The 55,316-nt window shown below is 71.4% G+C and carries 51 protein-coding genes, 5 tRNA genes and 2 pseudogenes (2 of these 58 cut by a window edge); 36 read left to right on the top strand and 22 right to left on the bottom strand.

Annotated features, from left to right (window positions below; translation table 11 throughout):
* A protein-coding gene (locus tag ACIOKD_RS10650) for a glycoside hydrolase family 10 protein (protein ID WP_402081055.1) crosses the window boundary here: on the top strand, nucleotides 1-844 show its 3' portion. Its footprint begins 455 nt before the window's first position; only the last 844 of its 1,299 coding nucleotides appear in the window; its start codon lies beyond the left edge, outside the window; its stop codon occupies nucleotides 842-844.
* 1 nt (nucleotide 845) lies between these two features.
* On the opposite strand, the gene ACIOKD_RS10645 is transcribed toward ACIOKD_RS10650, so the two are convergent.
* Together ACIOKD_RS10645 and ACIOKD_RS10640 are read right to left on the bottom strand one after the other, a co-directional pair.
* Nucleotides 846-1,043 (bottom strand): DUF1918 domain-containing protein, encoded by a 198-nt coding sequence (locus tag ACIOKD_RS10645; RefSeq protein ID WP_402081052.1) that lies wholly within the window; start codon nucleotides 1,041-1,043, stop codon nucleotides 846-848.
* 93 nt (nucleotides 1,044-1,136) lie between these two features.
* On the bottom strand, nucleotides 1,137-2,108 hold the full coding sequence (locus ACIOKD_RS10640) for a DMT family transporter (RefSeq protein WP_402081050.1): 972 nt from the start codon (nucleotides 2,106-2,108) through the stop codon (nucleotides 1,137-1,139).
* Here ACIOKD_RS10640 and ACIOKD_RS10635 point away from each other — a divergent pair.
* The 3 genes from ACIOKD_RS10635 (at nucleotide 2,107) to ACIOKD_RS10625 (ending at nucleotide 4,749) form a co-directional block, all read left to right on the top strand.
* Complete coding sequence (locus ACIOKD_RS10635) at nucleotides 2,107-3,585, top strand: PLP-dependent aminotransferase family protein (protein WP_402081048.1); 1,479 nt, start codon at nucleotides 2,107-2,109, stop codon at nucleotides 3,583-3,585. The genes ACIOKD_RS10640 and ACIOKD_RS10635 overlap by 2 nt on opposite strands.
* Nucleotides 3,586-3,602: 17 nt before the next feature.
* Nucleotides 3,603-4,040, top strand: coding sequence for a GNAT family N-acetyltransferase (locus ACIOKD_RS10630; RefSeq protein WP_402081046.1), 438 nt, complete (start codon nucleotides 3,603-3,605; stop codon nucleotides 4,038-4,040).
* A 124-nt stretch (nucleotides 4,041-4,164) separates the two neighbouring features.
* On the top strand, nucleotides 4,165-4,749 hold the full coding sequence (locus ACIOKD_RS10625; RefSeq protein WP_402081043.1) for a histidine phosphatase family protein: 585 nt from the start codon (nucleotides 4,165-4,167) through the stop codon (nucleotides 4,747-4,749).
* On the opposite strand, the gene ACIOKD_RS10620 is transcribed toward ACIOKD_RS10625, so the two are convergent.
* Entirely contained in the window at nucleotides 4,731-5,192 is a 462-nt protein-coding gene (locus ACIOKD_RS10620) for a DUF6314 family protein (RefSeq protein WP_402081713.1), read from the bottom strand. The two genes, ACIOKD_RS10625 and ACIOKD_RS10620, sit on opposite strands and share 19 nt — an antisense overlap.
* Nucleotides 5,193-5,340: 148 nt before the next feature.
* Here ACIOKD_RS10620 and ACIOKD_RS10615 point away from each other — a divergent pair, with 148 nt between their 5' ends.
* Nucleotides 5,341-7,860: an alpha-L-arabinofuranosidase C-terminal domain-containing protein gene (locus ACIOKD_RS10615; protein ID WP_402081041.1), complete on the top strand. Its 2,520-nt coding sequence runs from the start codon at nucleotides 5,341-5,343 to the stop codon at nucleotides 7,858-7,860.
* A gap of 24 nt (nucleotides 7,861-7,884) precedes the next feature.
* Here the strand turns inward: ACIOKD_RS10615 and ACIOKD_RS10610 are convergent, their stop codons facing one another.
* On the bottom strand, nucleotides 7,885-9,486 hold the full coding sequence (locus ACIOKD_RS10610) for a protein kinase (RefSeq protein WP_402081038.1): 1,602 nt from the start codon (nucleotides 9,484-9,486) through the stop codon (nucleotides 7,885-7,887).
* A 249-nt stretch (nucleotides 9,487-9,735) separates the two neighbouring features.
* On the opposite strand from ACIOKD_RS10610, the gene argC reads away from it, so the two are divergent.
* From argC to ACIOKD_RS10585, 5 genes are read left to right on the top strand one after another with little or no spacing between them, the layout of a single operon-like run.
* A complete protein-coding gene (gene argC / locus ACIOKD_RS10605) occupies nucleotides 9,736-10,764 on the top strand; it encodes an N-acetyl-gamma-glutamyl-phosphate reductase (protein WP_402081035.1) in 1,029 nt (342 codons plus the stop codon).
* A complete protein-coding gene (gene argJ / locus ACIOKD_RS10600; RefSeq protein ID WP_402081033.1) occupies nucleotides 10,761-11,912 on the top strand; it encodes a bifunctional glutamate N-acetyltransferase/amino-acid acetyltransferase ArgJ in 1,152 nt (383 codons plus the stop codon). Before argC ends, argJ begins: the two co-directional genes overlap by 4 nt.
* Nucleotides 11,909-12,817, top strand: a complete 909-nt coding sequence (argB, locus tag ACIOKD_RS10595; protein WP_402081030.1) for an acetylglutamate kinase — start codon at nucleotides 11,909-11,911, stop codon at nucleotides 12,815-12,817. Before argJ ends, argB begins: the two co-directional genes overlap by 4 nt.
* Entirely contained in the window at nucleotides 12,814-14,034 is a 1,221-nt protein-coding gene (locus ACIOKD_RS10590) for an acetylornithine transaminase (protein WP_402081027.1), read from the top strand. Before argB ends, ACIOKD_RS10590 begins: the two co-directional genes overlap by 4 nt.
* A gap of 18 nt (nucleotides 14,035-14,052) precedes the next feature.
* The gene (locus tag ACIOKD_RS10585) at nucleotides 14,053-14,589 is read left to right on the top strand and encodes an arginine repressor (RefSeq protein ID WP_402081024.1); all 537 of its coding nucleotides are present in this window, start codon (nucleotides 14,053-14,055) and stop codon (nucleotides 14,587-14,589) included.
* A gap of 270 nt (nucleotides 14,590-14,859) precedes the next feature.
* Here ACIOKD_RS10585 and ACIOKD_RS10580 read toward each other — a convergent pair whose 3' ends face one another.
* From ACIOKD_RS10580 to ACIOKD_RS10555, 6 genes are all read right to left on the bottom strand, one after another.
* Entirely contained in the window at nucleotides 14,860-15,657 is a 798-nt protein-coding gene (locus ACIOKD_RS10580) for an FAD:protein FMN transferase (RefSeq protein ID WP_402081021.1), read from the bottom strand.
* Complete coding sequence (locus ACIOKD_RS10575; RefSeq protein ID WP_402081018.1) at nucleotides 15,650-16,507, bottom strand: FMN-binding protein; 858 nt, start codon at nucleotides 16,505-16,507, stop codon at nucleotides 15,650-15,652. Before ACIOKD_RS10575 ends, ACIOKD_RS10580 begins: the two co-directional genes overlap by 8 nt.
* 46 nt (nucleotides 16,508-16,553) lie before the next feature.
* Complete coding sequence (locus ACIOKD_RS10570; protein ID WP_402081710.1) at nucleotides 16,554-17,882, bottom strand: ferric reductase-like transmembrane domain-containing protein; 1,329 nt, start codon at nucleotides 17,880-17,882, stop codon at nucleotides 16,554-16,556.
* Between the two features lie 228 nt (nucleotides 17,883-18,110).
* A complete protein-coding gene (locus tag ACIOKD_RS10565) occupies nucleotides 18,111-18,812 on the bottom strand; it encodes a L,D-transpeptidase (protein ID WP_402081015.1) in 702 nt (233 codons plus the stop codon).
* Between the two features lie 3 nt (nucleotides 18,813-18,815).
* Nucleotides 18,816-19,403, bottom strand: a complete 588-nt coding sequence (locus tag ACIOKD_RS10560) for a pyridoxamine 5'-phosphate oxidase family protein (RefSeq protein WP_402081012.1) — start codon at nucleotides 19,401-19,403, stop codon at nucleotides 18,816-18,818.
* 132 nt (nucleotides 19,404-19,535) lie between these two features.
* Nucleotides 19,536-20,402, bottom strand: coding sequence for a hypothetical protein (locus ACIOKD_RS10555; protein WP_402081009.1), 867 nt, complete (start codon nucleotides 20,400-20,402; stop codon nucleotides 19,536-19,538).
* Nucleotides 20,403-20,708: 306 nt separating this feature from the next.
* Here ACIOKD_RS10555 and argH point away from each other — a divergent pair, with 306 nt between their 5' ends.
* The 4 genes from argH (at nucleotide 20,709) to ACIOKD_RS10535 (ending at nucleotide 25,740) form a co-directional block, all read left to right on the top strand.
* Nucleotides 20,709-22,142 (top strand): argininosuccinate lyase, encoded by a 1,434-nt coding sequence (argH, locus tag ACIOKD_RS10550; RefSeq protein ID WP_402081007.1) that lies wholly within the window; start codon nucleotides 20,709-20,711, stop codon nucleotides 22,140-22,142.
* A 471-nt stretch (nucleotides 22,143-22,613) separates the two neighbouring features.
* Nucleotides 22,614-23,585, top strand: coding sequence for an aldo/keto reductase (locus ACIOKD_RS10545; RefSeq protein WP_402081004.1), 972 nt, complete (start codon nucleotides 22,614-22,616; stop codon nucleotides 23,583-23,585).
* Between the two features lie 89 nt (nucleotides 23,586-23,674).
* Complete coding sequence (locus ACIOKD_RS10540) at nucleotides 23,675-24,226, top strand: TetR/AcrR family transcriptional regulator (RefSeq protein WP_402081001.1); 552 nt, start codon at nucleotides 23,675-23,677, stop codon at nucleotides 24,224-24,226.
* Nucleotides 24,223-25,740, top strand: a complete 1,518-nt coding sequence (locus ACIOKD_RS10535) for an MFS transporter (RefSeq protein WP_402080999.1) — start codon at nucleotides 24,223-24,225, stop codon at nucleotides 25,738-25,740. Before ACIOKD_RS10540 ends, ACIOKD_RS10535 begins: the two co-directional genes overlap by 4 nt.
* A 162-nt stretch (nucleotides 25,741-25,902) precedes the next feature.
* On the opposite strand, the gene ACIOKD_RS10530 is transcribed toward ACIOKD_RS10535, so the two are convergent.
* Nucleotides 25,903-26,577, bottom strand: coding sequence for a 1-acyl-sn-glycerol-3-phosphate acyltransferase (locus ACIOKD_RS10530; protein WP_328497486.1), 675 nt, complete (start codon nucleotides 26,575-26,577; stop codon nucleotides 25,903-25,905).
* Nucleotides 26,578-26,983: 406 nt separating this feature from the next.
* Here ACIOKD_RS10530 and ACIOKD_RS10525 point away from each other — a divergent pair, with 406 nt between their 5' ends.
* From ACIOKD_RS10525 to ACIOKD_RS10515, 3 genes are all read left to right on the top strand, one after another.
* Nucleotides 26,984-28,186 carry a glycerophosphodiester phosphodiesterase gene (locus tag ACIOKD_RS10525; protein ID WP_402080997.1) on the top strand — a complete coding sequence of 401 codons (1,203 nt, stop codon included), beginning with the start codon at nucleotides 26,984-26,986 and terminating at the stop codon, nucleotides 28,184-28,186.
* 144 nt (nucleotides 28,187-28,330) lie between these two features.
* Nucleotides 28,331-28,837, top strand: coding sequence for a sigma-70 family RNA polymerase sigma factor (locus tag ACIOKD_RS10520; RefSeq protein WP_402080994.1), 507 nt, complete (start codon nucleotides 28,331-28,333; stop codon nucleotides 28,835-28,837).
* 46 nt (nucleotides 28,838-28,883) lie between these two features.
* Nucleotides 28,884-29,387, top strand: coding sequence for a GNAT family N-acetyltransferase (locus ACIOKD_RS10515; protein WP_402080991.1), 504 nt, complete (start codon nucleotides 28,884-28,886; stop codon nucleotides 29,385-29,387).
* A gap of 61 nt (nucleotides 29,388-29,448) precedes the next feature.
* Here ACIOKD_RS10515 and ACIOKD_RS10510 read toward each other — a convergent pair whose 3' ends face one another.
* Nucleotides 29,449-29,817, bottom strand: coding sequence for a hypothetical protein (locus ACIOKD_RS10510; protein WP_402081707.1), 369 nt, complete (start codon nucleotides 29,815-29,817; stop codon nucleotides 29,449-29,451).
* 91 nt (nucleotides 29,818-29,908) lie between these two features.
* Nucleotides 29,909-30,268, bottom strand: a complete 360-nt coding sequence (locus ACIOKD_RS10505; protein WP_402080988.1) for a hypothetical protein — start codon at nucleotides 30,266-30,268, stop codon at nucleotides 29,909-29,911.
* A gap of 69 nt (nucleotides 30,269-30,337) precedes the next feature.
* Between ACIOKD_RS10505 and ACIOKD_RS10500 the strand changes: the two genes are divergently transcribed.
* The 10 genes and pseudogenes from ACIOKD_RS10500 (at nucleotide 30,338) to ACIOKD_RS10455 (ending at nucleotide 44,304) form a co-directional block, all read left to right on the top strand.
* Nucleotides 30,338-30,985, top strand: a complete 648-nt coding sequence (locus ACIOKD_RS10500; protein WP_402080985.1) for an HAD family hydrolase — start codon at nucleotides 30,338-30,340, stop codon at nucleotides 30,983-30,985.
* Between the two features lie 332 nt (nucleotides 30,986-31,317).
* On the top strand, nucleotides 31,318-32,427 hold the full coding sequence (locus ACIOKD_RS10495; protein WP_402081705.1) for a methionine ABC transporter ATP-binding protein: 1,110 nt from the start codon (nucleotides 31,318-31,320) through the stop codon (nucleotides 32,425-32,427).
* Nucleotides 32,424-33,131: pseudogene (locus tag ACIOKD_RS10490) on the top strand (methionine ABC transporter permease); the annotation flags it as partial. The gene ACIOKD_RS10495 and the pseudogene ACIOKD_RS10490, both read left to right, overlap by 4 nt.
* A gap of 341 nt (nucleotides 33,132-33,472) precedes the next feature.
* Entirely contained in the window at nucleotides 33,473-34,300 is an 828-nt protein-coding gene (locus ACIOKD_RS10485) for a MetQ/NlpA family ABC transporter substrate-binding protein (protein WP_402080982.1), read from the top strand.
* A gap of 63 nt (nucleotides 34,301-34,363) precedes the next feature.
* Nucleotides 34,364-35,200 carry a MetQ/NlpA family ABC transporter substrate-binding protein gene (locus ACIOKD_RS10480; RefSeq protein WP_402080979.1) on the top strand — a complete coding sequence of 279 codons (837 nt, stop codon included), beginning with the start codon at nucleotides 34,364-34,366 and terminating at the stop codon, nucleotides 35,198-35,200.
* A 153-nt stretch (nucleotides 35,201-35,353) separates the two neighbouring features.
* Nucleotides 35,354-35,992: a GNAT family N-acetyltransferase gene (locus tag ACIOKD_RS10475; protein WP_402080976.1), complete on the top strand. Its 639-nt coding sequence runs from the start codon at nucleotides 35,354-35,356 to the stop codon at nucleotides 35,990-35,992.
* Between the two features lie 190 nt (nucleotides 35,993-36,182).
* Entirely contained in the window at nucleotides 36,183-37,391 is a 1,209-nt protein-coding gene (gene cbiE, locus ACIOKD_RS10470; protein ID WP_402080974.1) for a precorrin-6y C5,15-methyltransferase (decarboxylating) subunit CbiE, read from the top strand.
* A 431-nt stretch (nucleotides 37,392-37,822) separates the two neighbouring features.
* Nucleotides 37,823-41,872, top strand: a complete 4,050-nt coding sequence (gene cobT, locus ACIOKD_RS10465) for a nicotinate-nucleotide--dimethylbenzimidazole phosphoribosyltransferase (RefSeq protein ID WP_402080971.1) — start codon at nucleotides 37,823-37,825, stop codon at nucleotides 41,870-41,872.
* Nucleotides 41,873-42,152: 280 nt separating this feature from the next.
* Nucleotides 42,153-43,421 carry a uroporphyrinogen-III C-methyltransferase gene (gene cobA / locus ACIOKD_RS10460; RefSeq protein ID WP_402080969.1) on the top strand — a complete coding sequence of 423 codons (1,269 nt, stop codon included), beginning with the start codon at nucleotides 42,153-42,155 and terminating at the stop codon, nucleotides 43,419-43,421.
* A gap of 64 nt (nucleotides 43,422-43,485) precedes the next feature.
* Nucleotides 43,486-44,304 (top strand): TrmH family RNA methyltransferase, encoded by an 819-nt coding sequence (locus tag ACIOKD_RS10455; protein ID WP_402080966.1) that lies wholly within the window; start codon nucleotides 43,486-43,488, stop codon nucleotides 44,302-44,304.
* 414 nt (nucleotides 44,305-44,718) lie between these two features.
* Here ACIOKD_RS10455 and ACIOKD_RS10450 read toward each other — a convergent pair whose 3' ends face one another.
* Entirely contained in the window at nucleotides 44,719-46,113 is a 1,395-nt protein-coding gene (locus ACIOKD_RS10450) for a serine/threonine-protein kinase (protein ID WP_402081702.1), read from the bottom strand.
* 196 nt (nucleotides 46,114-46,309) lie between these two features.
* Between ACIOKD_RS10450 and ACIOKD_RS10445 the strand changes: the two are divergent.
* The 4 genes and pseudogenes from ACIOKD_RS10445 to ACIOKD_RS10430 form a co-directional block, all read left to right on the top strand.
* A pseudogene (locus ACIOKD_RS10445) lies at nucleotides 46,310-46,605 on the top strand (hypothetical protein); the annotation flags it as partial.
* Nucleotides 46,606-46,848: 243 nt separating this feature from the next.
* Nucleotides 46,849-47,058: a hypothetical protein gene (locus ACIOKD_RS10440; protein ID WP_189772681.1), complete on the top strand. Its 210-nt coding sequence runs from the start codon at nucleotides 46,849-46,851 to the stop codon at nucleotides 47,056-47,058.
* A 204-nt stretch (nucleotides 47,059-47,262) separates the two neighbouring features.
* Nucleotides 47,263-48,213, top strand: a complete 951-nt coding sequence (locus tag ACIOKD_RS10435; RefSeq protein WP_402080964.1) for a phosphotransferase — start codon at nucleotides 47,263-47,265, stop codon at nucleotides 48,211-48,213.
* 74 nt (nucleotides 48,214-48,287) lie between these two features.
* Nucleotides 48,288-48,596: a zf-TFIIB domain-containing protein gene (locus ACIOKD_RS10430; RefSeq protein ID WP_402080961.1), complete on the top strand. Its 309-nt coding sequence runs from the start codon at nucleotides 48,288-48,290 to the stop codon at nucleotides 48,594-48,596.
* A gap of 66 nt (nucleotides 48,597-48,662) precedes the next feature.
* Here ACIOKD_RS10430 and ACIOKD_RS10425 read toward each other — a convergent pair.
* The 5 genes from ACIOKD_RS10425 to ACIOKD_RS10405 form a co-directional block, all read right to left on the bottom strand.
* A tRNA-Val gene (locus ACIOKD_RS10425) sits at nucleotides 48,663-48,737 on the bottom strand.
* A gap of 39 nt (nucleotides 48,738-48,776) precedes the next feature.
* A tRNA-Val gene (locus tag ACIOKD_RS10420) sits at nucleotides 48,777-48,848 on the bottom strand.
* Between the two features lie 23 nt (nucleotides 48,849-48,871).
* A tRNA-Val gene (locus ACIOKD_RS10415) sits at nucleotides 48,872-48,943 on the bottom strand.
* Nucleotide 48,944: 1 nt separating this feature from the next.
* A tRNA-Cys gene (locus ACIOKD_RS10410) sits at nucleotides 48,945-49,018 on the bottom strand.
* Nucleotides 49,019-49,057: 39 nt separating this feature from the next.
* Nucleotides 49,058-49,130 (bottom strand) — tRNA-Gly (locus ACIOKD_RS10405).
* A 156-nt stretch (nucleotides 49,131-49,286) separates the two neighbouring features.
* Between ACIOKD_RS10405 and ACIOKD_RS10400 the strand changes: the two genes are divergently transcribed.
* The 3 genes from ACIOKD_RS10400 (at nucleotide 49,287) to ACIOKD_RS10390 (ending at nucleotide 52,144) form a co-directional block, all read left to right on the top strand.
* Nucleotides 49,287-50,402, top strand: a complete 1,116-nt coding sequence (locus ACIOKD_RS10400; RefSeq protein ID WP_402080959.1) for a chorismate-binding protein — start codon at nucleotides 49,287-49,289, stop codon at nucleotides 50,400-50,402.
* Between the two features lie 11 nt (nucleotides 50,403-50,413).
* A complete protein-coding gene (locus ACIOKD_RS10395) occupies nucleotides 50,414-51,235 on the top strand; it encodes an aminotransferase class IV (RefSeq protein WP_402080957.1) in 822 nt (273 codons plus the stop codon).
* An 84-nt stretch (nucleotides 51,236-51,319) separates the two neighbouring features.
* Entirely contained in the window at nucleotides 51,320-52,144 is an 825-nt protein-coding gene (locus ACIOKD_RS10390; protein ID WP_402080955.1) for a GNAT family N-acetyltransferase, read from the top strand.
* 45 nt (nucleotides 52,145-52,189) lie between these two features.
* On the opposite strand, the gene ACIOKD_RS10385 is transcribed toward ACIOKD_RS10390, so the two are convergent.
* Nucleotides 52,190-52,714: a DsbA family protein gene (locus ACIOKD_RS10385; protein WP_402080952.1), complete on the bottom strand. Its 525-nt coding sequence runs from the start codon at nucleotides 52,712-52,714 to the stop codon at nucleotides 52,190-52,192.
* Between the two features lie 280 nt (nucleotides 52,715-52,994).
* Here ACIOKD_RS10385 and ACIOKD_RS10380 point away from each other — a divergent pair, with 280 nt between their 5' ends.
* Together ACIOKD_RS10380 and ACIOKD_RS10375 are read left to right on the top strand one after the other, a co-directional pair.
* Nucleotides 52,995-53,441, top strand: coding sequence for a hypothetical protein (locus ACIOKD_RS10380; RefSeq protein WP_402080949.1), 447 nt, complete (start codon nucleotides 52,995-52,997; stop codon nucleotides 53,439-53,441).
* A gap of 233 nt (nucleotides 53,442-53,674) precedes the next feature.
* Nucleotides 53,675-53,827, top strand: coding sequence for a hypothetical protein (locus ACIOKD_RS10375; RefSeq protein ID WP_189772695.1), 153 nt, complete (start codon nucleotides 53,675-53,677; stop codon nucleotides 53,825-53,827).
* A gap of 40 nt (nucleotides 53,828-53,867) precedes the next feature.
* Here the strand turns inward: ACIOKD_RS10375 and ACIOKD_RS10370 are convergent, their stop codons facing one another.
* Together ACIOKD_RS10370 and ACIOKD_RS10365 are read right to left on the bottom strand one after the other, a co-directional pair.
* Nucleotides 53,868-54,425 (bottom strand): CGNR zinc finger domain-containing protein, encoded by a 558-nt coding sequence (locus ACIOKD_RS10370; RefSeq protein WP_402080946.1) that lies wholly within the window; start codon nucleotides 54,423-54,425, stop codon nucleotides 53,868-53,870.
* A gap of 672 nt (nucleotides 54,426-55,097) precedes the next feature.
* Nucleotides 55,098-55,316, bottom strand: partial view of an SsgA family sporulation/cell division regulator gene (locus ACIOKD_RS10365; RefSeq protein WP_003959770.1) — the 3' portion only. Its footprint extends 195 nt past the window's final position; only the last 219 of its 414 coding nucleotides appear in the window; the start codon falls outside the window, past its right edge; the stop codon is at nucleotides 55,098-55,100.

The following is a 55,316-nucleotide window of genomic DNA, read 5'->3' as shown; positions in this document are numbered from 1 at the left end:
CGAACTGCACGCCTGGTTCAATCCGTACCGCGTCGCCAACCACACCGACCCGGCGCGGCTCGTGGCCTCGCACCCGGCCCGCGTCCACCCCGACTGGATCGTGCCCTACGGCGGGAAGCTCTACTACAACCCCGGTCTGCCCGAGGTCCGCGCCTTCGTGCAGGACGCGATGCTGGACGCGGTGGGGAAGTACGCCGTGGACGCCGTCCACTGGGACGACTACTTCTATCCGTACCCGGTCGCGGGCCAGGTCTTCGACGACGACGCCGCGTACGCCGCGCACGGCGTGCAGTTCCCCGACCGGGCCGCGTGGCGGCGCGACAACATCGACCGGCTGGTGCTGGAGACGGCCGCCCGGATCAAGGAGGCCCGGCCCGGCACGCGGTTCGGGATCAGCCCCTTCGGGGTGTGGCGCAACGCCGCGACCGACCCGCTGGGCTCGGACAGCCGGGCCGGCGTGCAGACGTACGACGACCTGCACGCGGACACCCGGAAATGGGTCCGGGAGAACTGGATCGACTACATCTGCCCGCAGCTGTACTGGAACATCGGCTTCGCCGCGGCCGACTACGCGAAGCTCGTCCCCTGGTGGTCGCAGGTCGCGCAGGGCAGCGGGACGAAGCTGTACGTGGGCGAGGCGCTCTACAAGGCCGGTGACCCGGCGCAGCCGGCGGCCTGGCAGGACCCGGCCGAGCTGTCCGGGCACCTCACCCTCGCCGCGAACCATCCGCAGGTGGGCGGGCACGTCTTCTTCTCGGCCAAGGAAGTGGCCGCCGACCGGATCGGAGCCATGGCGAGAGTGGTCGCGGACCACTACCAACAGCCGGCGAAGCCCACCCGCTGATTCAGCGGGCGGTGTCCCCGTGGCGCTGGACCACGCAGTCGGGGCCGGGAGACATCAGGGCCTCGTGACCGTCCTCGAAGCGGACCCGGTACGGGGGACTCCCCTGCTGTCCGAGCACTTCGATGACTTCCGCGACCCGGTCGTGCTGCCCGACGGTCCTGCCGTGCACCAGCAGCTGGTCGCCTACGGTTGCCTGCATCTCCAGGGCCTCCTCGTTCCGCACGGGAGTGGCGCTTCGTGACCGCGAGTCTACGGCGGGTGGCGCGCGTTGGGGCCGGGCCGTACGAACCGGTCAGCCCCGGGCCCGCTGGGTGACCGCGATGCAGACGAGCACGGCGGCCGCCGTCAGCGGGGCGGCCGGGGTCAGGTGCTCGCCCAGGAGCAGCACCGACCACACCAGGGTGAGCAGCGGCTGGGCCAGCTGCAGTTGGCTGGCCTTCGGGATGCCGATCGCGGCCATCCCGCGGTACCAGACGACCAGGCCGAGGAACTGCGAGCCGAACGCGACCCACAGCAGCCCGGTCACACTGTGCGCGGTGAGCTCCACGGGCTCGTACGACAGGGCGATCGCGGCCACCGGCACCGTGAGCGGCAGACACAGGACCAGCGCCCAGCCGATGACCTGCCAGCCCGGCATCACCCGGGCCAGCCGGCCGCCCTCCGTGTAGCCCGCCGCGCAGACGAGAAGGGCGCCGAAGAGGTAGGCGTCCGCGCTGCTCAGGGCGCCGCCGCTCTGCCGCACGGTGAACGCGATGACCACGGCGGCGCCCGCCGACGCCGCCGCCCAGAAGGTGCGGGAGGGGCGCGTGCCGACACGCAGGGCCGAGAACAGGGCGGTCGTCAGGGGGAGCAGACCGACGACGACCGCGGCGTGCGCGGTGGTCGACGTCTCCAGGGCGAGGGTGGTGAGCACGGGGAAGCCGAGGACGACTCCGGCGGCGACGACGGCGAGCCCCGCCCAGTGGCGGCGGCCGGGCGGCGGGACGCGCAGGGTGAGCAGACAGCCGCCCGCGACGACGGCGGCCAGGACGCTCCGCACAGCCACGAGCGACCAGGGGCCGAAGCCCTCAAGGCCCCACGCGGTGGCGGGGAAGGTGAGGGAGAAGGCGACGACGCCGAGCGCGGCCATGAGGGTCCCGGCACGGGGATCCGGCCGCCCGGAGTCCCGGACGTCCGCGGAAGGGCTGCCGGGCGTGCCGGACACACTGGACACGCCGTGCACCGCTATCGAGGTCTGCGCGGTAGCGCTATTCTCTGCTCTCATGCATGAGCGTAGCAGTGTCGCTGAACTGGCCGGTCGGCTGCGGAACGAGCTGGACCGCTACTCTCCTGGTGGAAAGCTGCCGTCCAGTCGCGTACTCGTCGAGCGGTTCCGGGTGAGCCCCGTGACCGTGTCCCGGGCACTGGCCCAGCTCTCCGCCGAGGGCCTGGTGGTGACCCGGCCCGGGGCGGGGGCGTTCCGGGCCGAGCCGCGCGCCGCCGGGCCGGCCGTCGGGGACACCTCATGGCAGGAGGTCGCACTCAGCGCGGACGCCACGACCGAACTCGTACCCCGCACGGTGGACGCCTCGGGCGTGCTCGTCTCGCTGGCCGCCCCGCCGCCGGGTGTCATCGAGTTCAACGGCGGCTATCTGCACCCCTCGCTGCAGCCGGAACGGGCGATGGCCGCGGCGCTCTCCCGGGCGGGCCGCCGACCGGGCGTCTGGGCACGCCCGCCGGTGGACGGGCTGCCCGAGCTGCGCGAGTGGTTCGCACGGGGCATCGGCGGCGCCATCACCGCCGCCGAGGTACTCATCACGGCCGGCGGCCAGTCCGCGCTGACCACCGCGCTGCGCGCACTCGCCCCGCCCGGCGCTCCGGTCCTCGTCGAGTCGCCCACGTATCCCGGCATGCTGGCGATCGCCCGCGCGGCCGGACTGCGGCCCGTGCCCGTGCCCGTGGACCGGGACGGGGTGAAGCCGACACTGCTCGCCGATGCCTTCAGGGCCACCGGAGCCCGCGTGTTCGTCTGCCAGCCGCTGTTCCAGAACCCGACCGGCGCGGTGCTCGCCCCCGAGCGGCGCGGGGAAGTGCTGCGGATCGCCCGCGAGGCGGGCGCCTTCGTCGTCGAGGACGACTTCGTACGCCGGCTCGTGCACGAGGACGCGGGGCCGCTGCCGCGTCCGCTGGCCGCGGACGACCCCGACGGAGTCGTCGTGCACGTCTGCTCGCTGACCAAGGCCACCTCGCCGAGCTTCCGGGTGAGCGCGCTGGCCGCCCGCGGGCCTGTACTCGAACGGCTGCGGGCGATCCAGATCGTCGACACCTTCTTCGTGCCACGGCCGCTCCAGGAGGCGGCCCTGGAACTCGTCGGCTCGCCCGCCTGGCCCCGCCATCTGCGAGCCGTCTCGGCCGAACTGCGCGTCCGGCGCGACGCGATGGCCGCCGCACTGCGCCTGCGGCTGCCCGAACTCGCCCTGCCCCACATCCCGTCCGGCGGCTACCAGCTGTGGCTGCGCCTGCCCGACGGCACTGGGGGTGCCTCCCGGGCTTTCGGCTCAGAGGGAGAGTCGGCGCTCCTGTCCGCCGCCCTGCGCGCGGGCGTGGCCGTCACCCCGGGCCGCCCCTACTTCAGCGCAGAGCCGCCGGCGGCCCACCTGCGCCTCAGCTTCGCGGCGGTCGCGAGCACCGCCGAGATCACCGAGGGCGTCCGCAGGCTGCGCACGGCCTGCGTCGAAACCGGTTCGACAGCGGGAGCCTGACCTGCGACTCTCCCGCCATGACCGACATACCCAGCCTGCCCGAGGGCTACGAGATCTCCACCGATTCCGCGCGCGTCGACGTCGACCGGGTCCACCGCTGGCTCGCCGACGACGCGTACTGGGCGCTCGACCGGCCCCGGGAGAAGCATCAGCGCGCGATGGCCGGATCGCTCAACTTCGGTGTGTACGAGACGGTGTCGGGCGACCAGGCGGCGTACGCGCGCGTGGTGACCGACGGGGCGACCTTCGCCTGGCTCTGCGATGTGTACGTCGACCGGTCCGCGCGGGGCCAGGGGCTCGGCACCGCCCTGGTCACCGCCGTACGCGACCACCTGCGGCCCCTCGGCCTGCGCCGCGTGCTGCTCGCCACCCATGACGCGCACGGGGTCTACGAGAAGCTCGGGTTCAAGGTGCTCGACCGGCCCGACCGGTGGATGGCGCTCGGCCTCGAATGACGTTGTCCTGAATTCTCCTTCCGTGCGCTGTCCCGCGTACTTTGTGCGAGGCCTCGCGTGCATATTCCGTGTGTGCCCTCCATCAGCTCTTGACCTGCGCAGTTCCGGCGCTCACGATCGCCGCATGCATGTTCGGGTCACGCTGATCGCCGCCGCCCGCGGTTCCTCGTTGCTCGCCGAGCGCTTCGACGACGACCGGCCGCTGGACCAGGCGGGCTGGGGCGAGGTGCAGCGCGTCGCGCATGCCCTCATCCCGTTGGCCGCGGCCGAGCTGCGGTACTGCTCGCCGACCCCGCGCAGCCGGGCCACGGGTGACGCGCTGGGCCTCGCGCCGCTGGCCCAGCCGGCCCTGCGGGACTGCGACATGGGCCGCTGGCGCGGTCTGACCCTCGGGGAGGCGATGGCCCGTGAACCCGAGGCGGTGGACGCCTGGCTCGCCGACCCGTACTCCGCGGCCCACGGCGGCGAGCCGCTGGTGGAGTTCGTCCAGCGGGTGGGCGGCTGGCTCGACACCCGCCCCGCCGACGACGGCGGCCGGATCGTCGCCGTGGCGGAACCCTCGGTCGTACGCGCCGCGCTCGTCTACGCCCTGAAAGCGCACCCGTCGACGTACTGGAACTTCGACGTCCGCCCGGTGTCGACGGCCACCCTCATCGGCTGGGCCGGCCGCTGGAACCTCCGCTTCGACGCTCAGTACGAACGCGTGTAGTCCGTCGTGAGGACCAGGTCCTTGGCGGGGCCGCCCACCCGCCACACCGTCCGCCAGCGGTCCGCGTCGTACACGCTGAACTCGCCCCGGTAGAGGTCCGCCGAGCAGGGATGATCCGTGACATACCTGCCGGTGGCGAGATCCAGATCGTGGAAGGGGCGGCCGTCGGCGAACCGTACGTCGGCCCGGCTGGACCCGTCGCCCGGCAGGAACCTTAGGGTGCGTTCGGCGGGCCGGGTCACGCCCTGCCACACGAAGGTGCCGGACTCACGGTGGAGCAGCCCCGAAAAGGGGCCGGAGCGGTCGTTGTCCAGCCGCTCGAACACCGTCGTCCCCCGGAAGGCGCCCGTCGCCCCGCTCGCGAGATCCCGCACGGAACGTTCCACGAGCCAGCTCCCGGCCAGGTAGGCCAGCACATCGCCCACCGGCCGGAATCCGGCCATCCCCTCCGTCACCGCGGCCTCTCCTGTCCAACCCATTGACGTGATCCTGCCCCCTACCTATCTTGCCGTTCGAAGTATTGATCAGCGTCCGACAGGTCGAACACGCTGCTTCCTCTCAGACACGCCTCTTCAGAGCCGCGGAGGATCCATGTCACATGCCCGCACCCGCACCCGCAGTCGCTGGAGGCTCGCCCTCACGGCCACCACTCTGCTGGCCGCCTCGTTCCTCGTCCCGCCCCCGGTGAACGCCGCCCCCGCCGGCGCAGCGGCCGGTCCCGCGGCCGAGGACGCCACCGACTACGCGATCACGGTCGACCCGAAGTCCACGGGCGCGCGGATCGACGACACCATGTACGGCGTCTTCTTCGAGGACATCAACCGGGCCGCGGACGGCGGCCTGTACGCGGAGTTGGTGCAGAACCGGTCGTTCGAGTACTCGACCGCCGACAACCGCGCGTACACCCCGCTCACCTCCTGGGCCACCACCGGCACCGCGGCGACCGCGGACGACGACGGCCGGCTGAACGCCCGCAACCGCACCTACCTCGCCCTGGGCGCCGGCTCGTCCGTCACCAACTCCGGTTACAACACCGGCCTTTCGGTGCAGGAGGGCAAGACCTACGACTTCTCGGTATGGGCCCGCGCCGACGGATCCTCCGCCCTCACGGTGACCCTCCAGGACGCCGACGGCGAGCTGGCGCAGGCCCGCCGCGTCACCGCGCGCGGCGGCTGGGCCAAGTACACGGCACGCCTCACCGCGACCCGCACCAGCGCCGCCGGCCGCCTCACGGTGGCGTCGGGCAGCCCTGCCGCGCTCGACATGATCTCGCTCATCCCGCGCGACACGTACAAGGGTCACGGCCTGCGGGCGGACCTCGCCCGGAAGATCGCCGCACTGGACCCCGCGTTCGTCCGCTTCCCTGGCGGCTGCCTGGTCAACACCGGCAGCATGAAGGGGTACGACGAGGAGTCCGGCTGGGAGCGCAAGCGCGCGTATCAGTGGAAGGACACGATCGGCCCGGTCGAACAGCGCGCGACCAACTCCAACTTCTGGGGCTACAACCAGAGTTACGGCCTCGGCTACTACGAGTACTTCCAGTTCTCCGAGGACGTCGGAGCCATGCCGCTGCCCGTGGTGCCCGCCCTCGTCACCGGCTGCGGCCAGAACCAGGCCGTCGACGACGACGCGCTGCTGAAGCGGCACATACAGGACACCCTGGACCTCGTCGAGTTCGCCAACGGGCCGGTGACCAGCGAGTGGGGCGGAAAGCGGGCGCGAATGGGCCACCCGAAGCCCTTCCACCTCACCCACCTCGCGGTCGGCAACGAGGAGAACCTGCCGAACGAGTACCTGGAGCGCTTCAAGCAGTTCCGCGCGGCCATCGAGGCGAAGTACCCGGACGTCACCGTCGTCTCCAACTCCGGCCCCGACGACAGCGGTTCGACGTTCGACACGGCCTGGGAGCTCAACCGGGAAGCGAACGTCGACATGGTCGACGAGCACTACTACAACAGCCCGCAGTGGTTCCTGCAGAACAACGACCGCTACGACTCGTACGACAGGAACGGCCCCAAGGTCTTCCTCGGCGAGTACGCCTCCCAGGGCAACACGTTCAAGAACGCCCTCTCCGAAGCCGCGTTCATGACCGGCCTGGAGCGCAACGCGGACGTCGTGAAGCTCGCCTCGTACGCCCCGCTGCTCGCCAACGAGGACTACGTGCAGTGGCGCCCGGACCTGATCTGGTTCAACAACCACGCCTCCTGGAACTCCGCCAACTACGAGGTGCAGAAGCTCTTCATGCGCAACGTCGGTGACCGGGTCGTGCCGTCGAGCGCGACCGGCACACCGTCGGTGAGCGGTCCCATCACGGGCGCGGTCGGCCTGTCGACGTGGGCGACGAGCGCCGCCTACGACGATGTGCGGGTGACCGGCGCGGACGGCACGGAACTCCTCGCCGACGACTTCTCCGGTGACGCCTCGCGGTGGACCCACACGGGCGGCGGGAGCTGGAGCGTCCAGGACGGGCAGTACGTGCAGAGCGACGAGGCCGCCGAGAACACCATGGTGTCCGCGGGCGACCCCGCCTGGCAGGACTACGACGTGCACGTGAAGGCCACCAAGAAGGCCGGCAAGGAGGGCTTCCTCGTCGCCTTCGGTGTCAAGGACACCGGCAACTACTACTGGTGGAACCTGGGCGGCTGGAACAACACCCAGTCCGCCGTCGAACAGGCCGTGGACGGCGGCAAGTCGACGCTGATCTCCAAGGCCGGGACCATCGAGACGGGCCGCGCCTATGACATCGACATCACGGTGCGCGGTCGGCAGGTGACCCTCTACCTCGACGGCCAGGAGTGGGGAAGCTTCACCGACGACAAGCCCGCCGAGCCGTTCCGGCAGGTGGTCACCGAGGACAAGAGGACCGGCGACCTGATCGTCAAGGTGGTCAACGCCCAGGCGGTGGACGCCCGTACGGCGGTCGACCTCGGTGGCGCGAAGGTCCGCCCGAAGGCGGCGGTGACCACCCTCGCCGCCGCGCCCGACGCCGTGAACACCGAGACGGACACGGCAGTCGCACCGGTCACGTCCACCTTCTCGGGAGTGGCAGGCGAGTTCACGTACACCTTCCCGGCGAACTCGGTGACGTTCCTGCGCATCAAGATGGGGTGACCGCCCCGGAGCCGAGCGGACGGGTCAGCCTTTCTCGGTGGTGTCCTTGGTGCTCAGGAAGAGGTCCTGGCCGTTCTTCGTGACGGCGAAGCTGCCGTCGGCGCGGAGTTCGAGGACGGATCCTCCGTCGGGGTATCCCGTGTTGGTGGCCCACACCGGCTTGTCGTCGGCGGTGTAGACGACCAGGTTGCCGTCCTCCTGGAACACGGCCTTGTAGTTCTCACCGGAGGTGAGGGACGCCCAGGTGGCCTTGTCGTTCACGTCGTAGGCGACGAGGTTGCCGTCCGGCTGCATGAGCAGCTTCATGTGCGCGGTCTGCAGGAACTCACCCGTCCGCAGGGTCCGCCGCGGCTGAACCGCCAGGGTCTCCGGCAGCGGCGCGGGGCTCTCCGGCGTCTTGCTCGCTTCCGGATCGCCGGTGTCGGCCGTGCTCCGGTGGGAGCCGCCGCGGCTCGCGGACCCCTTGGGGTCCTTGGCGTCGGCGGTCGAGCCGGAGCTCTGCAGGGCGAACACGGTGGCGGCCACGACGGCGACAGTGACCACGGCGCCGGCGGCGATGAGCGCTTTGCGGCCGAACCAGGCCGATCGGGTGCCGGGCGCGGGCGCGGACGTGCCGGCCGGTTCGGCCCGCGTCGGGGGAGGCAGGAACCGCGTCCGGGTGACGGTCGCCGGGGCCGGAGTGCCCGGCGCGGCGGCGTCCGCGGGTGCGGTCGCGTTGATCTCGGTGGGCGCATACGGTCCCGCGGGCGCGGGTGAAACAGGGGGAACGGGTGAGACACCGGGAGTGGCCGCCGCTGCCGTGTCCGAGGCGGGCGCCATGGCGATGATCCGCTGGTAGGCGGGATGCCGCACGATGTCGGTCTCGCTGGCGCAGAGCTCCACGATGCGCTGCGGCTCGGGGCGCATCGCCGGGTCCTTGTGCGCGCAGAGGGCGATCAGCTCGGCCATCTCCGCGGGAACCCCGGCGAGGTCCATCTCCTCGTGGACGGTGCGGTAGGAGACGGTCGCCAACGAGCCCTGCCCGTACGGCGCGCGGCCGGTGAGGCAGTAGGCCAGGGTGACGGCCAGGGCGAACACGTCGGACGGCGGCCCCGCCTCGCTCCGGGTCAGGCTCTCGGGGGCTATGAATCCGGGGGTGCCTATCGCGGTGCCGACCTGCGTGATGTTCGACATGTCGTCGCTGCGGGCGATCCCGAAGTCGATGAGCTGGGGACCCGTGGCCGAGAGGATGACGTTCTGCGGCTTGATGTCCCGGTGCAGCACACCGTGTACGTGGACGTCCGCGAGTCCCTCGGCCAGCGCGGCCAGCACGGCACGGCCGAGGTCGACCGGGAAGGGCCCCGCCGCCGCGACCGCGTCGGCCAGCGTCGGGCCGGGCACGTACTCGGTCGCCATCCAGAACGGCGGGCTGTCCACCTCGGCGTCGATGAGCGCGGCCGTGAACGCGTTGCGGATGGTCCCCAGCGTCTCCACCTCACGACGGAAGCGCTGCAGAGCCGCCGGGTCGTACTGGAGATGGGCGTTGATGACCTTGACCGCGGCGGGCCGTCCCCCGGGCGTCCGGCCGAGGTAGACGCTTCCCATGCCTCCGGAACCGAGCCGGCCGAGCAGACGGTAACGCCCCATGTTCGTCGGGTCGGAATCTTGCAGCGGGTACACCTGACACGCCCTCCAGGCAGTCGAGACACGCGCGTCCGTAGGGACGGGGCTGGTGTCCAAGACTCTCCGGGGCGGGATGTCGGTTCCGGTGCCACCGTTACGTCGCTCCGCCCTGAGGACGAAGAATATAGCCCGCGGGGTACCGGTCCTCACCCAGGCAGGATTGCATAAACGTGCAGCGAAACGTATAGTCATGCCATCCAAGAGGAGGGTTCCATGGCGGTACGTGCGGCAGTGGCCGGAGCGAGTGGGTACGCGGGCGGGGAACTGCTGCGTCTGCTTCTGGTGCACCCCGAGATCGAGATCGGCGCCCTGACCGGCAACTCCAACGCGGGACAGCGGCTCGGCGCGCTGCAGCCGCATCTGCTGCCGCTGGCCGACCGCGTACTCCAGGAGACCACGGCCGAGGTGCTCGCGGGACACGACGTCGTCTTTCTTGCGCTGCCCCACGGGCAGTCCGCCGCCGTGGCCGAACAGCTCGGCCCGGAGGTCCTGGTCGTCGACATGGGCGCCGACTTCCGGCTGAAGGACGCGGCCGACTGGGAGAGGTTCTACGGCTCGGCGCACGCCGGGACCTGGCCCTACGGCCTGCCGGAGCTGCCCGGTGCCCGCGCGGCCCTGGAGGGGTCCAAGCGCATCGCGGTGCCCGGCTGCTATCCGACGGCCGTCACACTCGCGCTGGTCCCCGCCTACACGGCCGGCCTCGCCGAGAACGAGGCCGTCGTCGTCGCCGCGTCCGGGACGTCCGGCGCCGGCAAGGCCCCCAAGACGCATCTGCTCGGCAGCGAGGTCATGGGGTCCATGTCCCCGTACGGAGTAGGTGGCGGCCACCGGCACACCCCCGAGATGATCCAGAACCTCGGCGCGGTCGCGGGCGGGCCCGTCACCGTCTCCTTCACCCCGACCCTCGCCCCGATGTCCCGGGGCATCCTCGCCACGTGCAGCGCCAGGGCGAGGCCCGGCGTCACCGCGGAGTCCGTCCGGGCCGCCTACGAGAAGGCGTACGCGGACGAGCCGTTCGTGTTCCTGCTGCCCGAGGGGCAGTGGCCGGCGACCGCGTCCGTCCACGGTTCCAACGCCGTTCAGGTGCAGGTCGCGTACGACGGGGCCGCGGGGCGCATCATCGCGATCAGCGCCATCGACAATCTGACCAAGGGCACCGCGGGCGGTGCCGTCCAGAGCATGAACATCGCCCTAGGACTCGACGAGGCCACCGGGCTTTCCACGATCGGAGTCGCACCGTGAGTGTCACGGCAGCCAAGGGGTTCACGGCGGCCGGCATCGCCGCCGGGATCAAGGAGAACGGCAACCCCGACCTGGCCCTCGTGGTCAACAACGGGCCCCGCCGCGCCGCCGCGGGCGTCTTCACCTCCAACCGCGTGAAGGCCGCGCCGGTGCTGTGGTCCGAGCAGGTCCTGAAGGGCGGTCAGTTGACCGCGGTCGTCCTCAACTCCGGCGGCGCCAACGCCTGTACGGGCCCCAAGGGCTTCCAGGACACGCACGCCACCGCCGAGAAGGTGGCCGATGTCCTGGGGCAGAACGCGGGCGAGATCGCCGTGGCCTCCACCGGGCTCATCGGCATCCTGCTCCCGATGGACAAGCTCCTGCCGGGCGTCGAGCAAGCCTCCGCGGCCCTGTCGGAACACGGCGGCGAGAAGGCCGCCATCGCCATCAAGACCACCGACACCGTCCACAAGACCTCGGTCGTACAGGGCGAGGGCTGGACCGTCGGCGGCATGGCCAAGGGCGCGGGCATGCTCGCCCCCGGCCTCGCCACGATGCTGGTCGTCCTGACCACGGACGCCGATGTCGACAGCGACACCCTGGACAAGGCACTGCGGGCGGCCACGAAGGTCACCTTCGACCGCGTCGACTCCGACGGCTGCATGTCGACGAACGACACCGTGCTGCTGCTCGCCTCCGGCGCCTCCCAAGTCACCCCCGAGTACGCGGAGTTCGCCGAGGCCGTACGGGCCGTCTGCGACGACCTCGGCCAGCAGCTGATCCGGGACGCCGAGGGCGCCGGCAAGGACATCAGGATCGAGGTCGTCAACGCGGCGAGCGAGGACGACGCCGTCGAGGTGGGCCGCTCCATCGCCCGCAACAACCTCCTCAAGTGCGCGATCCACGGCGAGGACCCCAACTGGGGCCGCGTGCTCTCCGCCATCGGCACGACGTCCGCCGCCTTCGAGCCCGACCTCCTGAACGTCGCCATCAACGGCGTCTGGGTCTGCAAGAACGGCTCCGTCGGCGAGGACCGCGACAAGGTCGACATGCGCTACCGGGAGGTCCACATCGTCGCGGACCTCGCCGCGGGCGACGAGACCGCCACGATCTGGACCAACGACCTCACCGCGGAGTACGTCCACGAGAACAGCGCCTATTCGTCATGAGCGCCACGCGTAAGCACACCGCACTGCCCAAGGCCCAGATCCTCATCGAGGCGCTGCCCTGGCTGACCCGGCACAACGGGAAGACGGTCGTCATCAAGTTCGGCGGCAACGCCATGATCGACGAGGACCTGAAGGCCGCGTTCGCCCAGGACGTCGTGTTCCTGCGCCAGGCAGGCCTCAAGCCCGTGGTCGTGCACGGCGGCGGCCCGCAGATCAGCGCGGCCCTGGACCGGCACGGCATCGTCAGCGAGTTCAAGGCGGGCCTGCGGGTCACCACCGAGGACGCCATGGACGTCGTACGCATGGTGCTCGCCGGACAGGTCCAGCGCGAACTGGTCGGACTGCTCAACCAGCACGGTCCGCTCGCCGTGGGACTCACCGGCGAGGACGCGCACACCATCACCGCCATCAAGCACCAGCCCGAGATCGACGGGGAGTTGGTCGACATCGGACGGGTGGGCGAGATCACCGCGATCGACACGGGCGCGATCGAGGCACTGCTCGCCGACGGCCGCATCCCGGTCGTCTCCTCGATCGCCCGTAGCGAGGACGACGGACATGTCTACAACGTCAATGCTGATACGGCGGCTGCGGCACTCGCTGCGGCGCTGGGCGCCGAGACACTGATGGTCCTCACCGACGTCGAGGGACTCTACGAGGACTGGCCGAACTCCGACGAGGTCATCAGCCGGCTCACCGCCAAGGAACTGGAGAAGCTGCTGCCCGAGCTGGCCAGCGGCATGGTGCCGAAGATGCGGGGCTGCCTGCACGCCGTGCGCAACGGCGTGAACACCGCCCGGGTGATCGACGGCCGGGTCCAGCACTCGATCCTGCTGGAGATCTTCACGGACGAAGGCATCGGCACGATGGTCGTGCCCGATGCGGAGGGGGACGCTGCCGCATGACCGCCAACGAGGAACTCACCCAGCGCTGGCAGGGCGCGCTCATGGACAACTACGGCACCCCCCGGCTGCCGCTCGTCCGCGGCGCCGGCACCAGGCTGTGGGACGCCGACGGCACGGAGTACCTGGACTTCGTCGGCGGGATCGCGGTCAACGCGCTCGGCCACGCCCATCCGGCGATCGTCGAGGCCGTGAGCCGGCAGATCGCGTCCCTCGGCCATGTCTCCAACCTCTTCGTCGCCGAGCCGCCCGTCGTGCTCGCCGAACGGCTGCTCCAGCTCTTCGGGCGGGACGGCCGCGTCTACTTCTGCAACTCGGGGGCCGAGGCCGTCGAGGGCGCCTTCAAGATCGGCCGGCTGACCGGCCGCCCGCACATGGTGGCGACCGACGGCGGCTTCCACGGCCGCACCATGGGCGCGCTGTCGCTCACCGGCCAGCCGGGCAAACGGGATCCGTTCCTGCCGCTGCCGGGCGACGTCACCCACGTACCGTACGGGGACCCGCAGGCGCTGGCCGCCGCCGTCACCGAGGACACCGCGCTGGTCGTCATCGAGCCGATCCAGGGCGAGAACGGTGTGGTCGTACCGCCCCCCGGCTACCTCAAGGCGGCCCGTGCCATCACCGCCGCCACCGGCAGCCTCCTCGTCCTGGACGAGGTGCAGACCGGGGTCGGCCGGACCGGGCACTGGTTCGAGTACCAGGCGCACGAGGGCGTTCTGCCGGACATCGTCACGCTGGCGAAGGGGCTCGGCGGCGGTCTGCCGCTCGGGGCGACCGTCGCCTTCGGACGGGCCGCCCAGTTCCTGAAACCCGGTCACCACGGTACGACGTTCGGCGGCAACCCGGTCGCCTGCGCCGCGGGGCTCGCCGTCCTCGACACGATCGAGTCCGAGGGCCTGCTGGAGAACGTGAAGCGGTCCGGCGAGAAACTGCGCGACGGAATCGAGTCGCTGGGACACCCGCTGGTCGACCATGTCCGGGGCTCGGGGCTCCTCCTGGGTATCGTGCTCACCGAGCCGCTCGCGCCCCGCGCGCAACAGGCGGCTCAGGACGCCGGCCTCCTGGTGAACGCGCCCGCCCCCGATGTCGTACGGCTGATGCCGCCCCTGAACATCACCGAGGACGAGGTGGACACGTTCCTCGGGGCCCTTCCCGGTGTTCTCGACACGGTGACCGACGTGACCAACGGGTCCAACGGGGACGGACGAACCGGAGAATGACCGGAGAATGAGACGACGATGAGTCAGGCGCAGGATCACGACCACGCGGGACCCGCTGTTCCGCAGACCCGCACCGCACGCCACCGCCGGATCGTGGACATCCTCAACCGGCAGCCGGTGCGCTCCCAGAGCCAGTTGGCGAAGCTGCTCGCCGACGACGGGCTGCACGTCACGCAGGCGACGCTGTCCCGGGACCTGGACGAGCTGAACGCGGTGAAGATCCGCAACAACGACGGCGACCTGATCTACGCGGTGCCGAGCGAGGGGGGTTTCAGGACGCCTCGCGCTCCGCTGGGGGAGTCGGCGAAGGAGGAGCGGATGCGGAGGCTGTCCGCGGAGTTGCTGATCTCCGCGGAGGCGTCGGCGAACCTCGTGGTCCTGCGGACCCCGCCCGGGGCCGCGCAGTTCCTCGCCTCGGCCATCGACCAGGCGGAGTTGCAGGACATCCTGGGGACGATCGCGGGCGACGACACGCTGCTGCTGATCAGCCGCGAGCCGACGGGCGGCCAGGCCCTGGCGGACCACTTGCTGCGGCTGGCCCAGAACCACCACTGAGGGTGCCCGCGCCCGGGCGCGGGCGCGCTGTGGCCGGCCACGCAGTTCCCCGCGCCCCTCAAAAGCGTGGGGCGGGGCGGTACACCGATACAGTCCCCGCCCCGCGCCCCTGGAAGACAGGGGCGCAGCCCCGTCTTTCAGGGGCGCGGGGAACGGCGCGGGCAACCACGATGTGCCCGCACGCGATGGGGTGCCGGGGTCGCGGGCTGTGAGGGGCGCGGGGAACTGCGCGGCCGGTCATGACGCGCCCGCGGCCGGAAGCGGGCCGGTTCAGCCCAGCCGGTCGGCGAGACCTCCCGTGCAGCGGACCTCGTCACCCGCCGTGATCAACAGCGCCTCGACGTCCGGCAAGGACTCCAGCCAGGCCAGCGCCTGCCGCGAACCCATCGCGAAGGCGGCTGTCGCCCAGGCGTCCGCCCAGACGATCCGCGGCCCGACCACGGTCACCGCGACCAGATCCGTCACCGCGGAGCGCCCCGTGCGCGGATCCACGATGTGCGTACCACGCTCCGCGGAGCCCGACGTGGCCACGGCCAGCCGGTCCACACCGGCCGCGGACACCACCGCGGCCAGCCCACCCGGCCGCAACGGGTCGGACACCCCGACCCGCCAGGGCCGGTGCGGCCCCGGCACGCCGTACATCTGCACGTCACCCCCGCCGTTCACGCTCACCCCGCTCGCCCCGGCCTCCACGAGCCGCAGCGCCGCCCGCTCGACGGACCAGCCCTTCACGATGCCGGTCGGGTCGACGGACCCCGCGTACGTCGAACTGAACCAGCCGTCGCTCAACCGCTCGGCCTCCGCGCACAGTTCGAGGACCTCGGCGACCTCCGGATCGCACTCGTCCACGGTCAGCAGCCCCCGCGCCAGCCGGGAGATCTGGCTGTCCTGCCGGTAGGTGCTGAAGACCTCGTCCACCACGTGCAGTCGGGCGACCGCCGCGGCCAACGCGGTCCGTACGGCCTCGGGTTCACCCCCTCGGACGTCGAAGGAGAAGACCGTACCCATCACCTCCTCCGCGTGACGCACCGCCAGGGGCGCCTCGGCGGACCCGGAGGGTTCAGCCACCGGCCTGGTCCAGGGCCGACTGCAGGGACTCCTTGTAGCCGCCGCTGGTGTAGGTGGCCCCGGACACGGCGTCGATGTCGGCGTTGCCCGCGGCGACCGCCGCCGCGTTCAGCTTTGGCACCGCGTCCCCGCTGATCTGGTCGCTGCGGCCACCCTTGGGCTGCTGCACCGCCTCGGCCTTGGTGATCTTCCCGCCGGTCACGGTGACCCGTACCTGCACGGGCCCGTAGTCGGTGGTGACGGCCTTGCCGGTGACGGTCTTCGCCTGAGCGGCGCCGGACCCGGACCCGCTCGCGTCGCCCGAACCACTGCCGCCGTCCGTGCCCCCGGTCCCGCCGCCCGTCCCGCTCGCCTCGGCCGAACCGCCGCCGGTCGCGCCCGCCTCGCCCGCCTCGCCCGTCTTGTCCAGGGCCGACTGCAGGGACTTCTTGTAGCCGCCGCTGGTGTAGGTGGCCCCGGAGACGGCGTCGATGTCGGCACTGCCGACCGTGACGGCCGCCTTGTTCAGCTTGGGCACGGCGTCGGTGCTGACCGTCGTGCTGCGTCCACCGGTCGGCGACTGCAGGGCCGCGGCCGAGGTGATCTTCCCGCCGGCCACGGTGATCCGGACCTGGACGTTGCCGTAGTCGGTCTTGACGACGTCACCGGTGAGCGTCTGGGCCTCGGTACCGCCCGCGGCCTGCACTCCTCCGGAACCTTGCGGGGCGGCCGACGCCTGCTGCTGTGCCGCGCCGTCGGCGGACGCCGCCGCCGGGTCCGACGCGGGCTTCAGCGCCAGCAGCAGGACGATGCCGGACACCGTGGCGGCACCGGCCAGCACGACGCGGCGCAGGGGATGACTCTTCTTCATGGGTCCGGACTCCCGTTCCTCGAAATGCTTGGAGTTCTCAGAGTTCTCAGAGTTCGAAGGACTCGTGGTGGATGCGGCGGGCGGGCACGCCGGCGCCGCGCAGTGCGGTGTACGCGCCCTCGGCGAAACCGGGCGGCCCGCACAGGAACACGTCGTGGTCGTCGATGTCGGGCAGCTTCTGCCGCAGTGTCTCCGCGTTGATGTCGGGGCGCTCCCCGTCGGGGCTGTTCACCGCGTACATCAGCCGGGCACCGCGCTCGTCGGCGATGGCCGACAACTCGTCCCACAGCGCCAGGTCCTGGGTGCTGTTGGCCCGGTACAGCAGGGTGAGGTCGCCACGCTCCGCCGGGAGCGTCTCGAACAGCGCCCGCATCGGGGTGATGCCCACGCCGCCGGCCATCAGCAGCACCTTGCCCTGGCTGCGCCGGGACGCGGTCAGCGCGCCGTACGGGCCCTCGGCCCACACCCGCGTGCCCCGCTTCAGCCCCTTCAGCGCGGTGCTGTGGTCGCCCAGCGCCTTGACGGTGATCCGCAGCAGCCCGGGGCGCGGCGCGGCCGACAGCGAGTACGGGTGCGAGCTGAGCCGCATGCCCGGCGCCATGAACCGCCAGCGGAAGAACTGCCCCGGCTCGGCACCGATCCGGTGCAGCCGCTTCCCGCTGATCATCACGGAGACGATGCCGGGCGCCTCCTCGACGACCTCCTCGACCTGCATCCGGTGGCGCAGGTTCAGCCGGACCGGCGTGATCACCCGGTACCAGATCACCAGTGCGGTGACCGTCCCGTACAGCGCGTACCAGGCCGTCGTCGCGGCGGGCTCGACGGCGAAGTCGTTGCCGGTGGACAGCTGGTGCCAGAAGGACAGGTACACGGAGACGTACGTGAGCAGGTGGATGTGGTACCAGGTGTCGTACGGGATCCTCTTGCGCAGTCCGCCCACCGAGATCAGGCCGATGAACAGCAGCAGACCCGTGCCGATCGCCGCCTTGCCCATGTCGGGCAGGGTGGTGACCGAGTCGATGGTCTGGTCGACGACCCCGGTGTTCGCCTGGAGGGCGTAGCCGTACATCGTCAGGCCGATGTGGGCCAGGACGAGACAGAGCGTGTAACGGCCGCTCATGGCATGCCAGCGGGCGACCCGGTCCGAGCCGACGCGGCGTTCCAGGGCGGGTACGCGGGCCATCTGCAGGACCACGAGAGCCATCAGATACCCGGCGAGCAGACCGGTGATCCGGCCCGCGTTCAGGATCCGGCCCTTGTCGTCCGCGATGGCCGGCGTGTTGCTCCACCACAGCCAGACGACTGCCGCCGCGCCCGCCCATACGGCGATCAGCAACGCGATGGCGGGGGAGCGGCGAGGGCGGATACGGCGCATCGTCTGGCGCCGCGCGGCGCGACCGCCGGCGATCGTGCTCACGGTTCCTCCGTGGGGGACGCTGGGAAGGGGAGTGACCCCTCGGCCCACTGGTACGTCCCCGGGCGGCCGTGTGTTCAACGGGCCGCGGGGCAAGCCGTGAACTGCTGAGACTCGCGGTAACCGGCGGCACCGGTGGGCGCCCTGCGGGGTGCCGCCCACTGCCGGCACCCGGCTGGTGGCGAGTGATCAGTAGCGGGTGACGGCGGTCGGCCCGTCGGCCGTCCCGATGGCGATGTGCGGACCGCGGGCGGGCTCCGCCCAGTTCAGGATGCGCCGCATGGCGTCCTTGGGCACGGACACACAACCGGCTGTCGCACCAGCCCCGTTGACGTGCAGAAAGATCCCCGCACCCCGCCCGCGCACGGGCCGCGCGTAGTTGAAGCCGACGACGAGGGCGTACGCGTACTGCGTCCCGTACGAGACCAGGTGCTCTGACTCGGCGGCACGGCAGTCGGCCGGGCGGGGGTCGGTCCACCGGTTGTAGGAGCGGGAGGCGTTGTCCTGGCACCACCAGGAGGTCCGCCGCACCGGCCGGTACGGCGTGCTGGTCCCCTCGGGCGCCGGGTCGACACCGAAGGCGTACGGCAGGTCGTACAGGCCGGTGGGTGTGGTGTTCGTGCCCTGCTTGCGGGCGCCGCCCTCGACGAGCCCCTCGGCGCCGAACCGCGCGGGCGCCGAACCGGCCTGCACCCAGCGTCCGTCACGACGGTTCCACCAGGTGACCGTGCCGGTCGTCGAGGAGGTCCGGGCGGCCCGCGCGGTGATGAGCTGGCTCCCGCCGCCCGTGTCCGCCATCCGCTCGGGCAGCGGGGCCCGGACCTCGGGAACCGGTCCCGCGGCCAGGACGAGGAGGGACACGGTCGCGAGTACGGCGGCTCCGAGGCGCATGCGTCAGACCGTACTGGGCGGCAGGGGCAGCGGCAGCCCGGGAAGTCCGTCCAGGCTGGTCTCCACATGGTCCTTCTTCTGGAAGTACGCGCTCAGCGAGGCGTCGTCCTCGCGCGCGAAGCGCCTGGCGTGCAGGTCACGGTCCTGGTCGTACGACATGAAGGGCACCGCGTAACCGCAGGAGTCGCGGATGAGCTCGGCCGTCACCACGATGATCGCCCGCAGGCCGTGCTGAGTCGGGTCGATGTCCGGGAAACGGGTGAGGAGTTCTGTGAAGCGCGGGTCGTCGCGGAAGACCGGCCGGCCCCGGCCGTGTACGCGGACGATGTTCGGCGGGCCCTGGAAGGCACACCACATCAGGGTGATCCGGCCGTTCTCCCGCAGGTGCGCGACCGTCTCGGCGGTGCTGCCGGCGAAGTCGAGGTAGGCGACGTTGAGGTCGTCGAGGACCGCGAACGAACCGGTCAGCCCCTTGGGAGAGAGGTTGACCGTGCCGTCGCCGGACAGGGGCGCGGTAGCGGTGAAGAAGAGGGGCTGCGCCTCGATGAACGTGCGCAGGCGGCCGTCTATGCGTTCGTAGGTCTTTCCCATGGTCGCTGATTATCGGCGAAAGTCTTTCGTCTGTCTAACTATTTGCGCGGGGCCAGGGACCCGCGGGCCGAGTGGCCCCGGGCCCCGGGCTCGCCCCGGTCGGCGCGCGGGGCGCCCGTGGGGGGAATGGGCCTACTGGTTCAGTTCGCAGGGGGCGAGTGCTTCGAGGCCCTCGGGCTTGGCGGCGGTGCGGCCGATGGCGGTTTCGATGCGGTTGAGTACGGCGACGCGCTTGTCCTCCAGGGGGCCGAGGATGGCGTTCTGGACGAAGTTGGCGCCGCCCTGGCCGACGGTGTCGATGAGCCGCTGGTCGGCCTCGGCGATCTGGGTGTCCAGGAGGGCCAGGTTCCTGGTGACCTCGTCCTGCGCGGAGGCGGGGATCGCGGGGAGACTGCCCTCGACCGCGGGGCAGTCGACCGTGCCGACGGCGCCCGCGTCACCCGTGTCGCCCGCGTCCTCGGTCGCGCCGGCGTCGCCCGCGTTCCCGCCGGGCTCTTCCGTGGCCGCCCCGGTCGGCTCGGCCCCGGCCTCCTCGCCCGCCTCGGCCGCTCCGCCGGTGTCCAGTTCGCAGGGGGCGAGTGCTTCGAGGCCCTCGGGCTTGGCGGCGGTGCGGCCGATGGCGGTTTCGATGCGGTTGAGTACGGCGACGCGCTTGTCCTCCAGGGGGCCGAGGATGGCGTTCTGGACGAAGTTGGCGCCGCCCTGGCCGACGGTGTCGATGAGCCGCTGGTCGGCCTCGGCGATCTGGGTGTCCAGGAGGGCCAGGTTCCTGGTGACCTCGTCCTGCGCGGAGGCGGGGATCGCGGGCAGGCTGCCGTCCACGGCCGGGCAGCTGATCGTGCCGGGGGACGCGAGAGTGGCGGCCTGGCCGTCGTTGCTCTTGGAGGTCTCCCCGGCGAGGGCGGAACCTGCGATCACCGCTCCGGACAACGCCACCGCGGCAGCGCCGCCGATGATCGCCACGCGGCGCTTGTTGTACTTCGGAAGAGCCCTGGACATAGGGATGCCTCACATGGGTCAGGAGTGGGTTCCGAGGAAGTTCGGAGTGGCTTCACGAACGCGGCGCCGACGTTCGCGGTGAAGTACGGGAAAGCGGTTTCACGCGTTCAACGGGCGCGGGATCTCGTTCCTCCGAACCACAGGATTGACGAGTCATGCGTAACTCTGCATAATCATGCATAGCGGTGAGTGTGCTGCGATGAGACCCGGCGGGTGGCCGGGTGCGGGTGCGTCGTGGCTGATCGCGCAGTTCCCCGCGCCCTTTCGGGGGCGCCCTCTTCCCAACAGTTCTGAGGAGCGCAGCCAGTGAGCAGCAACAGCGGTGACGTACGGCTCTGGGGCGGCCGGTTCGCCGACGGTCCCGCCGAGGCCCTGGCGAAGCTGTCCGCGTCCGTCCACTTCGACTGGCGGCTGGCGCCCTACGACATCGCCGGTTCGCGTGCCCACGCGCGCGTGCTGCACAAGGCGCACCTCCTCGACGACGACGAGCTGACCCGCATGCTCGCGGGCCTCGACCGGCTGGAGGCCGCCGTGGCGGACGGCTCCTTCGTCGGCACCGTCGCCGACGAGGACGTCCACACCGCCCTGGAGCGCGGGCTGCTGGAGCAGCTCGGCCCCGACCTCGGCGGCAAGCTGCGCGCGGGCCGCTCGCGCAACGACCAGGTGGCCACGCTCTTCCGGATGTACCTGCGCGACCACGCCCGGATCATCGCCGGCCTGATCGCCGAGCTGCAGGACGCGCTGGTCGGCCTGGCCGAGGCGCACCCGGACGTCGCGATGCCCGGCCGTACGCACCTGCAGCACGCGCAGCCGGTGCTCTTCGCCCACCATGTACTGGCCCACGCGCAGGCTTTCTCCCGGGACGCCGAGCGGCTGCGGCAGTGGGACGAGCGGACCGCGGTGTCGCCGTACGGCTCCGGCGCGCTCGCCGGCAGCAGCCTCGGCCTCGACCCGGAGTCGGTCGCCAAGGACCTCGGCTTCGAGAACGGCAGCGTCGGCAACTCCATCGACGGCACGGCCTCGCGCGACTTCGCGGCCGAGTTCGCCTTCATCACCGCGATGATCGGCGTCAACCTCTCGCGGATCGCGGAGGAAATCATCATCTGGAACACGAAGGAGTTCTCCTTCGTCACCCTCCACGACGCGTTCTCCACGGGCTCGTCGATCATGCCGCAGAAGAAGAACCCGGACATCGCGGAGCTGGCGCGGGGCAAGAGCGGACGCCTGATCGGCAACCTGACGGGTCTGATGGCCACGCTCAAGGCCCTCCCGCTCGCGTACAACCGCGACCTCCAGGAGGACAAGGAGCCGGTCTTCGACTCCTGCGACCAGCTGGAGGTCCTGCTGCCGGCCTTCACCGGGATGATGGCCACGCTGACGGTCAACCGCGAGCGGATGGAGGAGCTGGCCCCGGCCGGGTTCTCGCTCGCCACCGACATCGCGGAGTGGCTGGTGAAGCAGGGGGTGCCGTTCCGGGTCGCGCACGAGGTCGCGGGGGAGTGTGTGAAGGTCGCCGAGACCGCCGGTGTCGAGCTGGACGGGCTCACCGACGAACAGTTCGCGAAGATCTCCGCGCACCTCACGCCCGAGGTGCGGTCCGTCCTGAACGTACCGGGCGCGCTCGCGTCCCGCGACGCGCGTGGCGGGACGGCTCCGAGCGCTGTCGCCGTCCAGCTCACCGAGGTGAAGTCGGACGTGGCGTCCCAGCACGCATGGGCCACGGCGAAGGCCCACCGGTAGGCTGCGCCGCTTCCGGGGGTACGCGGGGCGCTGGCGACCGGTCACACACTGCGGGTGCGTCGTGGCGGCCCGCGCCCGCGCAGTTCCCCGCGCCCCTTGGGGTGTGAAGGCCGGCGGCGTCCTGCGGGCACGTCGTGGTCACCCGCACAGTTCCGCGCGCCCCTGAAAGACGGGGCTGCGCCCCGGTCTTTCACCCTTTGGGGGCGCGCGGGAACTGCGCGGCCAGCCACACGCGACCCGCAGTCGACGACCGGCCCTTCGGGGGCGCGGGGAACTGCGCGGGTGACCATGCGCGACCCGCGGCAGGCGACCGGCCTTTTCAGGGGCGCGGGGAACTGCGCGACAAGCCACGACGTGCCCGCACCCGCCGAGGTACCGCCCGCCCCGACCCGGAACGCACCCCTCCCGCCCGAAGGTCATCGGGATACGTTGGTCGCAAAGCCGTACCGGAGCCGACCAACGGAGCTCGCGATGCCCTTCGCCCGACTGGCAACAGCAACCACCCCCACCTGCCACATCGGCCTCGGCCTCGCCGCGATCGGTCGCCCCGGCTACATCACCCTCGGCCGCGACGAAGACCTCGGAGAGGACCGCAGCGTCGACACGCTGCGTACCCGCACCCACGAGCTCCTCGACGCCGCCTACGCGCAGGGCGTCCGCTACTTCGACGCCGCCCGCTCGTACGGCCGCTCGGAGGAGTTCCTGGCAGGCTGGCTGACCGCACGCCCCGCCGTCGACGACATCGTCGTCGGCAGCAAATGGGGCTACACCTACACGGCCGACTGGCGCACCGACGCCGACGCCCACGAGGTCAAGGACCACAGCCTCACCACGTACGAGCGGCAGCGCGCCGAGACCGCCGAGCTGCTCGGCGACCGTCTCGACCTCTACCAGATCCACTCCGTGACGCCCGAGAGCCCGGCCCTCACCGACAAGGAACTGCACGCCGAACTCGCCGAGGCCGCCGCGCAGGGCCTGACCGTCGGCTTCTCCACCAGCGGCCCCGCCCAGGCCGACGCGATCCGCGCCGCGCTCGCCGTGACCGTCGGCTCGACACCCCTCTTCCGGACCGTCCAGGCCACGTACAACGTCCTCGACACCTCCGCCGGACCCGCACTCGCCGAAGCGCACGAGGCCGGACTCACCGTGATCATCAAGGAGGGCATGGCCAACGGCCGCCTCGCCGACCCGCACGCGCCGGACACCGTGCGCGCCGTCGCCGAGGAAGCGGGCGTCGGCTCCGACGCGGTCGCCCTCGCCTTCGTGCTGCGCCGGCCCTGGGCGGGCGTGGTCCTCTCCGGCGCGGCCACCACCCACCAGCTCGCGTCCAACCTGCACGCGGCGGTGGTCGACCTCGACGACGGACAGGTGGCCCGTCTCGACACACTGGCCGAGGAGCCGGGCGCGTACTGGGAGCACCGCGGCGGGCTGCCCTGGCACTGATCCCGACCCTTTGACGTCCGAGCCCCGGTCAGTGAGCGCCGCGCGCTTCGTGTGAGACATTCATGTCTCATATGGACTACGGTTGTCTCATGGCCGTCGATCGTGAACACGTGCTGCGCAGCGCAGCCGCCCTGCTGACCCGCAGAGCCACCGCCACCATGGACGAGGTCGCCAAGGCGGCAGGGATCAGCCGGGCGACGCTGCACCGCCAGTTCGCGGGCCGCGACGCCCTCGTACGGGCGCTCGAAGAGCTGGGCATCCAGGAGTGCGAGGCCGCGCTGGACGCGGCCCGGCTCGACGACGGCGCCGCCTCGGAGGCCGTACGCCGTCTGGTCCGCGAGTTCGAGAGCGCCGCAGGACTGCTCGGCTTCCTCTACACCGAGAACCAGCTGTTCGAGGGCGAGGAGCAGAACGCGGGCTGGGCCCGGATCGACGCCCGGATCGCCGCGCTGTTCCGGCGGGGCCAGGAGGGCGGCGAGTTCCGTATCGACCTGACCCCGGCCTGGCTCACCGAGGCCCTCTACGGGCTCTTCGCCTCCGGGGCGTGGGCCGTGAGCGAGGGCCGGGTGGCGGCCAAGGACTTCCAGTACATGATCGTCGAGCTGTTGCTCGGCGGCGCAGTAAGGAGAGAGGGACCATGACCAGCACGACGCGGCCGGCGTTCGCGGCGGAGACGGAGAAGCGACCGGGCCGTTGGCTCGCGCTCTCGGTCCTCGTCCTCGCCGTGCTGCTGGTGGCCGTCGACGCGACCGTTCTCGGTCTCGCGACCCCCTACATCAGCGAGGACCTGAAGCCTTCCGGTACGCAACTCCTGTGGATCGGTGACGTCTACTCGTTCGTCATCGCCGGTCTGCTCGTGTCCATGGGCAGTCTCGGCGACCGTGTCGGCCGCAAGAAGCTGCTGCTCGTCGGCTCGGTCGCGTTCGGTCTGGTCTCCGTGCTCAACGCCTATGCGAGCACGCCCGAACTGCTGATCGTGGCGCGGGCGTTGCTCGGTGTCGCGGGTGCCACGCTGATGCCCGCCACCCTCGCGCTGATCCGCAACCTCTTCCACGACCCGCGCGAACGCAGCCTCGCCATCGGTATCTGGGGCGCCACCGCCTCGGCCGGAACCGCGGTCGGTCCCGTCGTCGGCGGCTTCCTGCTCGAACACTTCTGGTGGGGCTCGGTCTTCCTGATCAACCTGCCCGTGATGGCGGTCCTCGTCCTGGTCGGCGCGAAGCTGCTGCCGGAGTCCCGCGACCCCGAGCCCGGCCCCTGGGACCTCGTCAGCGTCATGCTGTCGCTTGTCGGCATGGTGGGAATCGTGTACGGCATCAAGGAGGCCGCGTCGCACGGCCCGAACGCGACGGCGGCAGCGGCGGCCCTGCTGGGAGCGGCGGCGCTGTACGGATTCGTACGCCGCCAACTGACGCTCCCCGTCCCGCTCCTGAACATGCGGCTGTTCCGCAACCGCGGCTTCTCCGGAGCCGTGCTCGCCGATCTGCTGACCATCCTCGGCCTGTCCGGAGTGGTCTTCTTCCTCTCGCAGTACCTGCAACTCGTGCAAGGCCGCGGACCGCTGGAGGCCGGCCTCGCCGAACTGCCCGCCGCGGTGGGCGCGGTGGCGGCGGGACTGGCCGCAGGAACGTTCGCTCGCAGGTACTCGGTACGTGCCGTCGTGGCGGGCGGCCTCGCCGCGATCGGGCTCGCCCTGGCCGCGCTGACCGTGCTGGACCAGTCCACCGGCTATCCGCTGCTCGGCACGGCCCTGCTGGTCGTCGGTGTGGGCGCGGGCTTCTCCTTCACCGTGACCGCCGACGTGATCCTCTCCAGCGTGCCCAAGGAACAGGCGGGCGCCGCGTCCGCGGTCTCCGAGACGGCGTACGAACTGGGGGCGGCCCTCGGCATCGCCCTGCTCGGCTCGATCGTCACGGGCGTCTACGCGGGCTTCACGGCCCCGGCGGGCACACCGTCGGACATCGCCGACGCGGCCCACGAGTCCCTCGGCGGAGCGGTGGAGGCATCCTCGGCCCTACCCACCCCCGAGCCCCTGCTGGACGCGGCCCGCACGGCCTTCGTCGACGGCATCGCCCTCGCGGCAGGCCTGGGCGCGGCGGTCCTGCTGGCCGCGTCGGCGGCGGCATGGGTACTGCTGAGAAACCAGAAGCTGTAGCCCCCGTAAGGGGCGCGGGGAACGGCGCGCTCAGCCCACGGCGACGGCCACGTACGAACTGTCCCCGCGCCCCACCACCAGGGGCGCGGGGAACGGCGCGCCCGGCCCGAGGCGGCGTGCAGCCGACGAGCCGACGACCACCCGGTCGAAGAACCGGCGGAGCTAAGCCGCTTCCTTGGCCTTCGTGGCGTACATGTCCACATACTCCTGTCCGGACAACCGCATGACCTCGGCCATCACCGAGTCCGTCACGGCCCGCAGCACATAGCGGTCACGGTCCATACCCTCGTACCGCGAGAACTCCATCGCCTCGCCGAAGCGAACGGTGACCCGCCCGGGCCGGGGGAACCCGGCACCACCGGGCTGGATCTTGTCCGTGCCGATGATGGCGAACGGCACCACGGGCGCCCCGGTCATCAGCGCGAGCCGCGCGATACCGGTGCGGCCGCGGTAGAGCCGGCCGTCGGGGGAGCGGGTGCCCTCCGGGTAGATGCTGAAGACCTTGCCCTCCTCCAGCACCCGACGCCCCGTCATCAGCGCGGCGACACCGCCGCGTCCGCCGTCCCGGTCGACCGGGATCATGCCGCAGCCCGTGAAGAACCACGCCATCAGCCGCCCCTTGAGGCCCTTGCCGGTGACGTACTCGTCCTTGCCGATGAAGAAGACCTGGCGGTCGCAGAACAGCGGCATGATCATCGAGTCGATGAACGTGAGATGGTTGCCGGCGAGGATGACCGGGCCCGTGCCCGGGATGCGCTCCGCACCCTCCACCCGTGGGCGGAACATCAGGCGCATGATCGGTCCGAGCACTGCCTTGATGAGCGCGAAGCGGGACAACGGGCCCTCCGGTGTCAAGGGGTGGGTGACAAGTCTGTGTGGGTTTCAAGTCTGTGCAGGTGAGGACGATACTCGCGCGTGCCGGGGTCTTGCACATCGGGTTCACCGACTGGATACGCACTGTTGACCCTTGTTTACCTGGTGTGGCGCCGTGTCACACGGCTGTCATCCGTACGAGACGGTGTGACGAAACCCGCACGGGTTAGCCCTCATGGGGCAGGTTCCCACCCACCGCTGTCCAAACGTCTGTTTCCTCTCCGCCCGTCCGGTGCGGCCCCCTGGGCAGCGGCAGGAAGACACACACCGTGTCCCACGTGTTCCGTCCAAGGTCTCCCACCCGTCACCCCACCGCACCTACGATCAGTCCCGCTTTGACAGGTGCAGGGCAGTATGCGGAGGAGCGCTCATGGGCACAGCGGGGACGCAGGACACGCAGGACTCGAACGAGGGCCGCACCGGGAACACCCCCGGACGGCGCGCACTGCTCGGGGCCGCGGTCCTCGGCGCCGGCGGAGCGGTCCTCGGACTGCCGGCCACGGCCAGAGCCGGCGAGAAGCACGGGAACGGCGGCTACAACGGCGGCTACAGGAGTCTGCCCAAGCCCACGATCATCGGGCACCGCGGAGCCAGCGGCTACCGCCCGGAGCACACGCTCGGCTCGTACCAGCTGGCCCTCGACATGGGCGCGCACATCATCGAGGCGGGCGACCTGGTGCCGACCAGGGACGGCCATCTCGTATGCCGCCACGAGCCCGAGATCGGCGGTACGACGGACGTCGCCGCGCACCCCGAGTTCGCGGACCGCAAGGTCACCAAGCTCCTCGACGGGGTCTCCACGACCGGCTGGTTCACCGAGGACTTCACTCTCGCCGAGCTGAAGACCCTCCGCGCCAAGGAGCGCGTCCCGGCCAACCGCCCGCACAACACGCTCTACGACGGCCGCTGGGAGATCCCCACCTTCGAAGAGGTACTGCGCTGGCGGGAGGAGCAGAGCAGGAAGCTCGGCCGGCAGGTCTGGATCTACCCCGAGCTCAAGCACCCCACCTACTTCCGCGAGCTGGGTCTCGGCCTGGAGGAGCGGGTCGCCAAGGTGCTGCGCAGGCACGGCCTGGACAAGAAGAACTCGCCGGTCATCCTCCAGTCCTTCGAGCCGACCAGCATCCAGCGCCTGAACAAGCTGGTGGGCAACCCCCTCGCCGTGCTCCTGTCCGCCGCGAACACCCGCCCCTGGGACTTCGTGGAGACGGGTGACCCGCGTACGGTCGCCGACCTGGTGAAGCCCGCGGGCCTGAAGTGGATCGCCTCCTACGCGCAGGGCATCGGACCCACCCTCGACCTGATCATCCCGAAGGACGCGAGCGGCAACCTCACCGCACCGACCACCCTGGTCCGGGACGCGCACGCCGAGGGCCTGGTCCTGCACCCGTACACGATGCGCAACGAGAACCCCTTCCTGCCCGCGAACTTCCGCAAGGGCACCGGCGCGGACGCCTACGGTGACGCCTTCGGCGCCTTCGGGACGTACTTCGCCACCGGCATCGACGGCGTCTTCACCGACAACCCGGACACCGGCCTCCTGGCCCGCGAGGACTTCCTCAAGAAGGCCTGACCCGGAGCTGCCCCAGAGCCGATCCGTCGCAGTTCCTGCTCCTGCTCCCGCTCCCGCTCGTCAACAGCGGAGCCCGCGGACCCGGTCGGGTGACGCACGGCCGTCCCGGCAACCTCGCGCCGGGGCGGCCGCGTCGTGCCGCATATGACCCACGACATGGTTGCCACACTGCGCCCCCTGCTCGCCGCCGAGGTCTCGGCCGAGGCATATGCCTCCGGGACAGAAGCCGGCGACCTGGAGCAGGACGTCTGGGTGCGCCTCCTGGAACGCCTCGGTACGGACGGCCCGCCCGCCGATCCGGCCGCCTGGCTGCGCGTCGCCGTCCGCACGGAGGCGCGGCGCGCCGGGCGCACCGCGAGCATCGAACGGCCGTACGCGTCCGAGCCCGTCGACGACAGCCGGCCGGGGCCCGAGCAGCTCGCGCTCAGCGCCGCCCGGCGCCGCGCCCTGCACTCCGCCGTACGACGGCTGCCGGGCCGCTGCCCGCGCCTCATGGCGGCTCTGCTGTCCCCTGAGGACCTCACCTATCGGGAGATCGCGGGGGAGTTGGGTATCTCACAGGGGAGTCTCGGTCCGGATCGTTCCAGATGTCTGGGTTGTCTGCGTCGAATGCTCACGTCGGAGGTTGCGGCGCATGAACCGCGGGGATAGGAGTGAAGGACAACCGGCGGAACAGGTGAGCGGGAGGCATGCACACATGGGCATGAGCGTGACCATCTCGGCAGCGGCCGAACAGGACGCCGAACAGATCCTCAAACTGCAGTTCCTCTGCTACCAGAGCGAGGCCGAGCTGTACGGCGACTACAGCATCGAGCCCCTCACCCAGCCGCTGGACTCCCTCAAGGCGGAGCTCACGGAAGGCACGGTCCTGGTGGCCCGGCTCGGCGACGAGGTGGTGGCCTCGGTGCGTGGCGCCGTGAGCGCGGACGGCACGGCCCGGATCGACAAGCTGATCGTGCACCCGCGGATGCAGCGGCACGGGCTGGGCGGGCGGTTGCTCGACGCGATCGAGTCGCGGCTCGCGTCGGATGCCGGGGCGAAGAGCTTCCAGCTGTTCACGGGGCATCGCAGTGATCACAATCTGCGGCTGTACCGGAAGCACGGGTACGAGGCGGTGTCGACCGAGCGGGTCGACGAGCGGCTCAGTCTCGTGACCTTGGCGAAGGACGCGCAGGCCGGCGCGTTTGTGGCCAGCGCCTAGGACTGTTCTTCGGCTGCCGCCCGGTGAGGGCTCGTCGCGCCCCTGACGGGGTGCGCCCCCTCTATGAAGTGGCCGTCCTGCTCCTGCGCAGCCAGAACATCGCTGTGACGGGGAGCAGGACCGGGATGAACAGGTAGCCCATGCCGTAGTCCGACCAGACCGTGGCGTCGGGGAAGGCGGAGGGGTCGGCCAGGGTCCAGGTGCCGACGGTCAGGACGCCCGCGAGTTCGGCGGCGCAGCACACCAGCGCCGCCCTGCGGGCCCGCTCGCCGCCGCGTACGAGCGAGTAGGTGATGAAGCCGTACACGAGGCCGGCCGCCGCCGACAGCGAGTAGGCGAGCGGTGCCTTGTCGAACTCCGTCGCGATCTGTACGGCCGAGCGCGACACGGCGCCGACGACCATCACCCCGTACAGCCAGACCAGGAGCATGCCGGGGCCGCCGATGAGCCGCGTGCGGCCGGGCCTCCCGGACGTCCCGGAGTCCTCGGGCGTCCCGGGCTCCTCGGCGGGCACCACCATCTCAGCCTCCCCAGATGTCGTAGAGCCGTACCTGCAGCACCGCGAGGACCACGCCGCCCGCCGCGACCGTGATCGAACCCCAGCGGGTGCGCTCCGCCAGTGACATGAAGCCCGCCGCCGGAACGCACGCGAAGGCGCCGATCAGATACGACACGAAAATCGTCGTGCCCTGCTCCGGCTTCTCGCCGCGGGCCAGCTGGACGATGCCCACGACGAGCTGGACGAGGGTGAGGAGCGTCACCACGGCCATACCGATGAAGTGCCAGTCCTTGGTCGACTGGTCCCGGTATGCGGCCCAGCCGCACCAGGCGGCGAGCGCGAGCGCGGCGACGGCCGTCGCGACCGTCAGGGCATCAAGCATGCCGCGACCCTATTACGGGCCAAAAGGCCCGATGCGCTCGCCCCCGGGGTGCCCCGTAGGGTCGAGGGCATGAAGATCCAAGCCGATGCCCTGCTGTTCGACAACGACGGAACGCTCGTCTCGTCCCTTGAGTCGGTGTACCGGTGCTGGAGCAGGTGGGCGGCGGAGTACGGGATCACCGCCGAGGAGTTCGCCCGCGTCGAGCTGCACGGCCGCCCGGCCGCGGAGATAGCCGCCGACCTGCTGCCCGCCGCCAGGGTGCCCGAGGCCGTCGTGCGTATCGAGCAACTGGAGGTGGAGGACGTCGCGGGCGGTGTGCACCTGCTGCCGGGGACGGAGGCGCTCCTCGACTCACTGCCGGCCGACCGCTGGGCCGTCGTCACCTCCGCCACCCGGCGACTGGGCGAGGCCCGTCTCGCCGAGGTCGGCATCCGCCCGAAGAACCTGGTCGCCGCCGACGACATCACGCGCGGCAAGCCCGACCCCGAGCCGTTCCTGCTCGCCGCCCGGCGGCTCGGCGTGGACCCCGCCCGCTGTGTCGTCTTCGAGGACGCGCCCGCGGGTCTCCAGGCGGGCCGTGCGGCCGGCATGACCACCGTGGCATTGACCACAACGCACCGGGCCGCCGAGCTGACCGCGGATGTCGTGGTCGAGGACCTTTCGGCCGTGTCAGCACTGGTCACCGCTGAGGGAGTGGAGCTCTCCGTCGGGGAGTGAAAGACGTCCGTGTGGTGTCCACCGCTGTCCGTGATGCGGACAGTGGTTCCCTGTCCCGCGCAAAGATCTGCTTTAATTTTCTCATGACCACGACGAGCAGCCGCATTCTTGCGACCGAGGCGACCATGACGCCCGGTGCTCGCTGTATGTGTCGAATGTGCGCCTTCTAGAGGGCCCCCGCACCACCCGCAGCCTCGCGCCCCGAAGCGAGTTCGCTCACGTCTGCCCGTACGCCCTTCTCGTACGCGACTGAGCCTGCCCCGCGCACGCAGTTCTGCCGAAGCCCGGTTCCCGACGCCACCGCGTGAACGACCGTGCCGCGTTCGACCGAAATGCACCCGTGTCCGGCGCACACCCACGCCCCGCACTCGACAGTGATGGAAACCCCAGTGATCACGACAACAGGCCTGACGAAGGTTTACCGGGCTCACCGCTCGCGCGGCCGGGAGGTCACCGCCCTGGACGGCGTCGATCTGCACGTCCGCGAAGGCGAGGTGTACGGCGTCATCGGACAGTCCGGCGCCGGCAAGTCCTCCCTCATCCGCTGCGTCAACCTGCTGGAGCGCCCCACCGCCGGCACCGTGACCGTCGCCGGACAGGACCTCACGGCCCTCGCCGGGCGCGGGCCGCGCGCGGGCAGGGAACTGCGGCAGGCGCGCAGCCGTATCGGCATGGTCTTCCAGCACTTCAACCTGCTGTCCACCCGGACCGTCCAGGACAACGTCGAGCTGCCACTGGAGATCCTCGGCAAGTCGGGCAAGGAGCGGTCCCGCAAGGCGCTGGAACTGCTCGACCTGGTCGGTCTCACCGACAAGGCCAAGTCCTACCCGGCCCAGCTTTCCGGCGGCCAGAAGCAGCGTGTCGGCATCGCGCGCGCCCTGGCGGGGGACCCGAAGGTGCTCCTCTCGGACGAGGCGACCAGCGCATTGGACCCCGAGACGACCCGCTCCATCCTCCACCTGCTGCGCGACCTGAACCGTCAGCTGGGTCTGACCGTCCTGCTCATCACGCACGAGATGGACGTCGTCAAGACCGTCTGCGACTCGGCGGCGCTCATGGAGAACGGAAGGATCGTCGAGTCGGGCACCGTCACCGAGCTGCTGGCCACCCCCGGCTCCGAGCTGGCCGCCGCGCTCTTCCCCGTCAGCGGCGACGCCTCCGCGGACGACCGCACGGTCATCGACGTCACCTTCCACGGCGACGCCGCGACCCGGCCCGTCATCTCGCAGCTCTCGCGCACGTACAACATCGACATCTCGATCCTCGGCGCCGCGATGGACACCGTCGCGGGCCGACAGGTCGGCCGTATGCGCATCGAACTTCCCGGGCGGTACGAGGACAACGTCGTGCCGGTCGGCTTCCTGCGCGAGCAGGGACTGCAGATCGAGCTCGTCGGAGAAGCGGCCCTGGCGTCCGCGCTGGTGAAGGAGAGTGCCAAGTGACCTGGTCCGAGATGCAGCCGCTGCTGGAGCAGGCGTGTTGGGACACCCTCTACATGGTCGGCTGGTCCACGGTCATCGCCGTCGTCGGCGGTCTGCCGCTGGGCATCCTGCTGGTCCTGACCGACCGGGGCGGCCTGCTGCAGAACACCGTGCTGAACAAGGTCATCGGGCAGGTCGTGAACATCGCCCGCTCGATGCCGTTCATCATCCTGATGGTCGCGCTGATGGGCTTCACCCGGTCGATCACCGGCACCACCATCGGCCGTGAGGCCGCCATCGTGCCGCTCGCGATCGGCGCGATCCCGTTCTTCGCGCGCCTGGTCGAGACGGCTGTCCGCGAAGTGGACGGCGGGCTCGTAGAGGCCGTGCAGTCGATGGGCGGCAACACCTGGACCGTCGTCCGCAAGGTGCTCGTCCCCGAGTCGCTGCCGTCGCTGATCTCCAGCACCACGACGACGATCGTCGCTCTCATCGGCTACTCCGCGATGGCCGGCACCGTCGGCGCGGGCGGCCTCGGAGACATCGCCATCCGCTACGGCTACCAGCGCTTCGAGACCGAACTGATGTGGATCACCGTGGGCGTTCTCGCCGTGGTGATCTCCCTCATCCAGTTCGTCGGCGACTACGCCGCGCGGGGGCTGTACCGGCGCGGCGGGCGGTCGGGCGCCGCGCCGCGGCTCAGGCTGCTGAGGAGCAGGGCCGCGGTGAACTCCGGTTCCCGGGCGACCGCCGGCACCGGCACCGGCACCGGCACCGGCACCGGCACCGGCACCGGCACCGGCACCGAGGCCGAGGCCGAATCCGTCTCCGGTCCCGGTCCCGGTCCCGGTCCCGCGGAGGCGGGCACCTCCGCGGGGACACCCGCGGCCGAGGTCGGCAAGGTCGTCTGAGACCTCCGACACCTCCGAGACGAGACCTCCGTACAGAACACCACTCCGTACGCCACGCCACGCCTCGCCTCGCGTGCGCGCCTCCACCCCACACCCGCAGACGCCCCCGCACACCCTTCGCGGGGTCACTCAGCCCAAATGGAAAGGCACTTTTCGTGCGTAACACCGTAAAGCTCACCACCGCTGTCCTCGCCGCCGGAGCCCTCACCCTGGGCCTCACGGCCTGCGGCTCGGACAAGGACGCCGCCTCCGACACCAGCGGGCCGCTGATCGTCGCCGCCAGCCCCGTCCCCCACGCCGAGATCCTGAACTACGTGAAGGACAACCTCGCCAAGGACGCGGGACTCGACCTCCAGGTCAAGGAGTTCACGGACTACGTCCTGCCGAACACCGCGACCGAGGACGGCTCGGTCGGCGCCAACTACTTCCAGAACCAGCCGTACCTCGACGACTTCAACAAGAAGAACGGCACCCACATCGTGCCGGTCGTCACGGTCCACCTGGAGCCGCTCGGCCTCTACTCCAGCAAGATCAAGAAGGCCGACGAGCTGAAGAGCGGCGCGACGGTCGCAGTCCCGAACGACACGGTCAACGAGGCGCGGGCGCTCAAGCTCCTCGACACCAACGGGATCATCACACTCAAGGACGGCGCGGGCAACGACGCGACTCCCAAGGACATCGCGAAGAACCCGAAGAACCTCAAGTTCAAGGAGCTGGAGGCGGCCCAGACCCCGCGCTCCCTGGACGACGTGGACGCGGCGGTCATCAACGGCAACTACGCCATCGAGTCCGACCTCAAGCCCTCCGAGGACGCCCTCGTGCTGGAGTCCGCCGACGACAACCCGTACGGCAACTTCCTCGCCGTCAAGGAGGGCAACGAGGACGACCCGCGCGTCAAGAAGCTCGCCAAGCTCCTGACCTCCGCCAAGGTCAAGAAGTTCATCGAGGACAAGTACGCCGGTTCCGTCATCGCGTCCTTCTGACCGACCGCCCCGAACCGTCCGAACCACCGGAACCACTGGAACCACCTGAGGAAGGCGCCGACGATGCGCAGCAAGCCCGTCATCTCCGCGGCGGCCACCGCACTGGCCCTCGGTCTCGCCCTGACCGCATGCGGTGCCGAGGGCGAGGGCTCAGGCGGCGGAGGTGACGGCGGCGCCCTGATCGTCGGCGCCACCGCGGTCCCGGCCGGCGAGGTCCTGTCGTACATCAAGAAGGACCTCGCCGCGAAGAACGGACTCGACCTGGAGATCAAGGAGTTCACGGACTACGTCCTGCCGAACACCGCGCTCCAGGAGGGCTCGCTCGACGCGAACCTGTACCAGAACGAGCCGTTCCTGGACGACTTCAACAAGTCCAAGGGCACCGACCTGGTCCCGGTCGTGGACGCGTACCTGCCGCCCATGGGTGTGTACTCGAAGAAGGTCCAGGACGTCGCCGACCTCCCCGACGGAGTCACCGTCGCGGTGCCCAGCGACATCACCAACGAGGGCCGCGCCCTGAAACTCCTCGCCTCCGAGGGCATCATCACGCTCAAGGCGGGGGCCGGTACGACCGCGTCCCCGGCGGACATCGTGAAGAACCCGAAGAACCTGAAGTTCAAGGAGCTCGAACCGGCGCAGCTGCCGCGTTCCCTGGACGACGTGGCCGCCGCGGTCATCAACAACAACTACGCCCAGGACGCGGGTCTCAGCCCGGCCGACGACGCCGTCCTGCTGGAGTCCGCGAAGAACAACCCGTACGCGAACCTCCTCGCTGTGAAGAAGGGCAACGAGGACGACCCACGGGTCGAGAAGCTCGCCAGGCTGCTGACCTCCGACGAGGTGCGGAAGTTCATCCAGGACAAGTACAAGGGATCGGTTCTGCCCGTCACTTCCGGGTGACACCGGCCCCCAGCCGCCCCCGAGCCGTTCCCACTGCGCCACGGTGTCGACTCATCGACAAGGAGCCGACTCCGTGGTGCGGTTCAGTGCCTGCATGCTGCATGCTGGGCAGTTCAGCAGGCCCGACGGTCCCTGATGGTTACGGAGCGGCGCATGACGAACACCTTCCCCGACATCTCCCTGAACACGGAGCGGTTGGTGCTGCGCCCTCTTGAGGACGAGGACATTCCTGCCTTCACGGAGATGATGAACGACGAACAGGTCGCGGCCTGGACGTCCGTGCCGCAGCCCTTCACCGAGGCCGCCGCCCGCAGGTGGATCGACGAGTACGCGCCCGCCGAGCGCACTTCGGGCCGTGGACTCGACCTCGTCGTCACGGAGTTCCTGACCCAGCGTGTGGTCGGCATCATCCAGCTCGGCCGTACGAATTGGCATGTCCGCTCCACAGAGCTGTCGTACATCACCGCCCCCTGGGCCCGCGGCGAGGGCTACGCCTCCGAAGCGGCGCTCGCCACCGCCCAGTGGCTGTTCAACGACCAGAAGTTCGAGCGTCTCGAACTGCGCACAGCGGCGGACAACACCGCCTCCCAGCAGGTCGCGCAGAAGATCGGCTGCATCAGCGAGGGCGTCCTGCGGGGTGCCTGCATAGCGCGCACCCGCACCGAGGACGGGCGCTGGGAGGACCTGCGCACCGACTTCATCGTGTGGGGCCTGCTTCCCGAGGACATCGAGGGCATCGCCGAGCAGCTCGCCGACACCGGTGGTTTCACCGCGTACTCCGACTGGAACTGAACCGGGAGGGGCCCCGGCCCCCGGTCCGCATCCCCACCGAGACCCGCACCGAGATCCGCACCGGGACCCCAGCCGACACCCCCACCGACGCCCCCGGACATCACGAGGTACGCTCACGGGGCTCCGCACGCCTGCCCGGCGGCTCACCGCCCACCCGACGACCTGCGAAGACTCCAGGAGACTGACAACGATGGCCGACCGGGTCACGGTGATCGGCTGTGACGGCTCGCCGCTGACCGACGCGGCGCGCTCGGCTCTCGGCGCCGCCACACTGGTGGCGGGCGCGGCACACCACCTGGCCTTCCCCGAGGTGCCCCCGGCCGCCGAACGCATCCGGCTCGGCAGCGTCGCCCTCGCGGCCCGCCGCGTCGCCGCCCACCGCGGCACGGCCGTCGTGCTCGCCGACGGAGACCCCGGCTTCTTCGGAGTCGTACGCACCCTGCGCGACCCCGAGTTCGGCCTGGAGGTCGAAGTCGTCCCCGCGGTCTCGTCCGTGGCCGCGGCCTTCGCCCGCGCCGGGATGCCCTGGGACGACGCACAGGTGGTCGTGGCCCACCGGCGCACCCTGCGACGCGCGGTGAATGTGTGCCGCGCCCACACCAAGGTCGCCGTCCTCACCTCCCCCGGCGCCGGGCCCGCCGAACTCGGTCTGCTCCTCGAAGGAGTCCACCGCACCTTCGTCATCTGCGAGGAACTCGGCACCGAGCGCGAGCGCGTCACGATCCTCACCTCCGACAAGGTCGCGGACCACACCTGGCGCGACCCGAACGTCGTCATCGTCATGGGCGGCCCGGTCACCTCCTCCGAGGGCGGCGGCTGGATCGCCGGCCGCGACCCGGGCACCGGCCCGCGCGGCTGGGCGCTGCCCGACGAGATGTACGGCGACGAACTCGGCGAGGGCGAGACCGAGGTACTGCGCGCCGCCCAACTCGCCCGCCTCGGACCGCGGACCGGCGATCTCGTCTGGGACATCGGCTCGGGCAGCGGTGCCTTCGCCACGGAGGCCGCGCGGTGCGGCGCCGCCGTCATCGCCGTCGACCGCGACGCGGACGCCTGCGCGCGCACCATGGCGACCGCCCGGCGCTTCGGCGTCCAGTTCCAGATCACGCACGGCACCGCCCCGTACATCCTGGAGAACCTTCCCGAGCCGGACGTCGTGCGCGTCGGGGGCGGCGGTGCCGCGGTGGTCTCCGCCGTCGCCGACCGGCGTCCCGAGCGGATCGTCGCCCACGCCGCGACCCGCGACGCCGCCGAACTCATCGGCCGCAACCTGACGGAGCACGGCTACCGGGTCGAGTGCGCCCTTCTGCAGTCCGTCGAACTGGACACCCGCGTCTGGACGGAGAAGGAGCGGAGTGTGGCGTTTCTGCTGTCGGGGGACCTGGATCGCCGCCAGTAGTTCCGCCAGATGCTCCGTCGACAGCTCCGCTCAGCGCTTCGCCGGACGGCCGGTGAGTCGTCTGCCTGCGCGTCGTTGCTGATCGCGTCCTGTGATCCTGTTGTCGTACTGCGCGCGGTAGGCTGACCGATCGTTGTACTGCAATCGGGTTGTCCGGTATTTCGCCGGTCAATGCCCGCGAAACGCACCCATTTCGAGGGGCTTGTGGTACGGCAGAACCGGAGGACGCGCAAAGTGGCGCAGTCCACAGCGGGCCGTGACGGATCACCCTGTCGCGGTGGCGGGCCGGCCGCGACAATGCCAGTTAATGGCTTTGTCGACCGGCCGTTCGTGCCGCCCGGCCCGTGTGCTCGTTCTCATGACGGGCGGTCGGTGCGCCGCCCCGGACGAGCAGGTCGTAGGAGCACTAAACCGATGGGCGAGGGGTACGCATGACCGACACCGGCCAGGTCCCGGGCGAGGGACTGCCGGAGAACGCAGGCATGGTGGAGCAGCCGGGCGTCCCCGCCCCCGGTGCGTACACCTACCTCTCCGAGCCCACCGCTGAAGACGAAGACCTGTTGCTGCTGCCGGGCGCCCAGGGTGCGTGGGGCAACGAGGTGGCCCCACCGGCCCCGGTGCCGGTCGTCGAGGCCGTCCACGAGCCCGGTCCGCACGAGACGTCGGGCCGCGACAGCGGTTCGGTCGACCTCAGCGCCGTCCGGATGTCGTCCTCCGCGCCGCAGCCGCCCGTCGCCCGTCGCCCGTTGCACCTGGGCCCGCCGACTCCGGACGGCGCAGGCAGCCCGGTGCGTTCGCTCGCCGACCGCGGTCCTGCGGGGGCCCCGGGCACCCCGTTCCCCGTACGGCAGACCGGCCCGGCCACGTCCGGTCCCGAGTACCTCGACGCGCCGCGTGACGAGATCGCGTTGCAGGGCGCGTCTCCCTGGGGCGCCCGGGCTCAGGTCCAGGTCGCGCCACCGGTGGCACAGGTCGTTTCCGAGGGGACGCCCGCAGAAACGGTCTTCCCGGAGAGTGCGGGGGCGTACGCGGGCGCTCCGGTGACCGCGGGCGCTCCGGTTGCGCAGGCCTCCGACGCGCAGGCACCCGACGAGGGGGCCGGGCCGTCGCTCGCCGAGAGCCACGAGGTCCCCGTTCCGCAGGAGCGGGCCGAGGCCGTTTCGGTGGCGGAGCAGGCGGCGGGGGTCCCACAGGCCCCGACCCCGACCCCGACTCCGGCGCAGGCACAGCCGCAGGACGCTTCGGGTGCTGACCCGCTATCCGAGGCGGCGCCCGTCCCGGCAGTCGCGGAGCCGGCCGAGCACGTGGTGGACCCGGCCCAGGCCGTAGAGGACCCGACGCAGGCGGTCGTGGACCCGGCGGTGGCCGCCGCGCTGGCTCCGGAGGCCGTGCAGGTTCCGGAACAGGCGCCCGAGGGGGCGTACGGTACTCCGCTGCCGGAACCGGCACAGTCCCCTGAGCCGCTGCTCGGCACCGACCAGGCCCCGGAAGCCGTCCAGGTTCCGGAACCAGTACTGGTGCAGGACTACGCGCAGGCCCCGCAGCTCGCCGACGGTTCGCTGTTCCCGCAGGCTCCGGAAGGGAGCCACGGCCCCGAGTTCGCACAGGCACTCCCGGAGTTCGCGCACACCCCTAAGCCCGCGCCCTTCCCGGCCGCACCCGCCGCCGTCCACTTCGCCCGTCCGTCGGACGACGAGACCGACCCGTACGCAGCTGAGGCTCCCGTCGACCCGGCGGCCGACGACGCGACGCAGCACCCCGAGTACCCGGCACCGGTCCCGCTCCCCGTCCACCTGGTGGAACCGCAGGCTCAGGACGCGGCCGTCCCCTTCGCCGAAGCCGGACCGCACACCGGATTCCAGGAGCAGCAGTCGCAGCAGCAGTCGCAGCCGCAACCGCAGCCGCAGTCGCAGCCGATGGAGCCCGAGTCCGTCGTCGCGGAGGCCGTCCAGATCCAGGAGGCCGCCGAGGCCCCGCACTTCGCCGCCCCTGCCGAGCCCGGGGTGCCGGTGGAGGCCGCGGTGGGTGCGGACCCGAGCGTCGGTGCCCCCGACACGGCACAGCCGGCGCAGCCCGAGCCCACCGCGCACCCCGTGGCACCTACGTCACTCGCCGACCAGACCTTCGGGGACGAGTGGCAGGGTGAGGCGGCCCGGATCCAGGACGGTTTCCAGGCGCCGGAGCAGCCTGTCGGACAAGCCGGAGAAATCGACCAGGCCGACCCGGCCGCGCAGACAGACCAGACAGACCAGACAGACCAGACCGGGCAGGCCGTCCAGGTCGGACAGTTCGTACCGGTCGACGGCGTGGTCCCGACCACCCCGCACCTGGCCCCCACCCCGCCGCACGGGATGACGGTGGCGCCCCTCCCCGAGGAGCGGGCCGAGCAGACTGCCGAAGAGGCGACGGCCCCGCCCGCGGCGCCCGTCGAGCAGCCCGCGCCGGAGCCCGTGACTGCACCCGCCGTGGACCCGGCCCTCGCGCCGGTACCAGCCGCAGGGCCCCCCATCGCGTCCGAAGAAGGGCTGGACGAGGAGCTGGACGAGGAGCCGATCCTCGTACTGCCGGCCCCCCGGGAGCCCGGGCCGGTCCGCGGGACCGGGACGCTCCCGCTGTCGCAGGCCCCTGTCGAGGCCGAGGACGACAGCCCGGAGCCCGTAGTCGCACAGCAGGCGGAAGACCTGGACACCCGGGCCGCCGACCAGGAAGAGAGCACGGCCGACGTGGCCCAGACACGTGTGTCCACCGGCCCGGCCGCGCCCGGCTACGACGACGCCGAGCGCGAGGCCGTCCTGCGCGTGATGCGTGAACGCCGCGACATCCGCAACGGCTTCCGCAGCGACCCCATCCCGCACGACGTGCTGCTCCGTGTCCTGGAGGCGGCCCACACGGCGCCGTCCGTCGGCCACTCGCAGCCCTGGGACTTCGTCGTCATCCGCTCGGCGGAGACCCGGCGTTCGATGCACGAACTGGCCGTGCGCCAGCGTGAGGCGTACGCCAAGTCGCTTCCCAAGGGCCGCGCGAAGCAGTTCAAGGAACTGAAGATCGAGGCCATCCTCGACACCCCGGTGAACATCGTCGTCACCGCCGACTCCACGAGGGGCGGCCGGCACACGCTGGGCCGCCACACCCAGCCGCAGATGGCCCCGTACTCCTCGGCGCTCGCCGTCGAGAACCTGTGGCTCGCCGCCCGTGCCGAGGGCCTGGGCGTGGGCTGGGTCAGCTTCTTCGACGAGCGCGAGATGGTCCGCGGTCTCGGCCTGCCCGAGCACCTTGAGGTGGTCGCCTACCTCTGCGTCGGATACGTCGACGAGTTCCCGGACGAGCCCGAACTGATGCAGGCGGGCTGGTCCAAGCGCCGCCCGCTGTCCTGGGTGGTCCACGAGGAGACGTACGGCCGTCGCGCCCTGCCCGGTGAGGAGCCGCACGACCTGCTCGCCGAGACCATCACCAACATCCGGCCGCTGGACGCCAAGGCGCTCGGCGAGGCCTGGGAACGCCAGAAGCGCATGACCAAGCCGGCCGGGGCCCTCGGCATGCTGGAGATCATCTCCGCGCAGCTCTCCGGGCTCTCCAGGATGTGCCCGCCGCCCATTCCGGAACCGGCCGCTGTCGCGATCTTCGCGGGCGACCACGGCGTACACGCCCAGGGCGTCACCCCGTGGCCGCAGGAGGTCACGGGCCAGATGGTGGCCAACATCCTCGGCGGCGGCGCGGTCTGCAACGCCTTCGCCGCCCAGGTCGGTGCCGAGGTCTGCGTCATCGACGTGGGCGTGGCCTCCGACCTGCCCGCGACGCCCGGCCTGCTGCCGCGCAAGGTACGGGCGGGCACGGCCGACATGACGACCGGTCCCGCGCTGACCCGCGAGGAGGTCAGGTCGGCCATCGAGGTGGGCATCGAGACAGCCCGTGACCTGGTGGCGGCCGGGAACAAGGCGCTGATCACGGGTGAGATGGGCATCGCCAACACCACCGCGTCCGCCGCCCTGATCTCCGTCTACACCGGCAGCGACCCGGCCGAGGTCACCGGCCGCGGCACCGGCATCAACGACGAGACCCTGGCCCGCAAGACCGACGTCGTACGCCGCGCCCTGGAACTCCACCAGCCGGACCCGGCCGACCCGATCGGAGTCCTGGCGGCCATCGGCGGCCTGGAGCACGCCGCGTTGGTGGGCCTCCTTCTGGGCGGCGCCTCGCTGCGTACGCCGGTGATCCTGGACGGTGTCAGCGCCGGTGCCGCCGCACTGGTCGCCCGCGCGATCGCCCCCGAGGTCCTCGCGGCCTGCATCGCCGGCCACCGCAGCGCCGAGCCCGGCCATGTGGCAGCACTCAACAAGATGGGCCTGCGCCCACTGGTCGACCTGGACCTCCGCCTCGGCGAGGGCACGGGCGCCCTCCTGGCCCTCCCGGTGGTCCAGAGCGCGGCCAGGGCGATGCACGAGGTGGCGACGTTCGACTCGGCGGGGGTAACCGAGAAGTAGGCCGAGTCGTCGGGTCTGTGGGCAGGCGTTCCGCAGGGCGGAACGGGTGGGCACAGACCCGACGACGGACCCGCACGTGCGGGGGTCTGGGGCGCAGCCCCAGTTTCGGGAAGGGGCGGGCCAGGGGAAAGTACCCCCACCCACCCCAGCCCTCACCACCCCGCCCCCTAGAATCCGCACGTCAGGCCCGCTCCACCGCCGCAGCGCGCCACACCTCCCCCACTCTCGACTCCGCTCGAACGGGGGGACGCCCATCACCCGCATGAGGAGCCGCACCTTCATGGCCGAAAACCCCGCCTACCCCGTAGGCCTCCGCCTCGCCGGCCGCCGTGTCGTGGTCCTCGGCGGCGGCCAGGTCGCCCAGCGTCGCCTCCCGGCCCTCATCGCGGCGGGCGCGGACATCCAGCTCGTGTCCCCGTCGGCGACCCCCTCGGTCGAGGCCATGGCGGACGCCGGCGAACTGACCTGGACCAGGCGCCGGTACGAGTCGGGCGATCTCGCGGAATCCTGGTACGTCCTGATCGCCACCCCGGACTCCGCGGCGAACGCCGAGGCCTCCGCCGAGGCTGAGGCCCGCCGTGTGTGGTGCGTCCGCGCGGACGACGCGGACGAGGCCACCGCCTGGACCCCGGCGACGGGCCACAGCGAGGGCGTCACGGTGGCCGTCCTGACCACGAACGCCAAGGGCCGCGACCCCCGCCACACCGCGGCCATCCGTGACGCGGTGGTCGAAGGGCTGCGCGACGGCACCCTCGTCGCACCCCACCACCGCACCCGCACCCCCGGTGTCTCCCTGGTCGGCGGCGGCCCCGGCGACCCGGACCTGATCACGGTCCGCGGCCGGCGCCTCCTCGCCGAGGCGGACGTGGTCATCGCCGACCGCCTGGGCCCGCGCGACCTGCTCGCCGAACTCCCGCCGCACGTCGAGGTGATCGACGCGGCGAAGATCCCGTACGGGCGCTTCATGGCCCAGGAGGCCATCAACAACGCGCTCATCGAGCACGCCCTGCAGGGCAAGTCGGTGGTCCGGCTCAAGGGCGGCGACCCCTTCGTCTTCGGCCGCGGTATGGAGGAGGCCCAGGCGCTGGCCGAGGCGGGCATCTCCTGCACGGTCGTCCCGGGCATCTCCAGTTCGATCTCCGTGCCGGGCGCGGCGGGCATCCCGGTCACGCACCGCGGAGTCGCCCACGAGTTCACGGTCGTCAGCGGTCATGTGGCCCCCGACGACGAACGCTCCCTGGTCGACTGGGCGGCGCTCGCCAAGCTCCGCGGCACCCTGGTCGTCCTGATGGGCGTCGACAAGATCGGCGCCATCGCCCGTACCCTCATGGAGAACGGCAAGGCGCCCGGTACCCCCGTGGCACTCGTCCAGGAGGGCACGACCGCGGCGCAGCGCCGCGTCGACGCGACCCTGGCCACGGTCGCCGAGACCGTCCGCGCCGAAGAGGTGCGGCCCCCGGCGGTCATCGTCATCGGGGAGGTCGTGACCGTGGGGGCGGACGGCTCGTTCGAGACCTCTGACGGGACGTCTGACGGGACATCTGAGTAACCCCGGGTAACGCAACCCGTACCAAGCCGTTGGCACCGCACCCAGGACAAGGCAGTATCACCCTGTGGCCGATCTCATCACCGTTGAGGACCCAGCCGACCCGCGCCTGCGCGACTACACAGGCCTGACCGACGTGGAGCTGCGCCGCAAGCGCGAACCGGCCGAGGGCCTGTTCATCGCCGAGGGCGAGAAGGTCATCAGACGGGCCAAGGACGCCGGTTACGAGATGCGCTCGATGCTGCTGTCCGCCAAGTGGGTCGACGTCATGCGCGACGTCATCGACGAACTCCCGGCCCCGGTGTACGCGGTCAGCCCCGACCTCGCCGAACAGGTCACCGGGTACCACGTGCACCGCGGCGCGCTCGCCTCCATGCAGCGCAAACCGCTGCCGACCCCCGGCGACCTGCTCCGCACGGCCCGCCGGGTCGTCGTCATGGAGTCCGTCAACGACCACACCAACATCGGTGCGATCTTCCGCTCGGCCGCCGCCCTCGGCATGGACGCGGTCCTGCTCTCCCCGGACTGCGCGGACCCGCTGTACCGGCGTTCGGTGAAGGTCTCCATGGGCGCGGTCTTCGCCGTACCGTACGCACGCCTGGGCTCCTGGCCCAAGGGTCTCGACTCGGTCCGGGAGGCGGGCTTCGGCCTCCTCGCGCTCACCCCGGACGAAAAGGCCAAGACCCTCGACGAGGTGGCTCCGCACCGCATGGAGCGGGTCGCCCTGATGCTGGGCGCGGAGGGCGACGGCCTGTCCACCCAGGCCCTGGTGGCGGCAGACGAATGGGTCCGCATCCCCATGGCCCACGGAGTCGACTCCCTGAACGTGGGAGCGGCGGCAGCGGTGGCCTTCTACGCGGTGGCAACAGGCAGACCGGCCCCGTAAGGGCCGCGGCGCCCCACCACGCAGCCACGACACCCAACTCCGGCACGCCCCATAAGGGGCGCGAGGAACTGCGCACTCAGCCACGACGCACCCGCGGCCGACGACGGACGCCCACCTGCCTTGCCGGGCTGCTGCTCCGCCTGGCGTGCCTCGTTGGGGGCGCGGGGAACCGCGCGTTCAGCCACGGCGTACCCGCGGCGGACGACGGACGCTCACCTGCCTTGCCGGGCTGCTGCTCCGCCTGGCGTGCCTCGTTGGGGGCGCGGGGAACTGCGCACTCAGCCACGACGCGCCCGCGGCGGACGACGGACGCTCACCTGCCTTGCCGGGCTGCTGCTCCGCCTGGCGTGCCTCGTTGGGGGCGCGGGGAACTGTGCGCTCAACTGCGACGCGCCCGCGGCCGACGAACAACGTCTACCCGCCCAGACCGATCCCGCCCGGCTGATACGCCTGCTCCTGCCGCACATCCCCGGAGCCCCCACGATCAAGCCCTCGGGCAGGCCCCTGGCACCCCTGCGCCGCCGCGATGGCCAACGCCACGAGCAACGTCACCACCACGAACACGAACAGCCGCTGCCGCAGCAGCCGGGGATTCGCGGGCCGCCGCCACCCCGTCCCGGTGGTCCGCGGCCCGGTCTGCGGCCCGCCCCGCCCCGCCCCGCTCCGCCGCGGCCCGGTCCGATTGCCGGACTGCCCGGCGCGGCTGCCCGGCTGGCCGCTCCGGCCACCGGAGCCGGTGCCATTTCCGGTGCCGTTGCCGGAGCGAGTCGACCCGCCGCGCGAGGGGGCGGATGACCGCGCCCCGGACCGCGACGAGGGACCCTGGCCGCTGCCGCTGCCGCTGCCGCGCGGCCCGGAAGTACCCTGCGTACGCCGCTGGGTGCGCTGCTCCGGATAGTCGTCGTAATCGTCGGCGAGCCGCCCGGTGGGCCGGTCGGCCTCCGCCGCACGGGGAGCGGGCGGCCGGGCCTCGCCCATGCCCTGCGCCTCCCGCGCCGCGATCTCCTTGAGCCGCAACGACAACTGCAGTGTGCTGGGCCGCTCCTCGGGATCCTTCGCCAGACAGGCGCGTACGAGAGGGGCCAGCGCGTCGGGCACACCGTGCAGTTGCGGCTCCTCGTGCACCACCCGGTAGAGCATCACTTCGGAACTGCCGTGCCCGAAGGGCGAGTCCTGCGTCGCGGCGTACGCCAGCGTCGCGCCGAGCGCGAAGACATCCGTGGCCGGTGTGACCGCCGCACCCCGCACCTGCTCCGGCGCGAGGAAGCCGGGCGACCCCACAGCCGTACCCACGTGCGTCAGCGTGCTCGCCCCGGTCGCCCAGGCGATACCGAAGTCGATGATGCGCGGCCCCTTCGGGGACAGCAGGATGTTCGACGGCTTCAGATCCCGGTGGACGACACCGGCCTCGTGCACGGCGACGAGCCCCTCGGCGAGGGCGGCGCCGACGGCCGCGACCTCGGACGCGAAGAGCGGTCCGTCCTCGGTGACCTTGTCGTGCAGCGAGGGTCCGGGAACATACTGCGTCGCGAACCAGGGCCGTTCGGCCTCCAGATCCGCGGCGACGAGCCGCGCGGTGCACCCGCCCCTGATCCGCCGCGCCGCCGACACCTCACGGGCGAAGCGCGACCTGAACTCCTGGTCCTCCGCGAGGTCGGGCCGGATCACCTTCAGCGCGACCCGCTGGCCACGCCGGTCGGAGCCCAGATAGACAACGCCCATCCCGCCCGCGCCGAGCCGTCGGTGAAGCCTGAACGAGCCGACGACACGCGGGTCCTCGCGCCTCAGGCGCATCATCGCCATGTCCATCCCCGCTGCCCGGTCCGTTTGACGAGCCACAGCTTACGTTTCCGCGGCCGGGTGCGCGCAGAGGCCGCGCCCTCGCGATCCGACCGATTGTCAGTGCCGGGTGGGACAGTTGAAAGGTGGTCAGGGGACGGGGGACCGCGGCGGTGTTGAGCTGCGCGGATTCCCAACCGTCGCTCACAGGAGGGGGATTGGGCCCGTGCGGGCCGATCGCGTGGAGATGCTGGATGACGCGGAAGACACGCCCCGTACGTACGAGGTGGTGGCCGGCCGGGCGGGCCGTCGGGTGGCGACGGCGGTCCGTAGAGGGGTGGTCCAAGTGAGCGAAGTCACCAGGTGAAGGGCGCGCCCGTGCCCTTCAGGCCGTGGGGGAGGATCACTGCCCGCACTGCCCGCCACATGGCCACCCGGGTGCTCGCACTCGTCGAACAACAGGTCCCCAGGGAGGACAGCTCGGAACAGACCGGGCGTCCCCTCCGGGAAACCCCCGAGACCCAGGCCCTCTTCTCCACCCAGGGGAGTACTCCGCAGGTCACCGCTCATCCTCCGGGAGGCCCGGTAATAGGTACGAGGGCATGACGACCCGAACGCCCCTCCCGCCTAGATTTGTTGTCAAGCGGCGGGTGGCAGCACTCGTCCCCCGAGGTCAGACACCCGCCGCTGCCAGATATCGGACGTCGGACATCATCAGAAGTCGGACACCAGAAGCTTTTCAACAGAACGGTCAGGAGAGGGACCATGGCTGACACGGCATCGCGGACCATGATCCGCGCACAGGGACGCAAGGCGTACACCGCCGCGTTCGGGCCCAGCCGGTCCGGTCGGCGCCACCCCCTGGTGGCGACGGCCATGGTTCTCCCTCTGGCCACCCTGCTCGTAGTCGTCTTCGGCGGCTGGGAGGCAGTGGTCACACAGGCGTCGTCCGTGGGCGTGATGCTGGGGCGCTGAGCGGCGCCCCAGGCCCGGAAGAGCGGTCCGGGCGGGGACATCCGGCCATGAAACCCCGTGGGGACGGGGGTGCGGCGGACGGCAAAAAATGCGGGCGCAGCTGGGGAGCTGCGCCCGCATTGCTCTGCCTGCGTACGCTCCTGAGAGCCTGTGGACCCGCCCACGCGGGACGGGACCGGGACGTACGACCTGAGGGGGACCCGAGTGACCGCAGATGTGCTGCCCGCGCTCAGCGCGAAGGTGCGGGCCGCCGTCCATCCGGCGGGGGAGGAGGTCTGCGTCTGCGGCACGGACACCGCCGTGCTGGCCGACCGGCCCGACGGCGCCGTCGTCCGGCACGGCGGCACGGTGGCGAAGGCGCACGCCGCCGGCACCGACCCCACGGAGCTCACGGCGCGACTGGCCGTGGCCGCGCACCCCGCGCTCGACGGGATCCTCCTGCCGCCGCGCGGGACGGGCACGGCCGAGCTGCACGGCAGGCCGGTCACCTTCTGGTCCTACGGCACTCCCGTGGACCGCGACGACCCCGATGCCGCTCCGTGGGAGGAGGCCGCGACCCTTCTCGCACGGCTCCACCGGACTGTGGACTCCGTCCTCCCACCCGGCCTGCCTCCCATGCGCGGCCCGGCGAAGGCGGCCCGCGCGGTCGCCCGCCTCCGCGCGGCGGGCCCGCACCCGGCGGTGGCCCCCGTACTGCGTGCCTGGGCCGTCCTGCCCGCCTGGGCACGGGACGAGGCCCCGATGCCTGACCTGGGCAGGCTGTGCCACGGCGACCTCCACCTGGGCCAGCTGGTGCGGTCGGCGAGCGGCGACTGGCTGCTCATCGACATCGACGACCTCGGCCGCGGCGATCCCGCCTGGGATCTGGCCCGTCCCGCGGCCTGGTTCGCCTGCGGGCTCCTCCCGCCCGACGAGTGGACCCGTTTCCTCACCGCGTACCGGGTAGCCGGGGGCACGGCCGTGCCGGCGGACAGCGACCCCTGGTCGGCCCTCGACGTCGCGGCCCGCGCCCTGACCGTGCAGACCGCGGCCCAGGCGATCACCAAGTCGGTCGCGGCCGGGCGCCCGTTGGACGAGGTCGAGACGTCCGTGATCGACGCCTGTGACCGAATGGCGGCGCACCCGCCGGAGTTGGCGCCGGACTTCGCGACGTAGGGTGCAACCGACCGCAGCCGGACAGAGTCTGTCCTGGTGGAAGCAGTACCGACAGGCGAGGAGTTGAGCCGAGCATGCAGTGTCCGAAGTGCCATGCGCCGATGCACACGTACAACCGCAATGGTGTCCAGATCGAGCAGTGCAGCGGCTGCCGCGGGATCTTTCTCGACTACGGCGAGCTGGAGTCGCTGACGCGCCTGGAAGGCCAGTGGTCGCAGCCCGGCCCGCCGCCCCAGGGCGCCCCGCAGGCCTACCCGTCCGCCCCCGCCCCCGCCTGGGGCGCTCCGCAGCCCGGCGGTCATGGTGGCGGGCACGGCGGGCACGGCGGCCACTACGGCCACCAGCGTCAGAAGAGCTTCGGCCACATGCTGTTCTCCTCCTGACCGGTCCTGACCGGCTGCGAGGAACGACGAAGCCCCCGACCGTAAGAGACGGCCGGGGGCTTCGGCTGGTGCGCGATACTGGGATTGAACCAGTGACCTCTTCCGTGTCAGGGAAGCGCTCTCCCGCTGAGCTAATCGCGCGGGTGGGACCTGCTGGTGACGCCGATGGTGCGTACTGCGTGCGCGATACTGGGATTGAACCAGTGACCTCTTCCGTGTCAGGGAAGCGCTCTCCCGCTGAGCTAATCGCGCGGGGACCCGGTGAACCGGATCAGTGGACGATACTGGGATTGAACCAGTGACCTCTTCCGTGTCAGGGAAGCGCTCTCCCGCTGAGCTAATCGTCCTTGGAGGTGGAGACGGGATTTGAACCCGTGTAGACGGCTTTGCAGGCCGTTGCCTCGCCTCTCGGCCACTCCACCAGGAGCGCGGGGGGTCGGGAAGATCCCCCACTTCCTGCGAGCGGACGACCAGGTTCGAACTGGCGACCTCAACCTTGGCAAGGTTGCGCTCTACCAACTGAGCTACGTCCGCTTGTCGTTTCCGGTCGGCTCTCGCGTCCCGGCGACGTGTTGAACTCTAGCGGATACCGGGGCCAGCACAAAAACGCGTTTGCGCAGCGTGCTGCGTTACGCCCGCTCCAGGACACGGCCGAGGCACCCGCAGGTCACCCACCATAGACTCACGGTTGTGCACGACCTCCCAGCTCTCGCCCGCTTCGGCGGCATCGTCGCGACCGGCCTCGTCGATGTCACCGGCGATCCCGCGGCCCTGGACTCCAGCGGCTTCTGGGCCGTGAGTGCCGACTTCGAGGGGCGGGTGACATGCGCCCGTTTCGCGGATGTACGCCCCGAAACCGTCCCCCCACCGGTGCCCGGCGGGTGGCGGGGCCCCGCGGCCGGCGACTGGACGTCGTCGCTCGACCGCGCCGCGTACATGACGGGTGTACGCCGTATACGTGAGCTCATCGCGGCGGGCGAGGTGTATCAGGTGAACCTCTGCCGGGTCCTGTCCGCGCCCATTGCCCCCGACGCCGACGTGGACGCGCTGACCGCCCTGCTGGCACGCGGCAACCCGGCACCGTACGCCGGAACGATTCGCCTCCCGGGCCACGGGGTCGACACAGCCACCGCGTCCCCGGAACTCTTCCTGCGCCGCACCGGCCGTGTCGTCGAGTCCGGTCCGATCAAGGGCACGGGACGCACCGAGGCGGACCTGCTCGAAAAGGACCACGCCGAGAACGTGATGATCGTGGATCTGGTCCGCAACGACCTGGGCCGGGTGTGCGCCACGGGCAGCGTGACCGTGCCCGACCTGTGTGTCGTCGAGAAGCACCCGGGCCTCGTCCACCTCGTCTCCACCGTCCGCGGCGAACTGCGCGAGAACGCGGGCTGGCCGGAGCTGCTGAGCGCGGCCTTCCCGCCCGGATCCGTCACGGGCGCCCCCAAGTCCAGCGCCCTGCGGATCATCGAGGAGCTGGAGACGGCTCCCCGCGGGCCGTACTGCGGCGGCATCGGCTGGGTCGACGCCGATCGCGGCACCGGGGAACTGGCCGTCGGGATCCGTACCTTCTGGATCGACCGGGCCGAGGGTGTGCTGCGCTTCGGCTCGGGCGCGGGCATCACCTGGGGCTCGGATCCCCGGCGTGAATGGGAGGAGACCGAGCTGAAGGCCGCCCGGCTGCTCGCTGTAGCGTCGGGGGAGTACCCAGGGGCGTACGACACGGGTGGGGGGACACGCGTCGACGACCCCGAGGGCCCCGGCCGGAACAGCACGTCCGGCCGGGAACCCGGCACGTTCTCGTGAGGTGAGGTTCAGTGAAGATCTGGCTCGACGGCGGGCTGCAGGACAGCGAGTCGGCCCGTGTCTCCGTCTTCGACCACGGGCTGACCGTGGGCGACGGCGTCTTCGAGACCGTGAAGGCGGTCGACGGACGCCCGTTCGCGCTCACCCGTCACCTCGACCGGCTGGCGCGCTCGGCGACCGGCCTCGGACTGCCCGAGCCCGACCGCGACGAGGTGCGCCGGGCCTGCGCGGCCGTCCTGGACGCCAACCCCGTGCCTCTGGGCCGCCTGCGCATCACGTACACCGGCGGCCACGGACCGCTCGGTTCGGACCGGGGCGAGCAGGGGCCGACCCTGCTCGTGGCGCTGGGGGAGTCCGCCCGCCGTCCCGACTCCACCGCGGTGATCACCGTGCCCTGGACCCGCAACGAGCGCGGCGCGCTGACGGGCCTCAAGACGACGTCGTACGCCGAGAACGTCGTCGCCCTCGCCCGCGCGCGCGAAGAGGGCGCGTCCGAGGCCCTGTTCGCGAACACGGTCGGGCAGCTCTGTGAGGGCACCGGTTCCAACGTCTTCGTCGTGCTGGACGGCGAGATCCACACGCCGCCCGTCGCCTCCGGGTGCCTCGCCGGCATCACGCGGGTCCTGGCCGTCGAGTGGACCGGGGCCAAGGAGACCGACCTGCCGTTCGACGTCCTGGAGCGGGCCGAGGAAATCTTCCTGACCTCGACACTGCGCGACGTGCAGGCGGTGCACCGCGTCGACGGCCGTGCACTGCCGGGTGCGCCCGGACCGGTGACCGCGAAGGCCATGCGCGTCTTCGGCGAGCGGGCGGGCGACGACCTCGACCCGTGAGCCGCCGGCCCGCCGTCGGTCCGCCGGCCGGGCACCAGGTTTTTTCGATGGCGCGAACCTCTCCCGGCGGGTACAACACCCCTGATGACCACCACCCTGCGGCCGACCGAGCCGCTTCAGCGCGACGCCGACGGGGCGTTGTCACGCCACTACACCGTGTGCGTGAACAGCCGTCCCGTGGGCGTTGTACACCTCGTGAGCAGCCCCACCCCCGGGGCACCCGTCGGTGAGATCCGCGACCTGCGCATCGAGGAGCCGGACCGAGGGCGCGGCCGGGCCACCGTGGCCGCACTCGCCGCGGAGGAGGTGGCGCGCGGCTGGGGGTGCCGGCGGATCGAGGCGTCTGTCCCGGCCGACGCCACGGAAGCCCTGCGACTGGCGACGGCCCTCGGCTACGTCGTGCGCAGCCGCTTCATGGAGAAACGACCTGGCGACGCCGCGCCCGAACTGCCTGCCGGCAGCCGGGGGCGCCCCATGACGGAGACCGAGTTCGCCTCTTGGGTGGAACGGGCCCAGGAGGAGTACGTCCAGGACTGGATCACCCGGGGAGTGCCCGAGGCGGAGGCCCGGGCCAAGGCCGAGCAGGACAACGTCACCCTGCTGCCGGACGGGCTCGGCAGCGAGGGGTTGGACATCAGTGTCCTGGAGCACGAGGGGACCCCGGTGGGCAGGCTGTGGCTGGGGACCCGTGACGGCTGGGCGTTCGTCTACGACGTCGAGACGGACGAGGCGCACCGGGGCCGGGGGCACGGGCGTTCGCTGATGCTGCTGGCGGAGGCGCAGGCGGCCGTGGCCGGACGCCCCGGTGTCCGCCTGAACGTCTTCGCCGACAACACCCCGGCCGAGCGGCTCTACGAGTCACTCGGCTATGAGACGACCACGTACCACTTGTACAAGAACCTGCTGTAGCCCCGGGAGCCGTGGGGCCGGTGAAGGCGGTGCGGGCGGCGGCCGTCAGGCGTCCTGCTCGGCCAGCAGCCGGTCCACGATCTCCTCGACGCGCTCGCGCAGCCCGTCCTGGTTCTTGCCGCCGTCCAGGCGCTCGCCGCCGATGACGTATGTCGGCGTGCCGGTCACGCCGATGGCCTTGCCCTCGGCCTGGTCGGCGTCGACGATCAGGATGTGCCGGCCGTCGATGAGGGCCGTGTCGAACTCCTCGGCGTCCAGGCCGAGCCCGCGGGCCACATCGAGGAGGACCGCCTCCCCGTCGCGGTCCAGCTCCGACACACGCGCCAGCACCGCCTCGACGTACGGCCAGGCCTTGCCCTGGTCCGCGGCCTCCTCGGCGGCCTGGGCCGCCGCGAACGCGTGCTTGTGCTTCTCCAGCGGGAAGTGCCGCAGCCGCAGCTCCAGCCGGTCGCCGTAGCGGGCACGCAGCGCGCGCAGGTCGTCGAGGGCACTACGGCAGTCCGGGCACTGGAGTTCGCACCAGATGTCCAGTACGGGGACGGCGGGGCGGGCGGGGGAGGAGTCGCTCATGGGGTCAGTCTCCCAGCCGGGGCCCGCGCGTCCCAACCGGGACCTCCGAGGTGCCCGGCCCGGTCGGCACCTCGTGGGCGCCGGCCGCGCCATTCGACGCCGCCGGATGCCCCGCCGTCGACCGGCACCTCACCCGCCGTCGACCGGCACCTCAGGAGGACCCGACCCGGAGATGTCCCTGAGGTCTCCCCGGACCATGGCATACCGGGCAGGCGGCGGTGCAGGATGGAAGGGACGAAGTGCCGCTGCCCGACCCCGCCCGCTCTGCCTGGAGGACCGGATGATTGCCGAGACCGTCTGTTCCGCCGTCGCCGCGGCAGGCCTGGGCATCGCCGCGGTCACCGCGTACCGCAAGCGGTTTCTCACTGCGGCCCGCCTTGCCGCGTACTCGCTGGTGCCGCTCGGTCTGGTGATGACCGGGGTCGTCGAATGGGCGGCCGACACGGCCTTCAGTCCGACGGCCTGGGCCGGTGTCGGCGTGCTCGGGGCGGCCTGGCTGCTGTTCATGGCCACGCGCGCCGTGGAGCGGCGTACGGGCGGGACCCGCAAGGAGCGCAGGGCGGCCCGGGCCGCGCAGCGCGAGGCGGTGGCTCCGGCGGCCTCGGCTCCCTCGCTGGGCCCGGCGGCGGCCCGTCCGGCGGTCCGTTCCGAGACCAAGCCGCGCAAGGCCCCGGCGGGGGAGGACTTCAGCGACATCGAGGCCATCCTGAAAAAGCACGGGATATGAAGGATCAGCGGCACGCGAGGCCCTGCTGATCCGTCGCGGAGAGCCGGACAAAGACACGACCGCGCTGCCATCGACCGTCCTCCACGACCGCCCTCCACGACCGGTCAGGATGACCGCCTCGTGCCCCCTATCCCAGATCGTGGAACAACGTGTCACGGATTTCGGCTAACTCCCCCATGATCCGGGCGTGTTGATCGCGTAGGGCGTCTCGGCTGAGTCATGATCGCGGCGAGATGCTGGACACAACCCAGAGCGACACCGTGGTTCCTCCCGAGGAACGGCGGGGTTGTCTCTTCGCGCTTTCTCAGCCACCGCTGATGATCTTCCTTGCGGTGATCGGCTGTTTGCTGCTCATGGCTTCGCTGCACGATCTGCTGCTGCTCTGAGCGTATGCGGAGTCCCCGGCGCCACCCGCTGAGGACTCCGTCAGCCTGCCGCTTCCTTGCGCCGTGCCCGATAGGCGGCCACGTGCAGGCGGTTTCCGCAGGTGCGGCTGTCGCAGTAGCGACGGGAGCGGTTGCGGGAGAGGTCGACGAAGGCGCGTCGGCAGTCCGGTGCCTCACAGCGGCGCAGCCGCTCCTCTTCTCCGGCCACCACGAAGAACGCCAGCGCCATGCCGCAGTCCGCGGCGAGATGGTCGGCGACGGACGCGCCGGGCGCGAAGTAGTGCACGTGCCAGTCGTAGCCGTCATGGTTCGTGAGGCGCGGGGTGGTTCCGGCGGCTGCGACCAGCTCGTTGATGAGCGAGGCGGCGGTACGGGCGTCGGGGGCGGCGAAGACCGCGGCGAAGCGCCCGCGGATCCGGCGCACCGCCGAGAGGTCGAGCTCGGACAGGGTCCCGACATCGCTCATGTCGTGTTTTCGCACGAAGTCGAGCAGCGCCGCGAGGTTCGCGAGCCCGTCCGGGGTGTCGTCCTCCGGTGCGGTGTTCACCAGATCGACCACGGTGTCGAGGGCACACCGGGTGTCGTGGGTGATCAGCACGTTTCGCTCCCTGGCCTGAAGGTCGGGCGGACGCCCGCCGATGCTGGCCGATGCTAGCGGCTCAAAGCCGCAGACGACCGTGACCGCCCAAGCCCCCGACCCCCACACCCCCGGCACACCACAAACAACCCGCAGCCCCACCCACCTGGCGACGCGCGGAGCAGCGCGCCCGGTCGAGGACAGGTGAGGGGGCCGCACGACGGGCAGCCCCACCCACCTGGGGGCGCGGGGAACGGCGCGTTCAGTCCGGGGCGGCGGGTACGGGCCGTGCGACGGGCAGACCCACCCACCTGGGGGCGCGGGGAACGGCGCGTTCAGCCTGGGGCGGCGGGTACGGGCCGCACGACGGGCAGCCCCACCCGCCTGGGGGCGCGGGGAACGGCGCGTTCAGCCTGGGGCGGCGGGTACGGGACGTGCGACGGGCAGCCCCACCCGCCTGGGGGCGCGGGGAACGGCGCACTCAGTCGGAAGCGACCGGCACTCGTCAGCGAGCAGACGGCCCACTCCAGCCCGAGGCCGTTGCCACACGGGCGCCCCGCCCAGGGCACCGCACGGGCGCCGCCCCCGCGGGCTAACGCGGAGACGGCGCCCATGTGATCCATATGCGGTTGTCTGAGCCCGAGCCGTCTCCCCGAGTGGACGGCGCCGGGCGGCTTGGTACGAAGCCTCGTCCTAGCTTTCGGCCAGGATGTGGGACAGCTCCGTATCGAGATCGAAGTGCCGGTGTTCCGTGCCAGGGGGCACGGCGGCGTCGGTTCGCTTCAGGAACGACTCCAGGGCCCGCGCCGGGGCCTCCAGCAGAGCTTCGCCCTCCGGAGAGCTCAGGGCGATGCACACGACGCCCTGACCGTGACTGCGGGACGGCCAGACTCGGACGTCGCCGGTACCGGT

The organism is Streptomyces sp. NPDC087844, assembly GCF_044742785.1.
Classification (GTDB): Bacteria; Actinomycetota; Actinomycetes; order Streptomycetales; family Streptomycetaceae; genus Streptomyces.
This window is presented reverse-complemented; position numbering and strand designations above follow the sequence as displayed.

Bases quoted from the DNA above. Each gene is read 5' to 3' on its own strand.
- ACIOKD_RS10645 (WP_402081052.1), bottom strand. From the start codon at position 1,043: ATGCAGGCAACCGTAGGCGACCAGCTGCTGGTGCACGGCAGGACCGTC.
- ACIOKD_RS10635 (WP_402081048.1), top strand. From the start codon at position 2,107: ATGCATGAGCGTAGCAGTGTCGCTGAACTGGCCGGTCGGCTGCGGAAC.
- ACIOKD_RS10640 (WP_402081050.1), bottom strand. From the start codon at position 2,108: ATGAGAGCAGAGAATAGCGCTACCGCGCAGACCTCGATAGCGGTGCAC.
- ACIOKD_RS10630 (WP_402081046.1), top strand. From the start codon at position 3,603: ATGACCGACATACCCAGCCTGCCCGAGGGCTACGAGATCTCCACCGAT.
- ACIOKD_RS10625 (WP_402081043.1), top strand. From the start codon at position 4,165: ATGCATGTTCGGGTCACGCTGATCGCCGCCGCCCGCGGTTCCTCGTTG.
- ACIOKD_RS10620 (WP_402081713.1), bottom strand. From the start codon at position 5,192: ATGGCCGGATTCCGGCCGGTGGGCGATGTGCTGGCCTACCTGGCCGGG.
- ACIOKD_RS10615 (WP_402081041.1), top strand. From the start codon at position 5,341: ATGTCACATGCCCGCACCCGCACCCGCAGTCGCTGGAGGCTCGCCCTC.
- ACIOKD_RS10610 (WP_402081038.1), bottom strand. From the start codon at position 9,486: ATGGGGCGTTACCGTCTGCTCGGCCGGCTCGGTTCCGGAGGCATGGGA.
- argC (WP_402081035.1), top strand. From the start codon at position 9,736: ATGGCGGTACGTGCGGCAGTGGCCGGAGCGAGTGGGTACGCGGGCGGG.
- argB (WP_402081030.1), top strand. From the start codon at position 11,909: ATGAGCGCCACGCGTAAGCACACCGCACTGCCCAAGGCCCAGATCCTC.
- ACIOKD_RS10590 (WP_402081027.1), top strand. From the start codon at position 12,814: ATGACCGCCAACGAGGAACTCACCCAGCGCTGGCAGGGCGCGCTCATG.
- ACIOKD_RS10585 (WP_402081024.1), top strand. From the start codon at position 14,053: ATGAGTCAGGCGCAGGATCACGACCACGCGGGACCCGCTGTTCCGCAG.
- ACIOKD_RS10575 (WP_402081018.1), bottom strand. From the start codon at position 16,507: ATGAAGAAGAGTCATCCCCTGCGCCGCGTCGTGCTGGCCGGTGCCGCC.
- ACIOKD_RS10570 (WP_402081710.1), bottom strand. From the start codon at position 17,882: ATGCGCCGTATCCGCCCTCGCCGCTCCCCCGCCATCGCGTTGCTGATC.
- ACIOKD_RS10565 (WP_402081015.1), bottom strand. From the start codon at position 18,812: ATGCGCCTCGGAGCCGCCGTACTCGCGACCGTGTCCCTCCTCGTCCTG.
- ACIOKD_RS10560 (WP_402081012.1), bottom strand. From the start codon at position 19,403: ATGGGAAAGACCTACGAACGCATAGACGGCCGCCTGCGCACGTTCATC.
- ACIOKD_RS10555 (WP_402081009.1), bottom strand. From the start codon at position 20,402: ATGTCCAGGGCTCTTCCGAAGTACAACAAGCGCCGCGTGGCGATCATC.
- ACIOKD_RS10545 (WP_402081004.1), top strand. From the start codon at position 22,614: ATGCCCTTCGCCCGACTGGCAACAGCAACCACCCCCACCTGCCACATC.
- ACIOKD_RS10540 (WP_402081001.1), top strand. From the start codon at position 23,675: ATGGCCGTCGATCGTGAACACGTGCTGCGCAGCGCAGCCGCCCTGCTG.
- ACIOKD_RS10535 (WP_402080999.1), top strand. From the start codon at position 24,223: ATGACCAGCACGACGCGGCCGGCGTTCGCGGCGGAGACGGAGAAGCGA.
- ACIOKD_RS10525 (WP_402080997.1), top strand. From the start codon at position 26,984: ATGGGCACAGCGGGGACGCAGGACACGCAGGACTCGAACGAGGGCCGC.
- ACIOKD_RS10520 (WP_402080994.1), top strand. From the start codon at position 28,331: ATGACCCACGACATGGTTGCCACACTGCGCCCCCTGCTCGCCGCCGAG.
- ACIOKD_RS10515 (WP_402080991.1), top strand. From the start codon at position 28,884: ATGGGCATGAGCGTGACCATCTCGGCAGCGGCCGAACAGGACGCCGAA.
- ACIOKD_RS10510 (WP_402081707.1), bottom strand. From the start codon at position 29,817: ATGCTCCTGGTCTGGCTGTACGGGGTGATGGTCGTCGGCGCCGTGTCG.
- ACIOKD_RS10505 (WP_402080988.1), bottom strand. From the start codon at position 30,268: ATGCTTGATGCCCTGACGGTCGCGACGGCCGTCGCCGCGCTCGCGCTC.
- ACIOKD_RS10500 (WP_402080985.1), top strand. From the start codon at position 30,338: ATGAAGATCCAAGCCGATGCCCTGCTGTTCGACAACGACGGAACGCTC.
- ACIOKD_RS10495 (WP_402081705.1), top strand. From the start codon at position 31,318: ATGCACCCGTGTCCGGCGCACACCCACGCCCCGCACTCGACAGTGATG.
- ACIOKD_RS10480 (WP_402080979.1), top strand. From the start codon at position 34,364: ATGCGCAGCAAGCCCGTCATCTCCGCGGCGGCCACCGCACTGGCCCTC.
- ACIOKD_RS10475 (WP_402080976.1), top strand. From the start codon at position 35,354: ATGACGAACACCTTCCCCGACATCTCCCTGAACACGGAGCGGTTGGTG.
- cbiE (WP_402080974.1), top strand. From the start codon at position 36,183: ATGGCCGACCGGGTCACGGTGATCGGCTGTGACGGCTCGCCGCTGACC.
- cobT (WP_402080971.1), top strand. From the start codon at position 37,823: ATGACCGACACCGGCCAGGTCCCGGGCGAGGGACTGCCGGAGAACGCA.
- cobA (WP_402080969.1), top strand. From the start codon at position 42,153: ATGGCCGAAAACCCCGCCTACCCCGTAGGCCTCCGCCTCGCCGGCCGC.
- ACIOKD_RS10450 (WP_402081702.1), bottom strand. From the start codon at position 46,113: ATGGACATGGCGATGATGCGCCTGAGGCGCGAGGACCCGCGTGTCGTC.
- ACIOKD_RS10440 (WP_189772681.1), top strand. From the start codon at position 46,849: ATGGCTGACACGGCATCGCGGACCATGATCCGCGCACAGGGACGCAAG.
- ACIOKD_RS10430 (WP_402080961.1), top strand. From the start codon at position 48,288: ATGCAGTGTCCGAAGTGCCATGCGCCGATGCACACGTACAACCGCAAT.
- ACIOKD_RS10390 (WP_402080955.1), top strand. From the start codon at position 51,320: ATGACCACCACCCTGCGGCCGACCGAGCCGCTTCAGCGCGACGCCGAC.
- ACIOKD_RS10385 (WP_402080952.1), bottom strand. From the start codon at position 52,714: ATGAGCGACTCCTCCCCCGCCCGCCCCGCCGTCCCCGTACTGGACATC.
- ACIOKD_RS10380 (WP_402080949.1), top strand. From the start codon at position 52,995: ATGATTGCCGAGACCGTCTGTTCCGCCGTCGCCGCGGCAGGCCTGGGC.
- ACIOKD_RS10375 (WP_189772695.1), top strand. From the start codon at position 53,675: ATGCTGGACACAACCCAGAGCGACACCGTGGTTCCTCCCGAGGAACGG.